Origin of the sequence: Mesorhizobium sp. M7A.F.Ca.US.008.03.1.1, from assembly GCF_003997495.1 — a bacterium.
GTDB lineage: Bacteria > Pseudomonadota > Alphaproteobacteria > Rhizobiales > Rhizobiaceae > Mesorhizobium.
The window spans coordinates 1-44,649 of record NZ_RZRU01000034.1; the positions used below are offsets into that span (position 1 = coordinate 1).

At 62.5% G+C, this 44,649-nt stretch carries 40 protein-coding genes and 1 pseudogene; 27 read left to right on the forward strand and 14 right to left on the reverse strand.

Annotated features, from left to right (window positions below; translation table 11 throughout):
- Positions 1–200: 200 nt before the first annotated feature.
- Positions 201–866 (reverse strand): HAD-IA family hydrolase, encoded by a 666-nt coding sequence (locus EOA16_RS30160; RefSeq protein WP_127261395.1) that lies wholly within the window; start codon positions 864–866, stop codon positions 201–203.
- Between the two features lie 169 nt (positions 867–1,035).
- Here EOA16_RS30160 and EOA16_RS30165 point away from each other — a divergent pair, with 169 nt between their 5' ends.
- From EOA16_RS30165 to EOA16_RS30175, 3 genes are all read left to right on the forward strand, one after another.
- Positions 1,036–1,905, forward strand: a complete 870-nt coding sequence (locus EOA16_RS30165; RefSeq protein WP_127261396.1) for a transglutaminase family protein — start codon at positions 1,036–1,038, stop codon at positions 1,903–1,905.
- A 339-nt stretch (positions 1,906–2,244) separates the two neighbouring features.
- Positions 2,245–3,606 carry a pilus assembly protein gene (locus EOA16_RS30170; protein WP_127261397.1) on the forward strand — a complete coding sequence of 454 codons (1,362 nt, stop codon included), beginning with the start codon at positions 2,245–2,247 and terminating at the stop codon, positions 3,604–3,606.
- A 392-nt stretch (positions 3,607–3,998) separates the two neighbouring features.
- Positions 3,999–5,267, forward strand: a complete 1,269-nt coding sequence (locus EOA16_RS30175) for a cyclopropane-fatty-acyl-phospholipid synthase family protein (protein WP_127261398.1) — start codon at positions 3,999–4,001, stop codon at positions 5,265–5,267.
- 12 nt (positions 5,268–5,279) lie between these two features.
- Here EOA16_RS30175 and EOA16_RS30180 read toward each other — a convergent pair whose 3' ends face one another.
- From EOA16_RS30180 to acs, 3 genes are all read right to left on the reverse strand, one after another.
- On the reverse strand, positions 5,280–5,624 hold the full coding sequence (locus EOA16_RS30180) for a hypothetical protein (protein WP_127261399.1): 345 nt from the start codon (positions 5,622–5,624) through the stop codon (positions 5,280–5,282).
- 168 nt (positions 5,625–5,792) lie between these two features.
- On the reverse strand, positions 5,793–6,536 hold the full coding sequence (locus EOA16_RS30185) for an MOSC domain-containing protein (RefSeq protein WP_127261400.1): 744 nt from the start codon (positions 6,534–6,536) through the stop codon (positions 5,793–5,795).
- Positions 6,536–8,491: an acetate--CoA ligase gene (acs, locus tag EOA16_RS30190; RefSeq protein ID WP_127261401.1), complete on the reverse strand. Its 1,956-nt coding sequence runs from the start codon at positions 8,489–8,491 to the stop codon at positions 6,536–6,538. Before acs ends, EOA16_RS30185 begins: the two co-directional genes overlap by 1 nt.
- A gap of 302 nt (positions 8,492–8,793) precedes the next feature.
- Here acs and EOA16_RS30195 point away from each other — a divergent pair, with 302 nt between their 5' ends.
- Positions 8,794–9,066 (forward strand): usg protein, encoded by a 273-nt coding sequence (locus EOA16_RS30195; protein WP_127261402.1) that lies wholly within the window; start codon positions 8,794–8,796, stop codon positions 9,064–9,066.
- 301 nt (positions 9,067–9,367) lie between these two features.
- Here EOA16_RS30195 and EOA16_RS30200 read toward each other — a convergent pair whose 3' ends face one another.
- Together EOA16_RS30200 and EOA16_RS30205 are read right to left on the reverse strand one after the other, a co-directional pair.
- A complete protein-coding gene (locus EOA16_RS30200) occupies positions 9,368–10,402 on the reverse strand; it encodes an aldo/keto reductase (RefSeq protein ID WP_127261403.1) in 1,035 nt (344 codons plus the stop codon).
- Positions 10,403–10,461: 59 nt separating this feature from the next.
- Positions 10,462–11,643, reverse strand: a complete 1,182-nt coding sequence (locus tag EOA16_RS30205; protein WP_127261404.1) for an MFS transporter — start codon at positions 11,641–11,643, stop codon at positions 10,462–10,464.
- Positions 11,644–11,761: 118 nt separating this feature from the next.
- Between EOA16_RS30205 and EOA16_RS30210 the strand changes: the two genes are divergently transcribed.
- Entirely contained in the window at positions 11,762–12,670 is a 909-nt protein-coding gene (locus tag EOA16_RS30210; RefSeq protein ID WP_127261405.1) for a LysR family transcriptional regulator, read from the forward strand.
- 43 nt (positions 12,671–12,713) lie between these two features.
- On the opposite strand, the gene EOA16_RS30215 is transcribed toward EOA16_RS30210, so the two are convergent.
- The 4 genes from EOA16_RS30215 to EOA16_RS30230 form a co-directional block, all read right to left on the reverse strand.
- The gene (locus EOA16_RS30215) at positions 12,714–13,763 is read right to left on the reverse strand and encodes an aldo/keto reductase (RefSeq protein ID WP_127261406.1); all 1,050 of its coding nucleotides are present in this window, start codon (positions 13,761–13,763) and stop codon (positions 12,714–12,716) included.
- 151 nt (positions 13,764–13,914) lie between these two features.
- On the reverse strand, positions 13,915–14,316 hold the full coding sequence (locus EOA16_RS30220) for a type II toxin-antitoxin system VapC family toxin (protein WP_127261407.1): 402 nt from the start codon (positions 14,314–14,316) through the stop codon (positions 13,915–13,917).
- Positions 14,316–14,570 carry a type II toxin-antitoxin system Phd/YefM family antitoxin gene (locus tag EOA16_RS30225; protein ID WP_127261408.1) on the reverse strand — a complete coding sequence of 85 codons (255 nt, stop codon included), beginning with the start codon at positions 14,568–14,570 and terminating at the stop codon, positions 14,316–14,318. Before EOA16_RS30225 ends, EOA16_RS30220 begins: the two co-directional genes overlap by 1 nt.
- 86 nt (positions 14,571–14,656) lie before the next feature.
- The gene (locus EOA16_RS30230) at positions 14,657–15,319 is read right to left on the reverse strand and encodes a YggS family pyridoxal phosphate-dependent enzyme (protein WP_127261409.1); all 663 of its coding nucleotides are present in this window, start codon (positions 15,317–15,319) and stop codon (positions 14,657–14,659) included.
- A gap of 155 nt (positions 15,320–15,474) precedes the next feature.
- On the opposite strand from EOA16_RS30230, the gene leuS reads away from it, so the two are divergent.
- The 3 genes from leuS (at position 15,475) to EOA16_RS30245 (ending at position 21,667) form a co-directional block, all read left to right on the forward strand.
- A complete protein-coding gene (gene leuS / locus EOA16_RS30235; protein ID WP_127261410.1) occupies positions 15,475–18,099 on the forward strand; it encodes a leucine--tRNA ligase in 2,625 nt (874 codons plus the stop codon).
- Positions 18,086–18,667, forward strand: a complete 582-nt coding sequence (lptE, locus tag EOA16_RS30240) for an LPS assembly lipoprotein LptE (RefSeq protein WP_127261411.1) — start codon at positions 18,086–18,088, stop codon at positions 18,665–18,667. The genes leuS and lptE overlap by 14 nt, the downstream gene beginning before the upstream one ends.
- 297 nt (positions 18,668–18,964) lie before the next feature.
- Entirely contained in the window at positions 18,965–21,667 is a 2,703-nt protein-coding gene (locus tag EOA16_RS30245; protein ID WP_127261412.1) for a DNA translocase FtsK, read from the forward strand.
- A gap of 88 nt (positions 21,668–21,755) precedes the next feature.
- On the opposite strand, the gene fsa is transcribed toward EOA16_RS30245, so the two are convergent.
- Positions 21,756–22,412 carry a fructose-6-phosphate aldolase gene (fsa, locus tag EOA16_RS30250; protein ID WP_127261413.1) on the reverse strand — a complete coding sequence of 219 codons (657 nt, stop codon included), beginning with the start codon at positions 22,410–22,412 and terminating at the stop codon, positions 21,756–21,758.
- Between the two features lie 90 nt (positions 22,413–22,502).
- Here fsa and EOA16_RS30255 point away from each other — a divergent pair, with 90 nt between their 5' ends.
- The 9 genes from EOA16_RS30255 (at position 22,503) to lepB (ending at position 32,514) form a co-directional block, all read left to right on the forward strand.
- A complete protein-coding gene (locus EOA16_RS30255; RefSeq protein WP_127261414.1) occupies positions 22,503–24,686 on the forward strand; it encodes a primosomal protein N' in 2,184 nt (727 codons plus the stop codon).
- 141 nt (positions 24,687–24,827) lie between these two features.
- Positions 24,828–25,523, forward strand: a complete 696-nt coding sequence (locus EOA16_RS30260) for an aspartate/glutamate racemase family protein (RefSeq protein ID WP_127261415.1) — start codon at positions 24,828–24,830, stop codon at positions 25,521–25,523.
- 94 nt (positions 25,524–25,617) lie between these two features.
- Positions 25,618–26,013, forward strand: coding sequence for a DUF4345 family protein (locus tag EOA16_RS30265; RefSeq protein WP_127261416.1), 396 nt, complete (start codon positions 25,618–25,620; stop codon positions 26,011–26,013).
- A gap of 246 nt (positions 26,014–26,259) precedes the next feature.
- On the forward strand, positions 26,260–26,820 hold the full coding sequence (locus EOA16_RS30270; RefSeq protein ID WP_127261417.1) for a F0F1 ATP synthase subunit delta: 561 nt from the start codon (positions 26,260–26,262) through the stop codon (positions 26,818–26,820).
- Positions 26,820–28,349, forward strand: coding sequence for a F0F1 ATP synthase subunit alpha (gene atpA, locus EOA16_RS30275; protein WP_127261418.1), 1,530 nt, complete (start codon positions 26,820–26,822; stop codon positions 28,347–28,349). The genes EOA16_RS30270 and atpA overlap by 1 nt, the downstream gene beginning before the upstream one ends.
- A gap of 31 nt (positions 28,350–28,380) precedes the next feature.
- A complete protein-coding gene (locus EOA16_RS30280) occupies positions 28,381–29,265 on the forward strand; it encodes a F0F1 ATP synthase subunit gamma (protein ID WP_127261419.1) in 885 nt (294 codons plus the stop codon).
- A 70-nt stretch (positions 29,266–29,335) separates the two neighbouring features.
- Positions 29,336–30,928: a F0F1 ATP synthase subunit beta gene (gene atpD / locus EOA16_RS30285; protein WP_164754432.1), complete on the forward strand. Its 1,593-nt coding sequence runs from the start codon at positions 29,336–29,338 to the stop codon at positions 30,926–30,928.
- 110 nt (positions 30,929–31,038) lie between these two features.
- Entirely contained in the window at positions 31,039–31,446 is a 408-nt protein-coding gene (locus EOA16_RS30290) for a F0F1 ATP synthase subunit epsilon (protein WP_126066787.1), read from the forward strand.
- Between the two features lie 90 nt (positions 31,447–31,536).
- Complete coding sequence (gene lepB, locus EOA16_RS30295; RefSeq protein ID WP_245456062.1) at positions 31,537–32,514, forward strand: signal peptidase I; 978 nt, start codon at positions 31,537–31,539, stop codon at positions 32,512–32,514.
- A gap of 27 nt (positions 32,515–32,541) precedes the next feature.
- On the opposite strand, the gene EOA16_RS30300 is transcribed toward lepB, so the two are convergent.
- On the reverse strand, positions 32,542–34,071 hold the full coding sequence (locus EOA16_RS30300) for a mannitol dehydrogenase family protein (RefSeq protein WP_127261420.1): 1,530 nt from the start codon (positions 34,069–34,071) through the stop codon (positions 32,542–32,544).
- 146 nt (positions 34,072–34,217) lie between these two features.
- Between EOA16_RS30300 and uxaC the strand changes: the two genes are divergently transcribed.
- The 8 genes from uxaC (at position 34,218) to EOA16_RS30340 (ending at position 41,464) form a co-directional block, all read left to right on the forward strand.
- Positions 34,218–35,627, forward strand: a complete 1,410-nt coding sequence (uxaC, locus tag EOA16_RS30305) for a glucuronate isomerase (protein ID WP_164754434.1) — start codon at positions 34,218–34,220, stop codon at positions 35,625–35,627.
- A 33-nt stretch (positions 35,628–35,660) separates the two neighbouring features.
- A complete protein-coding gene (locus tag EOA16_RS30310; protein ID WP_127261422.1) occupies positions 35,661–36,638 on the forward strand; it encodes a TRAP transporter substrate-binding protein in 978 nt (325 codons plus the stop codon).
- Between the two features lie 59 nt (positions 36,639–36,697).
- Positions 36,698–37,225: a TRAP transporter small permease gene (locus EOA16_RS30315; RefSeq protein ID WP_127261423.1), complete on the forward strand. Its 528-nt coding sequence runs from the start codon at positions 36,698–36,700 to the stop codon at positions 37,223–37,225.
- Positions 37,225–38,505 carry a TRAP transporter large permease gene (locus EOA16_RS30320; RefSeq protein ID WP_127261424.1) on the forward strand — a complete coding sequence of 427 codons (1,281 nt, stop codon included), beginning with the start codon at positions 37,225–37,227 and terminating at the stop codon, positions 38,503–38,505. Before EOA16_RS30315 ends, EOA16_RS30320 begins: the two co-directional genes overlap by 1 nt.
- Before the next feature lie 104 nt (positions 38,506–38,609).
- Complete coding sequence (locus EOA16_RS30325) at positions 38,610–39,383, forward strand: FadR/GntR family transcriptional regulator (RefSeq protein WP_127261425.1); 774 nt, start codon at positions 38,610–38,612, stop codon at positions 39,381–39,383.
- 23 nt (positions 39,384–39,406) lie between these two features.
- Positions 39,407–40,258, forward strand: a complete 852-nt coding sequence (gene kduI, locus EOA16_RS30330; protein ID WP_127261426.1) for a 5-dehydro-4-deoxy-D-glucuronate isomerase — start codon at positions 39,407–39,409, stop codon at positions 40,256–40,258.
- Positions 40,255–41,013 (forward strand): 2-dehydro-3-deoxy-D-gluconate 5-dehydrogenase KduD, encoded by a 759-nt coding sequence (gene kduD, locus EOA16_RS30335; RefSeq protein WP_127261427.1) that lies wholly within the window; start codon positions 40,255–40,257, stop codon positions 41,011–41,013. The genes kduI and kduD overlap by 4 nt, the downstream gene beginning before the upstream one ends.
- Positions 41,014–41,125: 112 nt before the next feature.
- Entirely contained in the window at positions 41,126–41,464 is a 339-nt protein-coding gene (locus EOA16_RS30340; RefSeq protein ID WP_127261428.1) for a cupin domain-containing protein, read from the forward strand.
- 190 nt (positions 41,465–41,654) lie between these two features.
- Here the strand turns inward: EOA16_RS30340 and EOA16_RS30345 are convergent, their stop codons facing one another.
- On the reverse strand, positions 41,655–42,722 hold the full coding sequence (locus tag EOA16_RS30345; RefSeq protein WP_127261429.1) for a glycosyltransferase family 2 protein: 1,068 nt from the start codon (positions 42,720–42,722) through the stop codon (positions 41,655–41,657).
- 18 nt (positions 42,723–42,740) lie between these two features.
- Positions 42,741–43,961 (reverse strand): FAD-dependent oxidoreductase, encoded by a 1,221-nt coding sequence (locus EOA16_RS30350; protein ID WP_127261430.1) that lies wholly within the window; start codon positions 43,959–43,961, stop codon positions 42,741–42,743.
- A gap of 95 nt (positions 43,962–44,056) precedes the next feature.
- Between EOA16_RS30350 and EOA16_RS30355 the strand changes: the two are divergent.
- Positions 44,057–44,203: pseudogene (locus EOA16_RS30355) on the forward strand (SDR family oxidoreductase); the annotation flags it as partial.
- Between the two features lie 112 nt (positions 44,204–44,315).
- Positions 44,316–44,649: cupin domain-containing protein (locus EOA16_RS30360; RefSeq protein WP_164754433.1), on the forward strand; the 334-nt coding region annotated here is incomplete at its 3' end.

Consider the following 44,649-nt stretch of genomic DNA (forward strand, 5'->3'; position numbering starts at 1 on the left):
GCTCTTTGACGTATCCAGGCCAATGCGAATAAGATTTTCCACGGACGGTCTCCCTTGTTTGAGATCTGCAACGACCTCATTCTGGCACATCACGATGCCGTCGGGGGCCGTCCACCCCAACACGTACCCAAAAGTACGCTCCGCTCCGGTTCTCGGAAACCACCGCTTTCGACTCGGCCTGACCTGAATCTCAACACACCCTAGGCAGCGTTGCGCTGTGGCTCGAGCGCGATCCAGCCACGCTCGTCGACGGTGATGCCGACCATGTCGTAGCCTGCGATCGCGGCATGTTGCGTTGGCAAGGGGTGCTTGTGCGTGGCGCTGATGACCATGACCGCCGCGCCCGCCGCTTCGGCTGCCGCGATGCCAGCCGGAGCATCCTCGAAGACGAGGCAATCGCGCGCGTCGAAGCCGAGCCGTTCCGCGCCAAGCCGGAAGCAATCGGGCGCCGGCTTGCCGCGGGAGACATCTTCCGCCGCGACGATGACGGCCGGGACGGGGATGCCGGCGGCCTTCATGCGCAACAGCGCAAGCTCACGTGGGGCGGACGTTACGATCGCCCAGCGTTCGGGCGGCAGCGACTCGAGAAATGCCACGGCGCCGGCGATCTGGATAATACCGTCGAGATCAGCCGTCTCGGCCTTCAGCAGCAGATCAGCCTCGTGTGCCGGGTCAACGCCCGGCAGCGCCAGGCCGGTGATGGTCTCGATCGCGCGCACGCCATGGATCGTCGGCAGGAAGGCGGAGACGTCGAGGCCCTGGCGGCGTGCCCAATCGCTCCACACCCGTTCCGCGGAGGCGATGGAATTGATGAGCGTGCCATCCATGTCGAAGAGGAAGGCCGCGAAGTTTCTGCCTGAATACATGATTTTCCTTGAGTCCGAGAGGCGCTGGTGGGGTTTGCCGAACCTAACGTCTCGACCGGGTCAGGGGAAGACACGGGGCGGGCTTTTCGATCGGCCCAGGGAACCACGGTATCCTGCGGGCGTTTGGGAAAGACTGCTTCTCACAACAACCATCGACGGGGGACCAACGATGCTGATCCGGCTCGGCTACGAAATCGCCATTGAATGCGTAGCCGCTACGCCGGTGATTTCAGTGCTTGAGATCCATCGGGACAGGCAGGCCGACATCAAGCGGCAAACGCGGGTGCTGACCTCGCCCGCGGTCCCGACAAGGCTGTACCACGATCTGCATGGCAATGCCTGCCGACGCTTCACAGCGCCCGCCGGTGGTTTTCGCATCCTGTATGACGCGGTCGTCGAGGACGGCGGCGAGACGGACGAGGTCAACACGCTGGCCAGGGAAGTGCCGGTGGTGGACCTGCCGGACGAGGTTCTCGGTTATCTCCTGGGTAGCCGTTATTGCGAGACGGATCATCTGAGCAGCCTGGCCTGGCAGCTCTTCGGTGACATCCCGTCCGGCTGGGCGCGCGTGCAGGCGATCGTCGACTATGTCCACAATCGGCTGTCGTTCGGCTATGGCTATGCGCGCTCGACCCGCACCGCGGCTCAGGCGCATGAGGAGCGCGTCGGGGTCTGCCGCGACTTCGCCCATCTGGCGATCACGCTTTGCCGCTGCATGAATATTCCGGCACGCTATGTGAACGGCTATCTCGGCGATATCGGCGTGCCAGCCGATCCGGCGCCGATGGACTTCTCGGCGTGGCTGGAAGTGTTCCTCGACGGCAAATGGTACACGTTCGATCCTCGCCACAACACGCCGAGAATCGGCCGTGTCGTCGTCGCCCGCGGCCGCGACGCCACCGACGTGCCGCTGCTGCACAGTTTCGGCCCCCACCGGCTCAGCCTGTTCAAGGTGTGGACCTATGAACAGGAAGGCAATCTGTTCAACCCGCCCTACCACGGTATCGACAGGACCGTCAGCGCACAGATGCTGGCATAGTCGCGATGCCTACCGACGCAACAGCGTGGTAACGAGGTTCTCTCCAGGCGCAACTTCCGGGACACATGGTCCGCTTCGGCACAGTGAGCTTGTGCCGCAACAGGACGTCGTCGACGGCATCGCGATGCCTCGGGCCAGATCATGGTAAGCGCCCGGTAAACGCCAGCACCACGGCGCGTTCCCGTTTACCAGCCGTTTACCTTTGTGGGTTCCAAAATTTAACAAAAACAATGACTTGCCGCTGGCAAGCTAGCGCCCCGCCAGGCTAGGCGCCATCCGGCGGGAATCCTGCATTGCCCTGTCCGCGGCGACGAGGCCGAGGCGAGTGGAGGCTGTAGGATGCGGAATTACGGGGGTCTTGTTCACGCGGTCGGCGGGTTCGCCAGGGATCGCGGTGGAAATTTCGCAGTCCTGTTCGGCTTTACCGCCTCGGTCTTGGCGCTGGCAGCGGGCTTTTCGGTCAACGTATCGCAGCTCTACAATGCCAAATCGAGCCTCCAAGGCGTGGTCGACGCTGCGGTCACGTCGACGGCACGCGATCTGACGACCGGCGCCATCAAGGAAGCCGATGCCGACAATTCGGTGAAGGCCTTTCTCGGCGCTAACGATACCGCCGGAATTCTACAAGCTGGCCAGGTCGTCCTTGACCGCCTGATCGTCGACAAGACCGCCAAGACGGTCCAAGTGGATGCCCATGTCGATGTTGCCTTGTTCTTCCCGGTTTTTGGCATGAGCGATACGAGACGGGTCGCTGCTACGACGACATCGCTTTATTCGGACAAGACTATCGAAGTCGCGATGATGCTGGATGTGACCGGATCCATGGCCGGCCAGAAAATCAAGGACCTGAGGACCGCCGCGGCCAATGCGGTGGACAGCTTCCTGGGCGGCCAGGATCCGAGCAAGCCACGGGTCCGCGTTTCGATCGTGCCCTATGCCAACTCGGTCAATGCCGGTCAGCTTGCGGCCAGCAGCGTTTACGTCGAAACCAACGCCAGCGAGCGCAAGCAGGCGCCTGGTAACACAAGCGCTCAGCCTGCTTCGGCATCGCCGCGCCCGGACAATTGCGCCACCGAACGCAAGGGCGCCGATCAATATTCCGACGCGGGTCCTGATTCCAGCATGGTCAATCGCGACTATCTGTTGTCGGGCTTTGCCGCGAACACACGGACCGCCGCTTGCCCAGTCGCAGCGCTCGTGCCTTTGACGGCCGACGCCGCCACGCTCAAGAATGTCATCAAGGATCTTGTCGCTTCGGGCGGCACGGCCGGGCATATCGGTGTACAATGGACCTGGTACATGCTCTCGGAAAGCTGGGGCAGCGTGCTCAATGCTTCGCAGCGACCAGCCAAGGCCGATCCAAAGAAAGTTGGCAAGTACGCGATCCTTATGACGGACGGCGAGTTCAACCTGTCCTATTTCGATGCGAGCAACGTCAACGGGGTTTATAATGATGCGGGCAAGGAAACGACCCGCACGGCGGCGACAAAACTCTGCGCCGCCATGCGCGACAAAGGCATAGAGATATTCACGATCGGTTTCAAACTCGACGAGGCCAATGCAGCCACGACACTGCAGACCTGTGCCAGCCCTGATACCGGTTCGGTCAAGCACTTCTACCAAGCTGCCAGCGGTATCGAATTGGATGCGGCCTTTCAGACAATCGCCCGCAACATCGAAACCCTAGCACTGACGAAGTAGGGCTCGATCCAAACGGAAAAGGCCGCCGCTTCTTGCGAAGCTGGCGGCCTTCCGTGTTTCCGTCCGTGGCGCGGCCCTATGGCGATAACCTATCAGGTCAGCCGCCGCGCATCTCGCGCCTTAACGGGAAGACTGCTTCCCGAAAGTGCAATCCGCTGAGGCCACGTTCTGGAAAACGAAATCACTCGACATCGGATCACCTCCTTTCGATTTGTTGAACACATACAGATGATGGGGTCTCGTTTGGGAAATGGCAAGGTGCCGTGTCGAGAATTCCGCACGCGGTTTCCCTGGGTGCCGAATCCCGGTGCACCGAATCCCGTTGCAGTTGACCGATCGAATGGCCACCATCAGTATGGGGAGCGCTAATATTCGATCCGCAGGGAGGGGATATGGACGCCGCCGACAGAGCCGCACGGATCGTTCGAACGGTCATCGAGACACTGAAGCCGGGTTTCGCGGTCAGACTGTGGACCGGCGAGCGAATCGGGCCTGCCATCGGCCCGGTGCTGACGATCAACGATCAAGACATCGTCTGGCAGATGGTCCGCCGGCCCAATTTTTCGACCTTGATCGAGATGTGGATTTCCAAGGCGGTCGACGTGGAAGACGGATCGCTGTTCGACTTCTACGCCTTGCCTTCGCAAGGCAAACTCAGGACGAAACTCAAGGCTTTGCCGAAGCTTGCGATCCTGCGCGACCTGCCGGCGGTTCTGTTTTCGCGAAAACAGATGACGGCGAAGACCGACCTTTCCGGGCGCAATCCTTTCGTCAGTGGCTCCAGCCAGGAGGCGATCCAGCATCACTACGACATTTCGAACGCCTTCTACCGGCTTTTCCTCGACGAACGCATGGTTTACAGCTGCGGCTACTTCAAGGATTTTGCCAACAGCATCGACCAGGCGCAAGCCGACAAGCTCGACCATATCTGCCGCAAGCTCAGGCTGAGGCCGGGCGACCGACTGCTCGATATCGGCTGCGGCTGGGGGGCGATGCTGATCCACGCCGCGAAGAATTACAGCGTTGTCGGCCATGGTGTCTCGCTGTCGGAGGCGCAGACCAATCTTGCCCGCGAACGCATCCGCGCCGAGGGTCTGGAAGACCGCATCACCATCGAGATCAAATCCTATGCCGAACTCACCGGCAGCTTCGACAAGATCTCATCGATCGGCATGTTCGAGCATCTCGGGCTCGCCAACCACGCCACTTATTTCAAGACCATTCATCGCCTGCTGAAGCCCGGCGGCATTTATCTGCATCACGCCATCACCAGACGCAGCAAGGGCGACATCAAGAAGACCCTGCGCAAGGGGCCGGAGTACAAGGCGCTACTCAAATACATTTTCCCCGGTGGCGAGCTCGACACGATCGGCATGACGCTCGGCAATCTCGAGGCGCACGGCTTCCTGGTCTACGACGTGGAGAATCTGCGCGAGCACTACGCCCGCACCTGCAGGCTGTGGGCCGAGCGGCTGCGCGCCCGGTTCGACGAAGCCATTGCCGAGGTGGGCGAGCCCAAGGCGCGTCTCTGGCTGCTTTACCTGACCGGCTGTTCGGTCACCTTCGAGCGCGCCTCGGCGCAGATTTTCCAGACCGTCGTCACCAAACGCGCGCGCGGCCCGAGCGGGCTGCCGCCGACGCGGGCGGATCTGTACCGGTAGTCAACGGAAGCCTTAATCCGGGGCCATCTGGCAATTTGGGCCAACCCATTTGTTGGCCGAAGTGTCGAGTTCCGCATCCATGTCGGAGGCGCTGCATACCGGATAGCGATCATCGCCACGCCGGGCCATGCTAAGATCCCGATACTGACGAACAAGTGTTTCGTGATCAGGTGGCTGTTGGCTCTGCTGTTTCAAGGAAAGCTGCAACATGCAATTGGCAAAGGCGTCGGTGCCCTCGCTAAAGCCAAAGCCGGCGCACTGCGACTTGTTATTTTGACCAGCATTTCCCTGGTCTGTCGTGCAGCCGACCAAGAATCCAACGACCGCCAGGAATGGTATAAGGGACACAGTACGCATTTCGACTTTTCCTTGGTCAACTTCAACGTCTTTTGACACTGGAAATTATTGCAACTCGTACCACGTTCCGCAGCCCGTCCGCATATCGCCGACCCTCGCGTATCAACACCAACGGACCCGCTCTCGGCTTTGTCGCAGTCAAGCTATGGTAATCTTTGTCCACGAAACCTAAACGAACCGCATCTCCGCACCGACTTCAACCCGCGCCGGCCTGTCCACCGTGCAGTAGACGCCGAGATTGTGGGCGTTGTGGCGGACCAGATTGCGCAGGATGCCAGGATCATGGTCGAAGCCATCCTGGGCGATGATGGTGAAGCCGCAGCGCCGGCATGGCTCGGAGATGGTCAGCAGGAGATCGCCGACGGCAAGCTTGCGGCCGATCCATTCCGTTTCGGGAAACGACCCTTCGATTGCCGCCATGTCGACGACGATGTTGGGGCGGAAGCGGCGCGGGTCGGCGACCCCTTCCGGATGCAACGCTTTGAGCCTTGCCAGCGAGGCGGTGGTCAACAGATGGATGGGCGCCTTGCGGTAGCGCTCAGCGGTCAGCGGGCCGGAATAGCTGGGCGCGGCATTCTCGCGGCGAAACGGCCGGATCGAGGCCTCGAAGCCGAGATAGGCCGACACCGCGCGGTCGCTCTGGATAGTTGGCGCAGCCAGCCAGTTGTCCCCGGGAACGGCAATCTCGAGTTCCAGGGTCGGCGACAGCCGGGTGTGGATGCGCGGCACCTTGTGCCATTTCGGGTCGCGGTCAGGTCGCGCGATCTCATTGTCGGATGCGTCGACGAGGCCGAACATACGGTCGCCCTCGATGCTGTCGATATCGACCGAGATCGTTTTCCGACGCTCGCCGGCAAGCGAACTCGCCGGATAGCGCCAAAGCTCACCGACAGTGCCGAGCGCGGCCTGCATCAGCTCTTCTTGTTCTGCCGGTTGGCAACCAGGTCGTCGACCACGGCTGGATCGGCAAGCGTCGAGGTATCGCCGAGGGCTGCAAAATCGTCCTCGGCGATCTTGCGCAGGATGCGGCGCATGATCTTGCCGGAACGCGTCTTCGGCAGGCCGGGCGCGAACTGGATCTTGTCGGGCGAAGCGATGGCGCCGATCTCCTTGCGGACATGGGCGATCAGCTCCTTGCGCAGCTCCTCGCTGGGCTGCTCGCCGGCCATCAGCGTGACGTAGCAGTAGATGCCCTGGCCCTTGATGTCGTGCGGATAGCCGACGACGGCGGCTTCCGAGACCTTGTCATGGCTGACCAGTGCGGATTCGACTTCGGCCGTGCCCATGCGATGGCCGGAGACGTTGATGACGTCGTCGACGCGGCCGGTGATCCAGTAATAGCCGTCGGCGTCGCGGCGGCAGCCGTCGCCGGTGAAGTATTTTCCTTTGTAGGTCGAGAAATAGGTCTGGATGAAGCGGTCGTGGTCGCCATACACGGTGCGCATCTGGCCGGGCCAGGAATCGGTGATGCACAGGTTGCCGTCGGCGGCACCCTCCAGCACCTTGCCCTCGCCGTCGACCAGCTGCGGCTTGATGCCGAAGAACGGCCGCGTCGCCGAGCCCGCCTTGAGGTCGGTGGCGCCCGGCAGCGGCGTGATCAGGATGCCGCCAGTCTCGGTCTGCCACCAAGTGTCGACGATCGGCACCTTGCCGTTGCCGACGATGTTGAAATACCACTCCCAGGCTTCCGGATTGATCGGCTCGCCGACCGAACCCAGCACGCGCAGCGACTTGCGCGACGTCTTCTTTACGTGTGCATCGCCGGCGCCCATCAGCGCGCGCAATGCCGTCGGCGCGGTGTAGAAGATATTGACCTTGTGCTTGTCGATGACTTCCCAGAAGCGCGACTGCGACGGATAGTTCGGCACGCCTTCGAACATCAGCGTGGTGGCGCCGTTGGCGAGCGGGCCGTAGACAATGTAGCTGTGGCCGGTGACCCAGCCGACATCGGCGGTGCACCAGTAGATGTCGCCGTCATGGTAGTCGAAGACATATTGGTGGGTCGTCGAGACGTAGACGAGATAGCCGGCGGTGGTGTGCAGCACGCCCTTCGGCTTGCCGGTCGAGCCCGATGTGTAGAGGATGAACAGCGGGTCCTCTGCCTTCATCTTCTCGGGCTTGCATTCGGCCTTCACCGTCGCGACCTCGTCGTGATACCAGACGTCGCGTCCGGCCACCCAGCCGATCTTGCCGCCGGTGCGGCGCACGACCACCACCTTTTCGACTTTCGTTCCGGCCTTTGCGGCGATCTCGATGGCCTTGTCGGTGTTTTCCTTCAACGGGATCGGCTTGCCGCCACGCAGGCCTTCATCCGATGTGATGACGAAGGTCGACTTACAGTCGTCGATGCGGCCGGCCAGCGCATCCGGTGAGAAACCGCCGAAGACGATCGAATGGACGGCGCCGATACGCGTGCAGGCCAGCATCGCATAGGCGGCTTCCGGGATCATCGGCATGTAGATGGTAACTCGATCACCTTTCTTGACGCCGTGTTTCTTCATAATATTGGCGAGCCGGCAGACATGCTCGTAGAGCTCGTTATAGGTGACCTTCTTGTCGTCGTAGGGATTGTCGCCTTCCCAGATGATGGCGGTCTGGTTGCCGCGCTTCTTCAGGTGCCGGTCGATGCAGTTGTAGGAAACGTTGGTCAGTCCGTCCTCGAACCATTTGATCGAGACCTTGCCTTCGAAGGAGGTGTTCTTGACCTTGCTGAAGGGCTTGAACCAGTCGATGCGCTTGCCGTGCTTGCCCCAGAATTTGTCCGGGTTCTTGACGCTGTCGGCATACCATTTCAGGTAGGTGTCATTGTCGATCAGCGCGTTTTTCTTCCACGCCGGCTGGACGCGATGGACATGAACCTCGGACATTCCTGACTTTCCTCCCGAACCAATCGCCGGCTTGAAATGTCGGCTGGATCGCAGCGACACGGCCGCGAATTCGGCGGCATTATTACCAGTTCCGCCGTTACGGCAACATTAGACGTTGGATTCGCGCGGCGGGATGCCGCAGGGGGCTACTCCAGCGCTGTCAGCACTCGAAGTGGTGCGCTGCTAACTGCATGTTTTCGCATGCTAAAGCCGGTTCGGATGAAGAAAAAATCAATAGACGGTTAATCAGCGGCGCGCACAATCAGCCGTGGGAGGACAGGCGAATCAACTTGGGGACCGTCATGCGCGACCATGCCGAAATGGACCTGATGCTCAAAGGCTATGGCTTGACCACGGCCAAGATTCTTTATCACTTTCCCGATCACCCGCATCTGCTGCAGAGCTTCATCTGGCAGGACTACGATCTGGCGCCGAAGTTTCCGGTGCTGATCAAGTTCATCGAATTCTGGAAGGCCGAGCTGGACGGGCCGCTGCATTCGATCAGCTACACCCATCACAAGCTGATCGCGCCGAACGAATGGCGCAAGGTGGATGGCGAGTTCGTGCTGCACTGAGTGCGGTAGCCAGGCATTTTATCGACCATTGGTGGTGGCGCAAACGCGCATCGCTTCGTCATCCACGGGCGGAGCAAGGAGCGTAGCGACGCGGCGCAGACCCCAGGAGCTGCTTCGCAGCCCAAGGGATCCATGCCGGGACTCCGAAGCGTCACTACGGTTCAGAATTCTGCTCCGCTGCACTCGACGGCAGAGGTCGCGGCATGGATCCCAGGGTCTCCGCGACGGAGCTTCGCTCCTGCTTCGCCCAGGATGACGAAGTTCGGGAGGCTTCGGCCAACCTCGAACGATAGCGGCGCCGTCACACCGCCGGCGGGTTGAGCCGGGCGAAACCTTCCTGGCGGCGATAGGGGAAATACGGGTAGGGCGCCGTGACTTCGCTTGCCACGTCGAGCTTTTTCATCTGCTCCGGCGTCAAATTCCAGCCGACGGCACCGAGATTCTGCCGCAGCTGTTCCTCGTTGCGGGCGCCGATGATGACCGACGACACGGTCGGGCGCTGCAGCAGCCAGTTGATGGCGATCTGCGGCACGGTCTTGCCGGTTTCCTCGGCCAAGGCATCCAGGGCATCCATAACCCGGTAGAGATGCTCGTCCTCGACCGGCGGTCCGAAGCTTGCCGTGTCGTGCAGCCTGCTCTTTTCCGGCAAGGACTGGCCACGGCGGATCTTGCCGGTCAGGCGGCCCCAGCCAAGCGGGCTCCACACCAGCGCGCCGACGCCCTGGTCGAGGCCGAGCGGCATCAGCTCCCACTCATAGTCGCGGCCGACCAGCGAATAGTAGACCTGATGGGCGACATAGCGCGGATAGCCTTGGCTGTCGGCTTGCGCGAGCGACTTCATCACTTGCCAGCCGGAGAAATTGGAGACGCCGACATAACGCAGCTTGCCGGCGCGCACGAGCTCGTTCAGCGTAGACAGCACCTCCTCGATCGGCGTGCCGGCATCGAAGGCATGCAGTTGCAAAAGGTCGATGTAGTCGGTGCTGAGACGCTTCAGCGCGGCGTCCACGGATTTGATCAGCCGCGACCGCGACGAGCCGTAATCGGCAGGGCCGTCGCCCATCGGCAGTGAGGTCTTGGTCGAGATCAGTACGGCGTCGCGGCGGCCCTTTATCGCTTCGCCAAGCACCTCTTCCGAGGCGCCGTTCGAATAGACGTCGGCGGTGTCGAACAAATTGACGCCTGCTTCGAGGCAGATGTCGATCAGCCGCCGCGCTTCCCTGGCATCGCTGTTGCCCCAGGCGCCGAACAGCGGGCCGGAGCCGCCAAAGGTGCCCGCGCCGAATGAGAGTGCGGGCACTTTCAGGCCCGATGCGCCGAGACGTCGATAATCCATCTTTTTACTCCTGGTGGTGTGGAATGAAGGGTGTCGAAAGCGGGGTTTGCCGAGGACGGTCACGACCGGATGGCGGCGGGCTCGCCGAGCGTGGCGGTGCGATCGAGACGCAGCGCCAGTCCGGCCACGCCGAGGGCCGCGACCGGCAGCAAGGCGGCGACCCAGGTGAGGGAACCCAGCCCAAGCCCGTGGGCAATGACCGCGCCGCCAAGCCAGGCGCCCGCGGCATTGCCGAGATTGAAGGCGGCGATGTTGAAGGATGAGGCGAGGCTTTGGCCGGCACCTTGCGCCTTGTCCAGAACCCACATCTGCAGCGGTGCCACGGTGGCGAAAGCGGCCGCGCCGAGCAGGCCGACATAGATGACGGCCATCACCTGGCTGTGGATGGCGAAGGTCATGGTGGCGAGCACCAGGGCCAGCACCACGAGACTGCCCAGAACAGCCGGCACCAGCCAGCGGTCGGCGACCTTGCCACCAAGCAAATTGCCGACGATGAGCCCGCCGCCGAAGACGAGCAGGATCGGCGACACGGCCGCTTCCTTGAAGCCGCTGATCTCGGTCAGCAGTGGTGCGATATAGGTGAAGACGGCGAAGACGCCGGCATAGCCGAGCACGGTGGTGGCAAGACCGAGCAGGACGGGCGTGCGGCGCAGCACGGCGAGATCGGCGCGCAGGTCGCTCTTCTCGGGCGCTGTCTGGCTGCGTGGCACCAGGGCCAGGATGACGGCGAAGGCCGCTAGGCCGACCAATGTCACCGCCCAGAAGGTCGCCCGCCAGCCAAAGGCCTGGCCGAGCCAGGTGCCGAAGGGCACGCCGAGAATGTTGGCGATGGTCAGGCCGGTGAACATCAGCGCGATCGCCGAGGCCTTCTTGTTGGGCGCGACGAGCCCGGTGGCGACGACCGAGCCGACGCCGAAGAAGGTGCCATGGGCAAAGGCGGTTATGATGCGGGCGCCCATCAGCGTCCAATAGTCGGGCGCCAGCGCACAGGCGAGATTGCCAAGCGTGAAGATCGCCATCAGTGCCAGAAGCACGGTCTTGCGCGGCCAGTTGCCGGTGGCGATGGTCAGCAGGGGCGCGCCGATGACGACGCCGAGCGCATAGCCCGAAATGAGCTGGCCCGCGGCCGAGATCGAAACGCCGAGATCCTTGCTGACATCGAGTAGCAGACCCATGATGACGAATTCGGTGACGCCGATGCCGAAAGCACCGGCGGCGAGGGCGTAGAGAGCAAGAGGCATGGCGGTTTCCACTTCGATGGCGAAGAGCGCCGTCCCGCGCCCGATCCCTGAGATCGTGCTGTCATGCATTGTGAACCAGACTTGCCTTGGGCACATTTTCTGTGAAATAGATTCACAAATGGCCCGGCCTGACATCAATCGCTCCGGCGAGATCGAAGTTTTCGTGCGCGTCGTCGAGAACGGCAGTTTTTCCTCCGCGGCACGCGCGTTACGCATGACGCCGTCGGCGGTGAGCAAGCTGATCGCGCGGCTGGAAGCCAGGCTTGGGGCGCGGCTGGTCAGCCGCTCGACGCGAAAGCTGCAACTGACGCCGGAAGGCACCGCGTTCTACGAGAGCAGCCTGCGCATCCTCGCCGACATGGCGGCGGCCGAGCAGGAGGCAGCGGCGGGTGCGGCGCCACGCGGACGTTTGCGCGTCAACAGCTACGTGCCCTTCGGGGTGCACCGGCTGATCCCGCTGCTGCCGCGCTTCCTCGAACGCTACGCCGAGATTTCAGTCGATCTGGTGCTGACCGACAGCGTCATCGACCTGATGGCGGAACGCGCCGATGTCGCCATCCGTGCCGGGCCGTTAAGTGAGTCACGGCTGGTGGCGCGCAAGCTCGGGCAAAGCCCGGTGGTCGTGGTTGCAGCACCGTCTTACCTCGAGACGCACGGCATGCCGCTGACGCCAGCCGATCTCGACAGGCACAACCGTATGGGCTTTGGATTCGTGCGGCATCTCGATGGCTGGCCGTTCCTCGACGCGGAAGGCCGCGCCATCATGGTTCCGATCACCGGCAACACGTTGGTCAGCGATGGCGAGGCGATGCGGCTGATGGCGCTGGCGGGCGCGGGCATCGCCCGGCTGGCATTCTGGCATGTCGCCGCCGATATCGCCGCCGGCCGGCTGCTGTCGATGCTGGAGGCATTCAATCCGGGCGACGAGGAGCCCACCCATGCCGTCTATGTCGGCCAGGGCCGGCATCTGCCGGCGCGGGTGCGTGCCTTTCTCGATTTTCTGGGAGAGAGCGTGCGGCTGACCTGACATCCCGTGAGCCACGGCTCCCGGGATGTCAGCGTGGGCTGCGTTATGCTTTCGGCGTGAACGGCGCCGGGCGGCGGCCCGCTGCCTGGCGCTCCAGCATCCAGCCGGGATATTCGGACGGCAGGGCGCTGACCTCGTCGAGACGAACCAGATCGTCGGTGTCGAGCTTCAGCTGGGTCGCGGCAAGGTTCTGCTCCAGCTGCTCCATGCGGCTGGCGCCGATGATGACGCTCATCACGAAGGGCTTGGCCAGGACATAGCCGAGCGCTACCGTGGCGACGCTCACATCATGCTTTCTGGCGATTTCGCGCATGACGGCGACGGCGGCCCAGGCGCGATCCTCGTTGACCGGCGGGAAGTTGAAGGAAGCACGGCGGCCTTCGCCATTGCCGGGTGCGCCGGGCCCATATTTGCCGGACAGCAGGCCGCCGGCCATCGGCGACCACACCATCAGGCCGAGCTTCTCCTCGTTGAGCAACGGCACGATTTCGCGCTCGAGGTCGCGGCCGGCGATCGAATAATAGGACTGCACGGTCTCCAAACGGGCGAAGCCCTTGCGCTCGGCGATGCCGAGCGCCTTGGCGATGCGCCATGCCGCCCAGTTGGAGACGCCGACATAGCGCACCTTTCCGCTGGCAACCAGATCGTCCAGTGCCCGCAGCGTCTCGTCGATCGGCGTCACGGTGTCGGTGCCGTGCAGTTGGTAGAGATCGATATGGTCGAGCTGCAGCCGCTCGAGGCTGGCATCGACCGAGTCCATGATGTGGCCGCGTGACGAGCCGCGCTGGTTGGGGCCTTCGCCCATGGCGCCATGCGCCTTGGTGGCGATGACGACGTTTTGCCTGTTGACCTTGAGATCCCTGAGCGATTGGCCAAGCAGGCGCTCAGACTCGCCGAAGGAGTAGACGTCGGCGGTGTCGAAGAAATTGACGCCGGCGGCGATCGAGCGGCCGACGATGTCGTTGACGCCCTTCTGGTCGAGGCTGGCGATCAGTCCCCATTGGGCATTCTCGCCGGCGGCACCGAAGGTCATGGTGCCGAGGCAAAGTTCGGAGACGAACATCCCCGTATTTCCAAGCTGGTTGTAGCGCATGGTGGAGGCTCCAGAGAGTTTATGATGGCACAAGGCAAATAGGAACGGTACGTTTCGTTTCCAGTCTTGGCGCAATGGACCTGTTGACTTGGCCCAACGCCAGCGGGCTACCGAGGAACGGTGCCGCAAGGCATCTTTGCGATGCGAAGGGCTAGGTTTCCCAAGGGTTGAGAACCGTTACGCCGGTATCGTCGAAGTCAGTGACATTACGCGTAACCACGATCAGGTCGTGGACCAGAGCGGTCGCCGCGATGAGCGTGTCCGCGTTGCCTCTTGTGCGACCGGCTGTAACGCGGCCCCATGTCAATGCAATCTCTTCCGTGATCGGAAGAATACGGTCGGCATTGTCTCGTCGCAGCTCTCGAAGCCAGATATCGAGCTTTGCCGCCCTTTCCGGATCCATCTTGCGCTGCCTGACGATCCCTCGCTCGATCTCGCCAAGGGTTATGACGCTGAGACTGACTGACGCTGGATCGATCGAAGCCACCCAGGCGGTCGGCTTCGGCAAGCGCCTTTGCACATCTGAAACAACGTTGGTGTCGAGCAGGTACATCAGAGATCGATGTCCCGGATCATCGTATCGGAGCGACGGTTGATTTCCATGTCGAATTCATCGTCCCAGCCGGGGCCGGTCAAAAGATATTCGACAAGCGACTTCTTCTTCCCGGCCAGGCGATCGTAGTCCTCCGCGGACAACACCACAGCGGCCCGCTCGCCGCGCAGCGTCACGGTCTGCGGTCCTTCGGTTCGCGCCCGCTGGACCACTTTCGAAAAATTGTTCTTCGCGTCCTGAAGATGCCAATCCACGCGCAGCTCCTAGCTAGCTTGGCTAGATATAAGGGAACGGCATCCAGTTGGCAATTGAGTTGCAGGAGGGCGATATCGCCCGGAGTCTAGCGGCTGCCGAAGATCGCCGAACCGACGCGGACGCTGGTGGCGCCGAAGGCGATTGCCGTTTCGTAGTCGCCGGACATGCCCATCGACAGTTTGGCGACGCCGGCCTCACGCCCAAGTTTTTCCAGCAAGGCGAAGTGGGGGCCGGGGTTCTCGTCGGCCGGCGGGATACACATCAGGCCTTCGATGGCGAGGCCATGCACACCTCGGCAGCGGGCGACGAAGGCCACCGCGTCGCGCGGCTCGATGCCAGCCTTCTGCGGCTCGGAGCCGGTGTTGACCTGGACATAGAGTTTTGGCGCGCGGCCCTGTTTGGCGATCTCCTTGGCGAGTTCGGCGGCGATCTTTTCGCGATCGACCGTTTCGATGACGTCGAACAGTGCTACCGCCTCCTTGGTCTTGTTGGATTGCAGCGGGCCGATCAGATGCAGCTCGATGCCAGGAAATGCGTCCTTCAAATCAGGCCACTTGCCTTGCGCTTCCTGCACGCGATTCTCGCCGAAGATGCGCTGGCCGGCCTCGACGACCGGGCTAATGTCGGCGGCGTCAAAGGTCTTGGAAACCGCGACCAGCGTCACGGCGCCGGCTTGGCGGCCGGCCTCGCGTTCGGCGGCGGCGATTTTCGCCTTGACCGCGAAAAATTGCTGAACGGCGTCACCCATATGCAAATCCTGCTGTTTTGGCCGGCGTTTTTGTCAGACGCGGTACCCATATGGTTGACGGGTTTGCCAAACCATGGTGAACACCCGGACCACATTCCCTGAACTGCCGAGCCGTCGCCCGCAGTTCGCGCATGCTTTTAAGTGAAAAACGTCCCATGGCAACCGAACGATACAATCCACGCGCGTCAGAGCCCAAATGGCAGAAGGCCTGGGACGCCAAGAAGCTGTTCGAAGCGCACAATGACGATCCGCGCCCGAAATACTACGTGCTGGAGATGTTCCCCTATCCGTCGGGGCGCATCCATATCGGTCATACCCGCAATTACACGATGGGCGACGTGGTGGCGCGCTACAAGCGGGCCAAGGGTTTCAACGTGCTGCACCCGATGGGCTGGGACGCATTCGGCATGCCGGCCGAAAACGCGGCGATGCAGAACAAGGTCCACCCCAAGGAATGGACCTACCAGAACATCGCCACCATGCGCGAGCAGCTCAAGGTCATGGGCCTGTCGCTGGACTGGGCGCGCGAATTCGCCACCTGTGACGTCGATTACTACCACCGCCAGCAGATGCTGTTCCTCGACTTTGTCGAGAAGGGGCTGGTGACGCGCAAATCCTCCAAGGTCAACTGGGATCCGGAGGACATGACGGTGCTTGCCAACGAGCAGGTCATCGACGGGCGCGGCTGGCGCTCGGGCGCACTGGTCGAACAGCGCGAACTGACGCAGTGGTTCTTCAAGATCACCGACTTCGCCCAGGATCTGCTGGATTCGCTCGACGGCCTCGACGAATGGCCGGAAAAAGTGAAGCTGATGCAGCAGAACTGGATCGGCCGCTCGGAAGGCCTGCTGATCCGCTGGCCTCTGGCCGACGCCTCTGATGGCGAGCATGAGCTTGAAGTCTATACGACAAGGCCCGACACCATCTTCGGCGCTTCCTTCATGGCTGTCGCCGCCGATCATCCGTTGGCCAAGAAGGCCGCTGCGCGCAATCCGGCGCTGGCGAAGTTCATCGAGGATGTCGGCCATATGGGCACCTCGGTGGCGGCGCTGGAGACAGCCGAGAAGAAGGGTTTTGACACCGGCATCCGGGTCGTCCATCCGTTTGACGACAACTGGACGCTGCCTGTCTATGTCGCCAATTTCGTGCTGATGGAATACGGCACCGGCGCCATTTTCGGCTGCCCATCCGGCGACCAGCGCGACCTCGACTTCGCCAACAAATACGGCCTGCCGGTGATTCCGGTGGTGATGCCGGAAGGCGAGAATCCGGCGACGTTCCAGATCATCGATGAAGCCTATGTCGATGACGGCGTGATGATCAATTCGCGCTTTCTCGACGGCATGAAGCCGGATCAGGCTTTCGACGAGGTCGCCAAACTGCTGAAGCAGAAGACGATCGGCAACCGGCCGATGGCCGAGCGCAAGGTGAATTTCCGCCTGCGCGACTGGGGCATTTCGCGCCAGCGCTACTGGGGCTGCCCTATCCCGATGATCCATTGCGAGGCTTGCGGCGTGGTGCCGGTGCCGAAGGCGGACCTGCCGGTGAAACTGCCCGACGATGTCGATTTTGATCGCCCGGGCAATCCGCTCGACCGCCATCCGACATGGCGCCATGTGAAATGTCCGCAATGCGGCAGGGATGCGCGGCGCGAAACCGACACGATGGATACGTTCGTCGATTCGTCGTGGTATTTTGCCCGCTTCACCGCGCCGTGGGCGCATGAACCGACCGATCCCAAGGCGGCCAACGAATGGCTGCCGGTCGACCAGTATATTGGCGGGATCGAGCACGCGATCCTGCATCTGCTCTATTCGCGCTTCTTCACCCGCGCCATGCGCGAGGCCGGCCATGTCGATCTGGCCGAGCCGTTCAAGGGCCTGTTCACGCAAGGCATGGTGGTGCACGAAACCTATCGAGTCGGCTCGGCATCGAACGGCCGCTGGCTGGCGCCCACCGAAGTTCGGCTGGAGGATGTCGACGGCAAGCGCAGCGCCATCGACATCGCCACCGGCGAGGCCGTCACCATCGGTCCGCTGGAAAAGATGTCGAAATCGAAGAAGAACACGGTGAGCCCGGAAGACATCACCGATGGCTACGGGGCCGATACGGCGCGCTGGTTCATGCTGTCGGATTCGCCGCCCGAGCGCGATGTCGAGTGGACCGACGATGGCGCTGCCGGCGCGCATCGCTTCATCCAGCGTATCTGGCGCCTGGTGTCGACAGCGGCTGAGACGCTGGCCGACGTCGAGCCCGCGGCGGCTGGCAGCGGCGAGGCCGCGGTGGTTTCCAAGGCCGCGCACAAGATCCTCAAGGCGGTCGGAGAGGATATCGAGAAGCTCGCTTTCAACCGCGCCATCGCGCGCATCTACGAACTGGCCAACGCGCTGACCACGCCGCTCAACGAGGTGGCCGAAGGCAAGGCCGATGCAGCGCTGAAAGGCGCCTGCCGGCAGGCCGTGGAGATCCTCGTGCATCTGATCGCGCCGGTCATGCCGCATCTGGCCGAGGAGTGCTGGGCAACGCTCGGCGGCACCGATCTCGTCGCCGAACGGCCCTGGCCGGTCTTCGATCCGGCGCTGGTCGTCGACAACGAAGTCACCTATCCGGTACAGGTCAACGGCAAGAAGCGGGGGGATTTGACAATTGCCCGCGACGCGGACCAAGGTGCGGTCGAAAAAGCGGTATTGGCTCTCGACTTCGTGCAGAAAGCACTCGAAGGGAAGGCTCCGCGCAAGGTGATCATCGTGCCGCAGAGGATCGTCAATGTCGTTGCCTGATCGGGAAAAGACAGAGTTGAGCCATTTGCTGCGCCGCATAGCGCTTGCCGGCCTGATAGGTTCGCTAGCGCTTGTCTCGGCCTGCACGGTGCGGCCGCTCTATTCCAGCGCGCCACTGTCGGGTTCGCAGGCCAGTGCCAGTGCCGAACTGGCGTTGGTCGGCATCAAGCCGGTCAATACGCGTTACGGCCAACAGGTGCGCAACAATCTCATTTTCGGGTTTGGACGAGGCGCTGGCGAGCCGGCATCGCCGGCCTATTCGCTCAATCTCGGCGTGACCGAAGCGGTCGAGTCCGCAGCACTTGTGCAGGTCGGAACCGACGAAGACGAACCGACCGCCGGTTCCGTGACGCTGACCGGCAGCTATACGCTGGCCGATGCGAAGACCGGCGTGGTGATCGCATCCGGCAAGCGTTCGATCACCTCGTCCTTCGACAGGCCGCGTCAGGAATTCGCCGCATACCGGGCGCAGATCGACGCCGAGAATCGCGCTGCGCGAGAGTTGGCGGAAGCATTGCAGCTGTCCATTGCCCAGGACCTTGTCCGGCACGGCAAGACGGCTGGTTAGAGCGGCGCGTCGCTCCCCGGAAACGGTCCAGCGCCCCAAGCATGAAATAACGATCCGGCCCCGACGCCATGTCGCCCGGCATTTGCTGCGACAATGCGCCACCGCACGTCCTCAATGGCACAGCGAGCAGATGCGCCACCGGCGTGTGCGCTGTGAGACGACGATCGTGCCGCGTCGCCCGTAGGGGCTGTCACGACGATTTTGCTGCCCAGGGATGGTCGGCGATCTCATCCGGGAAGCAACTGTTAACCACTCGCTCCCTATTGCTCGGCAGACATTGCAGAGTGAGTCTTGAGAATGGAAGCCAGGCGTTTTTCCCGGGTCAACTTGTCGACGGCTGCATCGCCCGATGATCCCGAGGGGAAGCGTTTCGACGGCAGCAGCGGGGGTGGTCAGCGAATTTCTTCAGCCGCGACAGGCGCTCTTGATCGTCCGGCGCACAAGGAACTGGATGGCCGGCAGCCCGGCACACACCAGGCCGGCCATTCCGCGCCGGTTGTCGATCTCGGCGGCAACAGGCGGCCCTATATGGAGCCCAGGGGTAGCGCAGAGGCGGGCAACGCGCCCTCGAAAGGCGGCGATATCGAAAGCCCTGCCTGGCAAGAATACTTCTTCCTCGCCCCCAATGTGCGTTTTACCCGCACACCAGATTATGAGAGCAAGAAGAATCGTCCGCAGAACGAGCGTGTTGTCGAGCAAGGCGGAGCAGACGCGCTCCCAACGCAGCAAGCAGTCGCGCAACCCATGGTCGATGAGGCATCCTCCGTGCCCTCGCTCCTGGCATTGCCGGCATCGGTGAAAAGCCCTGCTTCCCAGCCGCTTGCCGGCCGCGCCACGCAAGGGCCATTGCCGCCGGCTGCTGCTTTTGTCCCCCCTGGGCGCGCCAGGGAGAAGGTGCCAGTCGTTGCGCCGGTGCCGTCGAGGACGGTCGCAACGGGACGGGCATCCGCGCGTGCGTCCGTTGCTCAGGGCGCCCCGATCAAAACGACCACTTCCGAAAGGCTGCGCTGGCCATATCTTTCGGATCATGCCTTCTTCGAGGCTATGGCGCCCTATCTGGTCGATGTTTCGTCGCCGGCCCGGCAGACCAGTCCAGCGTCGCCTGCACCGCTCGCCGTGGCGCCAGTCACCGCTATGCCGATCGACATCCGCCCGACGACCGGGACCGATGCCACCGCATTGTTTCGCGTCATCGACTGCCTTCCGGGCCAGGCCTTGAAGCCGTTGCCGGATGTTTGGCCGGCCAATTCGAACCAGGCCGTCGCCCAACCTGAAGTGCCGGCGAGCAACGCGCCGTCGCCGATCCAGCTTGTCGCAATTCCAGCCGCCAAAAGCGACGCCGTTTCCGCGTCGGCCGCGCCAAGTGTGAACGTTCCTGCCAGGGTCGTTGCCGCCCGCTCTGCACGCTTGCCTGGGGCTGGAAAGGTCGTGCTGTCAACCGCGGGCGATCCCTATGAGCTTCCCTCGGAAGAGCTGTTGCAGCAGCCACCGGAGGGACAAGGCTTCTACATGTCGCAGGAGCGGCTGGAGCAGAACGCCGATCTGTTGGAAAGCGTGCTCGAAGATTTCGGTGTGCGCGGCGAGATTATTCATGTTCGCCCTGGCCCGGTCGTCACGCTCTATGAGTTCGAGCCGGCGCCGGGCGTCAAATCCTCCCGCGTCATCGGGCTTGCCGACGATATCGCCCGCTCCATGTCTGCGATTTCGGCGCGCGTTGCCGTCGTGCCCGGCCGCAACGTCATCGGCATCGAGCTGCCGAACGAGACGCGCGAAACCGTCTATTTCCGTGAGCTGATCGAATCCGAGGGTTTTCGCAAGACCAGTTGCAAGCTGGCGCTTTGCTTGGGCAAGACGATCGGCGGTGAGCCGGTCATCGCCGAGCTGGCGAAGATGCCGCATCTGCTCGTGGCCGGAACCACCGGCTCCGGCAAGTCGGTCGCCATCAACACCATGATCCTGTCGTTGCTCTACAGGCTGAAGCCGGAAGAATGCCGGCTGATCATGGTCGATCCCAAGATGCTCGAACTCTCTGTCTATGATGGCATCCCGCATCTTCTGACGCCCGTCGTCACGGATCCCAAGAAAGCCGTCACGGCGCTCAAATGGGCCGTGCGCGAAATGGAGGACCGGTATCGCAAGATGGCGCGGCTCGGTGTGCGCAACATCGACGGCTACAACGAGCGCGCCGCCGCTGCCCGCGACAAGGGCGAGACGGTTGTCATGACCGTGCAGACCGGCTTCGAAAAGGGCACCGGCGAACCGCTTTTCGAACAGCAGGAAATAGACCTCGCGCCGATGCCCTACATCGTCGTCATCGTCGACGAGATGGCCGACCTGATGATGGTCGCCGGCAAGGAGATCGAAGGCGCGATCCAGCGACTGGCGCAGATGGCGCGGGCTGCCGGCATTCACCTGATCATGGCAACGCAGCGCCCCTCGGTCGATGTCATCACGGGCACGATCAAGGCCAACTTCCCGACCCGGATTTCCTTCCAGGTGACATCGAAGATCGACAGCCGCACCATCTTGGGCGAGCAGGGCGCCGAGCAGTTGCTTGGCCAGGGCGACATGCTGCACATGATGGGTGGCGGGCGCATCTCGCGCGTGCACGGGCCGTTTGTTTCCGATGCGGAGGTCGAGCATGTGGTCGCGCATCTCAAGGCGCAGGGCCGCCCTGAATATCTGGAGACCGTGACGGCAGACGAGGACGAGGAAGAAATCGAAGACGACCAGGGCGCGGTCTTCGACAAGGGATCCGTTGCAGCCGAAGACAGCGATGCCATCTACGACGAGGCGGTCAAGGTGGTGGTGCGCGACAAGAAGTGCTCGACGTCCTACATCCAGCGCCGCCTCGGCATCGGCTACAACCGCGCCGCGTCCCTGGTCGAGCGTATGGAAAAGGAAGGCTTGGTCGGCACACCCAACCATGTCGGCAAACGCGAAATCATCATGGGCCGGCGCCTGCCGGCGAGCGCGCCTGATGGTGACGGCGCGGATTGAGCGGCAGCCTGCTTGGAGCGCACATGAAAAAGGCCGGTTGCCCGGCCTTTTTCATCACAAGCGAATTGGCTTCAGCCGATCGCCATTCTCAGCCGATCTTCTGGCCGGTCTTGGCCCAGTCGGCGAGGAACTGTTCAAGGCCCTTGTCGGTCAGCGGGTGCTTGACCAGTGCCTTCAGCGTCGCTGGCGGCGCGGTCACAACATCGGCGCCGATGAGCGCCGCCTGCTTGACGTGGTTCACGGTGCGCACCGAAGCGACCAGGATTTCGGTCTGGAAATCGTAATTGTCGTAGATCTGCCTGATCTCCTGGATCAGCTCCATGCCGTCGATGCCGATGTCGTCGATGCGGCCGACGAAGGGCGAGATGAACGAGGCGCCGGCCTTGGCCGCCAGAAGCGCCTGGTTGGCCGAAAAGCACAGCGTGACGTTGACCAGGCGGTTCATCTCGGTGCGGATCGTCTTGCAGGCCTTGAGGCCGTCCAGCGTCAGCGGCACCTTGATGCAGACATTGTCGGCGATCTTGGCCAGAACCTTGGCCTGCTGCATTATCTCGGAATATTCGGTGGCGGTGACTTCAGCTGAAACCGGACCCTTGACGATGTCGCAAATCTCTTTGGTGACGTCGGCGATCTTGCCGCCGGATTTGAGAATGAGCGACGGATTGGTGGTGACGCCGTCGAGCAGCCCCAGATCGTTCAGCTCACGGATATCCTTGACATCGGCGGTGTCGACAAAAAATTTCATGGCGGGTCTCCTGAAGATTTTCATGTGCATGTCATGCACATTCGGGGTCGGCCTTTGATCTAGACCAAAGTCAGGGCAAGGTCACGCCTCATGATCGAAGATTCGCCCTTTGTCGCAGCCGCACCGGTGCTGGTGCCGATGCCCGCCGAACGCCCCTACACCTATGCCGTGCCGGCCGGCATGCGCGTGGTGCCGGGCTCGATCGTGCGCGTGCCGCTCGGGCCGCGCCAGGTCGCCGGCATCGTCTGGGATGGAGCGGTCGAGAAGGTCGACGCGAAAAAGCTGCGCCCCATCGAACAGGTCTTCGACTGCCCGCCCATCGACCGCACTATCCGCCGTTTCGTCGACTGGGTGGCGCAGTACACGCTGTCGCCGCCGGGCATGGTGGCGCGCATGCTGCTCAGGGCGCCGGAGGCTTTCGACCCCGAACCGTGGATCGAGGGGTTGCAGCGCACGCTTCTCGCACCCGACCGGATGACGGGCGCCAGGCAGCGCGTGCTGGAGACGGCCGAAGGCGGCCTTGCCTGGACGCGCTCCGGCCTCGCTCACGCCGCCGGCGTGTCGTCGACGGTGATCGACGGCCTGAGGGCGCAAGGCGTGTTCGAGACCGTGATGATCCCGCCGCGCCCGGTGGTGGCCGCGCCCGATCCCGGCTACGCCATTCCGGAACTGATGCCGGACCAGAGCGCCGCGGCGCAGATGCTGCGCGCCAATGTCGCAGCCGGCGTGTTCAACGTCGCGCTGCTCGACGGCGTCACCGGATCAGGTAAGACCGAGGTCTATTTCGAGGCGGTGGCGGCTGCGCTCGACCAGGGCAGGCAGGTGCTGATCCTGCTGCCGGAAATCGCGCTGACGCATGCCTTTCTCGAGCGCTTCCAGCAGCGCTTCGGCGCCAAGCCGGGCGAATGGCATTCCGACCTGCCGCCGCGGATGCGCGAGCGGGTTTGGCGGCAAGTGGCGGAAGGCGGCGTGCGGGTCGTCGCCGGTGCGCGCTCGGCGCTATTCCTGCCGTTCAAGGAGCTCGGCCTTATCGTCGTCGATGAGGAGCACGACCCTGCCTACAAGCAGGAGGACCGCGTCTTCTACAATGCGCGCGATATGGCGGTGGTGCGCGGCCATATCGGCAGCTTCCCCGTGGTGCTGGCGTCGGCGACGCCGTCGGTCGAAAGCCGGGTCAATGCCAGCCAAGGTAAATATAACAGAGCGGTGCTTTCCGCTCGCTTCGCCGAAGCGGCGCTTCCGCATCTGAAGGCGGTCGACATGCGGCGCGCGCCGCCGGCGCGTGGCGGTTTCCTGTCGCCGGTGCTGCTCGACCAGATGCGCCAGACGCTGGAGAGGCAGGAGCAGTCGCTGCTGTTCCTCAATCGGCGCGGCTATGCGCCGCTGACGCTGTGCCGGGTTTGTGGCCATCGCTTCGGCTGCCCGATCTGCTCGGCCTGGCTGGTCGAGCACCGGTTTCGCGGCCAGCTGGTCTGCCATCATTGCGGGCACAATGAGCGCCGTCCCGAAGCTTGCCCGGAATGCGGCACGCTCGATCATCTGGTCGCCTGCGGGCCAGGTGTCGAGCGCATCGCCGAAGAGGTCGTTGCGCATTTTCCCGACGCGCGCACCATCGTCTTGTCGTCGGACCTGATGGGCGGCGTTCGGCGGCTGCGGCTGGAGCTGGAGGCGATCGCCGATGGCGAGGCCGACATCGTCATCGGCACACAGCTTGTCGCCAAGGGTCACAATTTTCCGAACATGACCCTGGTCGGCGTCGTCGACGCCGATCTCGGACTTGCCAATGGCGATCCGCGTGCCGCCGAGCGCACCTTCCAGTTGCTCAGCCAGGTCACCGGCCGCGCCGGCCGCACCGGCAAGAAGAGCCTTGGCCTGCTGCAGACTTTTCAGCCCGACCACCCGGTGATGCGGGCGATCGTCTCCGGCGACGCCGAGGCTTTTTACGAGCGCGAGATTGCCGAGCGCGAACGGGCGGCGTTGCCGCCCTTCGGCCGGCTCGCAGGCGTCATCGTCAGCGCGGTGACGCGAGCGGAAGCCGAGGGCCATGCACGCGGCCTGCGCCGCGCCGCGCCCGAGGCCAGCGATCTGTTCGTGCTGGGGCCTGCGGAGGCGCCGCTGTCCTTGCTCGGCGGCCGCCACCGCTTCCGCCTGCTGATCCAGGGCGAACGGCGCGCCGACATGCAAGGTTTTATCAGGGCCATGCTGGCCAACGGCCCGAAACAGCGCGGCTCGGTCCGGGTGCAGGTGGATATCGACCCGCAGAGCTTCTTGTGAGTTGAACGCCGCCGGGCAGCCTCGACGATTGCCGAGAGCCCCACCTTGGCCTGCCGAAGCTCAATTGTTTTCACGACGACCTCCTTATGGTCTCATACGTTCATGATACCGGGGATTACCCAGGAAAAGGAACAGCCAATCATGAAAACTCTTGGCCTTCTGGGCGGGATGAGCTGGGAATCGACCGCCATCTACTACCGCTTGTTGAACGAGATCGTGCGCGAGCGGCGGGGCGGCTTGCATTCGGCCAAGCTTCTGCTGTGGTCGTTCGATTTTGCAGAGATCGCCGAGCGGCAGCATCATGGCGACTGGGACGGCGCCGGCGTGCTTCTGGCTGATGCCGCGCGCAAGCTTGAGACCGGCGGCGCGGAAGGTCTGCTTTTGTGCACCAACACCATGCACAAACTGGCCGATCGGGTGCAGGCTTCGGTGTCGATCCCGCTGATCCACATAGCCGATGCCACCGCGGTGGCGGTCAAGCGCGCCGGCATGCAGCGTCCGGCGCTGCTGGCGACGCGCTTCACCATGGAGCAGGATTTCTACAAGGGCCGGCTCGCCGACAAATTTGGCTTGAACCCTGTCGTACCCGATGGTGCCGGGCGCGACATGGTCCATCGCGTCATCTACGACGAGCTGTGCCAGGGCATCGTCAAGGAGACTTCAAAGGCGGCCTACATCGCCGAGACCGAGCGCCTGCGCCGCGAAGAGGCGGCCGACAGCGTCATCATGGGCTGCACCGAGATCACCATGCTCATCGGCCAGCAGGATTTCGACATCCCGGTCTTCGACACGACGCACATTCATGCCGAGGCGGCTGTGGAATTCGCGCTCGGTTGATGCGCGCTGCCTAAAGTACCTGGACCCATCTGGCGCGGGGGCTTTCCTCCGTTAGAATGCCTAGAATTTCAAACAGGCATTTCGAGGGGACAAGATGGATTTTGCGCTTCCATGGCCGACGAGCCAGGGCGAATGGCTGGCCTGGTCAAGCGCCGTCGTCACCGTGCTGCTCGGTCTTTTGTTTTTTCTGGCACCGGGCCTCGCCTTCCGTGCCCTGCGCTTGCAGGTCAAGCCAGAGAAGGCCGCGGCGATCGCCGAGGGGCGCGGCAGGATGTCGGGCTTTTATCTCGGTGTCGGCCTGTGCTGTATCCTGCTGGCGCAGCCGCTGATCTACATGGCGCTCGGCTTTTCCTGGTTGTTCACCGCCTTCGGCCGGCTGCTGTCGATGATGTCGGATGGCGCCAACACGCCTTTCAATTGGGTTTCCATTGTGGTGGAATTGGTGCTGGCGGCGTTACCGCTCGCCTTTGCCTTCGGCTTTCTGCCTTGAATCGTTGGGTATTCCGCGATGGAAGACGGGTGACTTTCGCCGGATGCGACAATAGTGCCTGAAAACCATGCGGAACGACGCATTGCGGTCTTAAAATGCCTGTGCTAGACGGCAATCGACTTTCGGCCGGGGATAGCGGAAGCCGCGCCTCCGTGCTCGAAAAAATGCAGTAAGGTCAAAGATTTAGCCAGAGTTTTTGCTCGCGCCAACAATCTACGGCCTGTCAGACAAGAGAAAAGACGGTCCGTGGCTCAATCGTCATCGCCAATCTCAGGTGTCGCAGAACGCTATGCGGGTTCGCTGTTCGAACTCGCCCTGCAGGCAAATTCCGTGGCCAAGGTCGAAGCCGACCTCAACAGTTTCGAAGCGATGCTCGCGGGCAGCGCTGATCTCACCCGGCTGATCAACAGCCCGGTGTTCTCCAGTGAGGACCAGGCCAAGGCCATCGCGGCAATCGCCGACAAGGCCGGGATTGCCGGCCTCACCGGCAATTTCCTGCGCGTCGTCGCCCGCAACCGCCGGCTGTTCGCCATTCCCGGCATGATCAGGGCGTTCCGCCAGATATCAGCCGAACATCGTGGCGAGACCGCTGCTGAAGTGACGTCGGCTCACGAGCTGACGGCTGCCCAGCAGACCGAACTCAGGGCGGCGCTGAAGAGCGTTGCCGGCAAGGACGTGGCTATCTCCGTCACCGTCGATCCGTCGCTGCTCGGCGGGCTGGTGGTCAAGATGGGCTCGCGCCAGATCGATACGTCGCTCAAAACCAAACTCAATTCGCTCAAGCTTGCACTGAAAGAGGTCGGCTGATGGACATCCGCGCCGCGGAAATTTCCGCAATTCTGAAAGACCAGATCAAGAATTTCGGCAAGGAGGCCGAGGTCTCCGAAGTCGGACAGGTGCTGTCCGTCGGTGACGGTATCGCCCGTGTCTATGGCCTCGACAATGTCCAGGCCGGCGAGATGGTCGAATTCCCCGGCGGCATCCGCGGCATGGCGCTCAACCTCGAAGCAGACAATGTCGGCGTCGTCATCTTCGGCGCCGACCGCGACATCAAGGAAGGCGACATCGTCAAGCGCACCGGCGCCATCGTCGACGTCCCCGTCGGCCCCGGCCTGCTTGGCCGCGTTGTCGATGCGCTCGGCAATCCGATCGACGGCAAGGGTCCGATCAGGGCGATCGAACGCAAGCGCGTCGACGTCAAGGCGCCCGGCATCATCCCGCGCAAGTCGGTGAACGAGCCGATGTCGACCGGCCTCAAGGCCATCGATGCGCTGATCCCGGTCGGCCGCGGCCAGCGCGAGCTGGTCATCGGCGATCGCCAGACCGGCAAGACCGCCATCATCCTCGACACGATGCTCAACCAGAAGTCAGTGCACGACAACGGCCCCGAGAAGGAAAAGCTCTACTGCGTCTACGTCGCCGTCGGCCAGAAACGCTCGACCGTCGCGCAGTTCGTCAAGGTGCTGGAAGAGCGCGGCGCGCTCGAATACTCGATCATCGTCGCCGCCACCGCTTCCGACCCGGCGCCGATGCAGTTCCTGGCGCCGTTCGCCGGCGCCACCATGGGCGAATATTTCCGCGACAACGGCATGCATGCGCTGATCAGCTATGACGATCTGTCGAAGCAGGCCGTCGCCTATCGTCAGATGTCGCTGCTGCTGCGCCGTCCGCCGGGTCGCGAAGCCTATCCGGGTGACGTCTTCTACCTGCACTCGCGTCTGCTCGAGCGCGCCGCCAAGCTCAACGACGATCTGGGCGGCGGTTCGCTGACCGCCCTGCCGATCATCGAGACGCAGGCCAACGACGTGTCGGCCTACATCCCGACCAACGTGATCTCGATCACCGATGGCCAGATCTTCCTCGAAACCAACCTGTTCTTCCAGGGCATTCGTCCTGCGGTGAACGTCGGCCTGTCGGTCAGCCGCGTCGGTTCGGCCGCGCAGATCAAGGCGATGAAGCAGGTTGCCGGCTCGATCAAGGGCGAGCTCGCGCAGTACCGCGAAATGGCGGCCTTCGCGCAGTTCGGCTCGGATCTCGACGCCGCCACGCAGCGCCTGCTCAACCGCGGATCGCGCTTGACCGAACTCCTGAAACAGCCGCAGTTCTCGCCGCTGAAGACGGAAGAGCAGGTCGCGGTGATCTTTGCCGGCGTCAACGGCTATCTCGACAAGCTGCCGGTCAACCAGGTCGGCAAGTTCGAGCATGGCCTGCTCAGCCACATGCGTTCGGCCGGCAAGGACGTCCTCGACGCCATCCGCAAGGAAAAGGCGCTGTCGGACGATTTGCGCGCCAAGCTGAAGGCCGAGATCGACGCTTTCGCCAAGACCTTCGCCTGAGCGAATTGCAAGACGGGATCAGGTTTGAAGCATGCCTTCATTAAAAGACCTTCGTAACCGTATCGCCTCGGTCAAGGCGACGCAGAAGATCACCAAGGCGATGCAGATGGTCGCCGCGGCGAAGCTGCGCCGTGCGCAAGAGGCCGCGGAAGCGGCGCGGCCCTATTCGGAGCGCATGGGTTCCGTTCTGGCCAACATCACCCAGGCGATCGGCGGCGGCGGCGATGCCCCGGCGCTGATGACCGGCACAGGCAAGGACGACGTGCACCTGCTCGTCGTCTGCACCGCCGAGCGCGGCCTGTGCGGCGGCTTCAATTCGCAGATCGCCCGCCTTGCCCGCGACCACATCCGCAAGCTTTTGGCGGACGGCAAGCAGGTCAAGATCATCTGCGTCGGCAAGAAGGGTTTCGACATCCTGCGCCGCGACTATGCATCGATGATCATCGACCGCGTCGACCTGCGCGAGGTCAAGACACTCGGCTTCGTCAATGCCGATGCGATCGCCAAGAAGGTCATCCACCTCTTCAATGAGGGCGGCTTCGACATCTGCACGCTGTTCTATTCGCAGTTCAAGTCGGTGATCAGCCAGATCCCGACCGCGCAGCAGATCATTCCGGCCGGCGTTGCCTCGGCTCCGGCCGAGGCGATCGATGGCGGCAACGCCGTCTACGAATATGAGCCGGAGCCGGGCGAAATCCTCTCCGACCTCATTCCGCGCAACATCTCCGTGCAGGTTTTCCGGGCGCTGCTCGAAAACGTGGCTGGCGAAATGGGCGCCAAGATGAGCGCCATGGACAATGCGACGCGCAACGCCGGCGACATGATCAACAAGCTGTCGATCACCTACAACCGTCAGCGGCAGGCGCAGATCACCAAGGAACTGATCGAAATCATTTCGGGCGCCGAGGCGCTCTAGGCGCGGTTCGCGGGTCATCGACCCGCGACCGGACCGCGTGAGAAACAAAGGACGAAAAAGGGTAAAGACGATGGCGAAAGCAGCGACCCCCAAGACGGCGGCCCCCAAGGCAGCAGCCGCGAAGACCGCAGTCCCCGCGAAGGCGGCAAAGGCTCCAGCAGCAGCCGCGAAGGTGGCCCCGGCCAAGGCGGCAGCACCGGCGAAGGCCGCAGCTGCCAAGACATCGGCAGTGGCCAGCAAGGCAACCGGCGTTGTCGGCAAGGTTCGCCAGGTCATCGGCGCTGTTGTCGACGTGCAGTTCGGCGATCACCTGCCGGCGATCCTGAACGCGCTCGAAACCACCAATGTCGGCAACCGACTGGTGCTCGAAGTCGCCCAGCACCTGGGTGAAAACACCGTGCGCTGCATCGCCATGGACTCGACCGAAGGTCTGGTTCGCGGCCAGGAAGTGCGCGACACCGGCGCGCCGATCACCGTGCCGGTCGGCCCGGGCATGCTCGGCCGCATCATCAACGTCATCGGCGAGCCGGTCGACGAAGAAGGCCCGGTCGACGCAACCGAAATGCGCTCCATCCACCAGCCGGCTCCGACCTATGTCGAGCAGTCGACGGAAGCACAGATCCTGATCACCGGCATCAAGGTACTCGACCTGCTGGCTCCCTACGCCAAGGGCGGCAAGATCGGCCTGTTCGGCGGCGCCGGCGTCGGCAAAACCGTGCTGATCCAGGAACTGATCAACAACATCGCCAAGGCGCATGGCGGCTATTCGGTGTTCGCCGGCGTCGGCGAGCGCACCCGTGAGGGTAACGATCTCTATCACGAGTTCATCGAATCCGGCGTCAACAAGAAGGGCGGCGGCGAAGGCTCCAAGGCGGCACTCGTCTATGGCCAGATGAACGAGCCGCCGGGCGCGCGCGCCCGCGTCGGTCTGACCGGCCTGACGGTTGCGGAATATTTCCGCGACCAGGGCCAGGACGTGCTGTTCTTCGTCGACAACATCTTCCGCTTCACGCAGGCGGGTTCGGAAGTGTCGGCTCTGCTCGGCCGCATCCCGTCGGCGGTGGGCTATCAGCCGACGCTCGCCACCGACATGGGCGCGCTGCAGGAACGCATCACCACCACCACCAAGGGCTCGATCACGTCCGTGCAGGCCATCTACGTGCCGGCCGACGATTTGACCGATCCGGCGCCGGCAACCTCGTTCGCCCACCTTGACGCGACGACGACGCTGAACCGCGCCATCGCCGAAAAGGGCATCTATCCGGCCGTCGATCCGCTGGATTCGACCTCGCGCATGCTCGACCCACTGGTCGTTGGCGACGAGCACTACGGCGTCGCCCGCCAGGTGCAGTCGATCCTCCAGCGCTACAAGTCGCTGCAGGACATCATCGCCATCCTGGGCATGGACGAGCTGTCGGAAGAGGACAAGCAGACCGTGGCCCGCGCCCGCAAGATCGAGCGCTTCCTGTCGCAGCCCTTCTTCGTCGCCGAAGTGTTCACCGGCGCGCCGGGCAAGCTGGTCGACCTCGCCGACACCATCAAGGGCTTCAAGGGCCTCTGCAACGGCGACTATGATCACCTTCCGGAAGCTGCCTTCTACATGGTCGGCGGCATTGAGGAAGCGGTCGAGAAGGCACAGCGCCTCGCGGCTGAAGCGGCGTAATCAAGGGAATAGGGAGTAGTCAGTAGTGAGTGGTGAATAGCAGGTTTGACCCGCGTCCTTTGTACGCCGTCACTACTGACTACTCCCTATTCCCTACTCACTAAATTGACATGGCTGAAGCTTTCAAATTCGAACTGGTCTCGCCGGAGCGCCTGCTTGTTTCCGAGCAGGTCGAATCGGTCGTCATTCCGGGTGCCGAAGGCGAGATGACCGTGATGGCGCATCACGCCCCGGTCATGACCACGATCAAGCCGGGTGTCGTCACGGTGAAGACCGCGGCGGGCGGCGAAGAGCGCTATGTGGTGTTCGGCGGTTTCGCCGACATCGTTCCGGCCGGCTGCACGCTGCTGGCGGAATCGGCTGTCGCGGTGAAGGATGTCGACCGCGCCGATCTCGCGCGCCGCATCCAGGAAGCCAGGGAAGACGCCGCCGACGCCAAGGACGACCAGGCGCGCAGCAAGGCGGAGCAGTTCCTTAGCCAGCTCACGACGCTGGAAGGCGCCATCCTGCCGGCGTAAGTCTGCTTCAGATGACTGAAAGAAAAGCGGGGCCTTGCCTCGCTTTTCTGTTTGTTGGACAGTCCGGCTGCCTTGGGATGGGGGTGGCCGATGACAGAAGAAGCAGCGCAACGAGAAACTGCCTCACGATCCCGGTGGTCGACGGCCTTGGTGTCGACCTTTGGCGGTCCATTCGGCGGGTTCCTGTGGGTTGGCAGCGGCAGGTTGGCGGTCGCCAGCCTGGTGGTGATCGGCGCTATCATTTTCGCACTTGCCTACACCGGATTTCCGGTGTTGCCGGGGGTCGATCTTGCCTGGCTGGCCAATTTTTCAGGTATCGGTTCGATGATCCTGGGGGTAGCGCTCGTCGTGCCCTTCACCCACCGGTTCAAGCCGGTGAGATGGTATGCGCACGGGTTTTGGGTGCTGGTGCTTGTCTTTCTGACCACCTATCCGGCTGCATTTGCAATACGGGCGTTCCTGTTCCAGCCGTTTTCCATGCCGTCCGGCAGCATGGCGCCGACTCTGGTGGAGGGAGACTATTTCTTTGTCTCTAAATTCGCCTACGGCTACGGCCGTTACAGTGTCCCTTTTGGACTGTTGCCCGTTGACGGCCGTGTATTCGGCGCTGAGCCAAGGCGAGGCGATATCATGGTTTTCAGGGTGCCGACTAACCCAGACGTAGACTACGTCAAGAGACTCATCGGTTTACCCGGCGACAGGGTTCAGATGGTCGAGGGCGTTCTCCACATCAACGGCGTGGCGGTGAAGCTTGAGAATGTCGGTGACTACTCGTCCATGGAGGTACGGTCGGCGAAGCTGCAGCGGGAGACGCTACCCGAGGGGGTTTCCTATCTGGTGATCGACTTGACCGACAACTCTGTCGGGGACAACACGCGCGAGTTTGTGGTGGGCGCAGGAGAGTATTTTACGTTGGGTGACAATCGCGACAACTCCAACGACAGCCGCTTCCAAATGGGCCTTGTTCCCTACGAAAGTCTCGTCGGCAAGGTCGTGCGGTTGTTCTGGAATTCGCAAGGCGTGGGCTATTCTTCCCGACAGACGTTGGACGGTTCGGCTGGCAAATAGGCCAAAACCGCATCGGGTCCGTCTCGACTATCCGCGTTCTATGCCGAGCGCAGCGAAGGCCAGTGTCGGGCCATCGCGCCGCAAGTGGACGAGATGCACGGCCACGAGTTCAATCAACGTCTGCCGCTCGGCATGGTCCCTGGCGAAGCCGGCGAGGTCGAACACCGCTGTCACGGTTTCGTTCGCCGGCAGTTGCTCGCTCAAAAGTGCCGTCAACTCTGCGTCGAGTGGATCGGTGAAATGCCCCTCCGGCAAGGTTTTTCCTCGCGCGGCGCAGGCAGCGATCCAGGCAGCCACCACCAGGGTTAAATGGACCAGCTCGGTACCGGCTTCTAGACATTCGACGGCGGAAGCGATGATGCGCTGCGGCAGTTTCTGGCTGCCGTCATTGGCGATCTGCGCCGTGCGATGGGCAAGTGCAGTGTTGGAAAAACGCTCCGCGAGCTCCGCAGTATAGGCGCTCGTGTCCAATCCGGCATCCTCGGGCAGGGTCGGAATGGCTTCGGCCCACAATGCATCGACGAATTGCCGGATCGCCGGGTCGGCGAAGGCGCGGTCGACGGTGGCATGACCGCTGAGCAGGCCAAGATAGGCGATGGCCGAATGCGAGCCGTTGAGCAGCCTGAGCTTCATGTCCTCGAACGGCCTGACGTCGTCGACCATGGTGACGCCGAACTGTTCCCACGCCGGGCGGCCCTGCGGGAAATTGTCCTCGACCACCCATTGGCAGAACGGTTCGGTCATGACAGGCCAGGCATCCTCGACACCGAGTTCTTCAGCGATCCGCGCCCGGTCGGCATCGGTGGTTGCCGGCACGATGCGGTCGACCATGCTAGAGGGAAGCGCGACCTGGTGGGCGATGTGGCTGGCGAGCCCGGCATCGCCCTTCGTGCCGAGCCTTGTGTCGCGCAATTCGGCGAATTCGGTCAGCAGCCGGTGCAGCGTGGCGCCGTTGGCCGGCAAATTATCGCAACAGAGCACAGTGAAGGGCGGTGTGCCGGCGGCGCGTCGCCGGGCAAGCGCCTCGGTCAGGAAACCATGCGCTGTCTTCGGCATCTGCGGATTGGCCAGATCATGGACGATATCGGGATGGGCGGTGTCCAGTCTGCCGCCCGCTGCCCTTAGATAGGCCTTTTCGGTGATCGTCAGCGTGACGATGCGGGTGCGCGGATCGGTCAGCGTGGCCAGCACCGCCCCGGGGTCCTCCGGCGCCACCAGCATCGCACCGATCGAACCAATGACCTGAAGCTTTTCGGTTCCACTGCTTCTGATCGCCAGCGTGTAAAGCCCGTCCTGCGGCGTGAGAGCGTCGCGCGTGTCGGTGCTGCGCAGCGAAACGCCTGTTATGCCCCAATCCGCCTCGCCTGCCGCCAGGCAATCGTCGACATAGGCTGCCTGATGGGCGCGATGGAAGGCGCCGACACCAAGGTGAACGATGCCCGGGACGACGCGGCTGCGATCATAAGCAGGTGTTACGATCGAAGCCGGCAGTGCGCCCGCCGTCTTCGTGGAAAGGCGTTCGGTCGTTGTGGTGCGACTGATCTGGTCGGATGACATGAGTGGCCTCGGCAGGGATCGGCAAAGCGGCGTAACATTCGATTTCTCACCACACAATGGGTCGAAAAGTCATCATACAACAATCCAATTTTTGTATGTTGACATTATTTCTTGCCGCCCCTACCGATAGCCGCCCTGGGAGGATGATCGTGGCACTGACCAATGCGGATCTGCTGTTTCCCGCCGAGGCGCATTCGCGCTCGGTTGCCCGCGACCTCTACGCCGGGATCAAGGACCTGCCCCTGGTCAGCCCACATGGTCACACCGATCCGCGCTGGTATGCGCTGAACGAGCCTTTCCCGGATCCGGCGCAACTGCTCATCGTCCCGGACCACTACATTTTCCGCATGCTGTTCAGCCAAGGCGTCCGCCTCGAGGATCTCGGCGTTGCGACGCTGGACGGCGCGCCTGTCGAAACCGACGGCCGGACGATCTGGCGGCGCTTCGCCGAGCACTATTATCTGTTTCGGGGCACACCGACCCGGCTGTGGTTCGACCACGTTCTTGCAGATCTGTTCGGCATCGACGAACCGCTGACCGCTGCGACCGCCGACCGCCATTACGACGCCATCGCAACGCTGCTGCAGTGGGAGAATTTCCGCCCGCGCGCCCTGTTCGAGCGCTTCAACATCGAGGTCATCGCGACCACGGAAGGCGCACTCGACGATCTCCAATGGCACCAGATGATCCGCGACAGTGGTTGGGAGGGCCGCGTTATCACCGCCTATCGGCCGGATGCGGTCGTCGATCCTGATTTCGAAGGGTTTTCAACCAATCTCGACCGGCTCGGCGAGATCACCGGCTGCGACACCGGCAGCTGGGCGGGCTATCTCGACGCGCATCGCCAGCGGCGTGCCTTCTTCAAAAGCTTTGGCGCGACCTCCTCCGACCATGGCCATCCGACGGCCGAGACCGCCAATCTTTCGGATGCGGCGGCGCAAGAGCTGTTCAATCGGGTTCGCCGTGGTTCCGACGACGAGCGCGAGCGAAAACTGTTCCGCGCCCAGATGCTGACCGAGATGGCCAAGATGAGCCTTGACGATGGGCTGGTGCTGCAGATCCATCCCGGCTCCTGGCGCAATCATTCGCCCGCGATCTTCCAGAAATTCGGCCGCGACAAGGGCTTCGATATCCCGACCCGGACCGACTATGCGACGGCGCTGAAGCCGCTGCTCGACTGCGTCGGGCTGGAGCGCGACCTGACCGTCATCCTCTTCACGCTCGACGAGACCAGCTATGCGCGCGAGCTGGCGCCGCTCGCCGGCGTTTACCCGGCGCTGAAGCTCGGGCCGGCCTGGTGGTTCCACGACAGCCCGGAAGGCATGCTGCGCTTCCGCGAGATGACCACCGAGACGGCCGGCTTCTACAACACCGTCGGCTTCAACGACGACACCCGCGCCTTTCCATCGATACCGGCGCGTCACGATGTGGCGCGGCGGGTCGACTGCGCGTTCCTCGCGCGTCTCGTTGCCGAGCATCGGCTGCGCGAGGACGAGGCGCATGAGCTGGCGCGGGAGCTTGCCTACACGCTTGCGAAGAAGGCGTACCGGCTCTGAGCCGGGCGCCCTGATTTTAAAAGGGAGGAAGTCATGTTGCATCTTTCGAAATTGACGGCAGCCACATTCGCCTTCGGCTCACTGCTGGTCGGCATTGCCAACGCCGAAACCGTGCTGCGCTCGGCCGACACGCATCCGGACGGCTACCCGACCGTCGACGCGGTCAAATATATGGGCGAGCTCATCAAGGAGCGGACCAAGGGTGCTTATTCGGTCGAGGTTTATCACTCGGCACAGCTCGGCGAGGAAAAGGACACGATCGAACAGACGCAGGCGGGCGTGCTCGACCTCAACCGCGTCTCGATGGGCCCTTTCAACGGCATCGTGCCGGAGACGGCGGTGCCGTCGCTGCCCTACATCTTCCGCTCCGTCGAGCATATGCGCCATGTCATGGACGGGCCGATCGGCGAGCAGATCCTCAAAGCCTTCGAGGCGCATAATCTGGTTGGCCTTGCCTTCTACGATTCCGGCGCCCGCTCCTTCTACAACACCAAGAAGGACATCGCCTCGATCGCCGACCTGAAGGGCATGAAGTTCCGCGTCATCCAGTCCGACGTGTTCGTCGACATGGTCAACGCGCTGGGCGCCAACGCCACGCCGATGGCCTATGGCGAGGTCTATTCGGCTTTGCAGACAGGCGTCATCGACGGTGCCGAGAACAACTGGCCGAGCTTCGAATCTGCCAAGCATTTCGAGGTCGCCAAGCACTACACGCTCGACCAGCACCAGATCGTGCCGGAGGTTCTGGTGATGTCGAAGGCGAGCTGGGACAAGCTTACACCGGAAGACCAGGCGATCGTGCGGCAGGCGGCCAAGGATAGCGTCGTCAAGATGCGTGAGCTGTGGGACGCGCAGGAGAAGAAGTCTCGCGAAATCGTCGAGAAGGCCGGAGTGAAGGTCAGCGAAATCGACAAACAGCCGCTGATCGATGCGATGAAGCCGGTCTACGACAAGTATCTGTCGACGCCCGAGTTGAAAGACCTCGCGTCGCGTATCCAGGCAACCAAGTAGTCCGTTCGTGGTAAATGATGGCGCGATTGCCCGCGCCATCATCCGGGGGAGGCGTGCATATGAAACCATTTTGGCTCGCAATAGAGCGGCTGCTGTCACGGTTGGCGAGGCTTGCGCTGTGGGTCAGCGGCATCGGGCTGACCCTGATGACGGTGATCATCTTCTGGCAGGTATTTTCACGCTATGTGCTCAACAGTTCGCCAAGCTGGACGGAACCCTTCTCGGTGCTTTTGATGGGTTGGTTCATCTTCCTGGGGGCAGCGGTCGGTGTTCGCGAGCGCACCCATCTGGGTTTCGATGTGTTGCTCTATTTCCTGCCGCCCGCCGCCAAGGCGGTGCTACGCAGCGTTTCGGATATCGTCGTCCTCGCCTTCGGCGCCGGCATGATCGTCTACGGCGTCCAGCTTGCCAGGCTGACCTGGAATACGGTGATGCCGTCTCTCGCTTTTCCGGGCGGTGTCGGTTTTCTGCCGGTCATCTTGGGCGGCGCGCTTGTCTGTCTGTTTTCGCTTGAGCGGCTGGCCGGGCGGTTTGCCGGACTGCCGGTCGATGCCGATCAGTACGCCACGGGCGAGGAGGGCCTGTGATGGCACTGACGGTTCTGTTCGGCACCTTCGTCTTCCTGCTGATCATCGGCACACCTATCGCGTTCTGCCTCGGCGTCGCCAGCTTCGCGACGGTGCTGGTGCTGGGCCTGCCGCCGCTGGTGGTGTTCCAGCGTCTCAACTCGGGCGTTTCCGTGTTCTCGTTGATGGCCATCCCGTTCTTCATTTTCGCCGGCGACCTGATGGTGCGTGGCGGTATCGCCGCCAGGCTGGTGGCGCTTGCCGGTTCCCTGGTCGGTCACCTGCGCGGCGGGCTGGGGCAGGTCAACATCGCTGCCTCGACCATGTTCGGCGGCATTTCCGGATCTGCAGTGGCCGATGCTTCGGCGGTCGGCGGGCTGATGATCCCGCAGATGAAGGCGCGCGGCTACGGCGTCGACTATGCTGTCAACATCACCTCCGTCGGCGCCATCATTGCGCTGCTGATCCCGCCCTCGCACAACATGATCATCTATTCGATCTCGGCCGGCGGCCGCATCTCGATCGCCGATCTGTTCACCGCGGGCGTCATACCCGGCCTGCTGCTGGCTTTGTCTCTCATGATCACGGCCTATTGGGTCGCCAGCCGCCGCGGCTATCCGACCGAGCCCTTCGCCGGCTTCGGCCGCGCGTTGCAACTGCTTGTCGCAGCAATTCCGGGCCTGATCCTTATCGGCATTATCTTCGGCGGCGTCCGCTCCGGTATCTTCACGGCCACTGAAAGCTCGTGCATCGCCATCGTCTACGCCTTCCTGGTGACGCTTATCATTTACCGCTCGATGAGCTGGAACGATTTCGTCGCCGCCACCACGGCCGCCGTGCGCACAACGGCAATGGTGCTGATGATCATCGGCTGTGCTGCTGCCTTTGGCTGGCTGCTGGCCTATCTCAGGGTCCCCGCCGCGCTCGTCGCCTTCCTGCAGTCCGTGTCCGACAACAAGCTGGTCATCCTGCTGATGATCAATGTCGTCTTGCTTATCCTCGGCACGTTCATGGATATGTCGCCCCTGATCATCATCACCACGCCAATCTTCCTGCCGGTGGTCATGGCCTATGGCGTAGACCCCGTGCATTTCGGCGTGATTCTCATTCTCAATCTCGGTATCGGCCTGTGCACGCCACCGGTGGGGGCGGTGCTGTTCGTCAGCTGCGCCATCGGGCGCATCCCGATCTGGACGGCGATGCGCTCGATCTGGCCATTCTACGGCGCGGCTTTCGTCGTGTTGATGCTTGTCACCTACATACCGGAAATCTCATTGTGGCTGCCGAGCCTGTTCCATTAGAGCAGTTCACGAAACGGAGAACTCCTCTAACCCTTTGTTTTGACGCAATTACGGACGGGAAACCGTTTCACACTTTTCCTGGAATTGCTTTAGGAGACCACCACGTGTCCGCTGCATCCGCCGACCTCAGGGTCGAGAGAAAACCCAAACTGTCGGAGATCGTGGTCGCGACGATCCGCAAGCAGTTGCAGGCGGGTGAGATCCTGCCTGGCCATAAATTGCCGACCGAAGGCCAGCTGACCGAAACCTTCGGCGTCAGCCGCACCGTCATCCGCGAGGCGCTGGCCAAGCTTGCCGCCGACGGGCTGGTTGAGCCGCGCCAAGGTGCCGGCGTCTTCGTCACCGAGCACATCTCGACGATGTTCGGGGCGCTGGCCACCGACATGGGCAGCAAGGATTCGATCGCGCTCAACGTGCTCGAGGTGCGCCTGGCGATCGAGATCGAATCGGCCGGGATTGCCGCGACCCGTCGCAACGCGGCGCAGGAGGCGGCGATCCAGGAAGCCTTTTTCGAATTCGAGCGGCTGCTGCTTGCCAGCGAGCCGACCGGTCCGGCCGACCTCGCCTTCCATCGCGCCATCGCCAGCGCCACCAACAACCCGTTCTATGTCGAGATGCTCGACGTGCTCGGCCGGCGCGCCATTCCCTGCGACGTGACCTCGCCCTGGTCGACTGAACTGGTGCAATCCGACAGCTACCAGCGCGGGCTGCAGCGCGAGCATCTGGTGATCCTCAACGCCATTACATCAGGCGATGCCGAAGCCGCGCGCGAGGCGATGCGGACGCACCTCACCGCCAGCCAGCAGCGCTACCGCGAGCGGCTGCATGCGCGTCAGGCCTTTTATGCCAGCTCGGTCAAGGCCACTGCCGGCGAATGACCCCGTTTCAAGTCAGGACGACAATGAACCAGAGCCATACCGACTACACCTCGCGCTTCGCCATCGATCCGGTCGCCGCCGCGGCGATGGGAACCGATGAGCTGCGTCACAACTTCCACATTGACGGCCTGTTCCAGCCCGGCCGCATCAGCCTGACCTATACCCACTACGACCGCATGATCGTCGGCGGCGCCGTGCCGACCGGTGCGCTGCTGCCGCTGGAAACGATCAAGCCGACCGGCACCAAAGGCTTTCTCGACCGGCGCGAGTTGATCGCTGTCAACATCGGTGGTGCAGGTATCATCACAGCCGGCGGCCAATCCTATGAATTGCAGGCGCGCGACATGCTCTATCTCGGCATGGGCACTACCGACGTGTCATTCGCTTCGATGGACAAGGCCGCGCCGGCAAAGTTCTATCTGCTCAGCGCGCCGGCGCACCAGGCCTGGCCCAGCCGGCTGATCCGCATCGGTGACGCCAAGCGCCTCGATCTCGGCAGCAAGGATACCTGCAACGAGCGCTCGATCTTCCAGTTCATCCATGCCGAGGGCGTCAAGACGTGCCAGCTGGTGGTCGGCATGACCCAGCTGGCTCCCGGTTCGGTGTGGAACACCATGCCGTGCCATGTGCACGACCGGCGCATGGAGGCCTATCTCTATTTCGACCTGGCCGAGACGGCGCGCGTCTTCCACTTCATGGGCGAGCCGGACGAGACGCGCCATCTGGTGATGGGCAACGAGGAAGCGGTGCTGTCGCCGGGCTGGTCGATCCACTCCGGTGTTGGCACGTCGAACTACGCTTTCATCTGGGCGATGGCCGGCGACAATGTCGACTATACCGATGTCGACCCGGTGACGTTGGACGATCTGCGGTGAGCGACCCCTTCAGCCTTGCCGGAAAACGCATTCTCGTCACTGGCGCCAACACCGGCATCGGCCAGGGCATCGCGGTGTCGATCGCACGTGCCGGGGGCGCGGTGATCGGCGTCGGCCGCTCGTCGATGGAGGACACCGCAGACAAGGTCACCGCAATGGGTGGGCAGTTCGAGGCGGTGAGCGCCGACCTTGCCGACACATCGGCCGCGGGCCCGTTGCTGGAGCGGGTCTGGGACGAAAGCGGTCCGCTCGACGGGCTGGTCAACAATGCCGGCATCATCCGGCGCGCCGATGCCGTCGACCTCAGCGAGGCCGATTGGGACGACGTCATGGACGTCAATCTGAAGACGGTTTTTCTGTTCTGCCAGAGCTTTGCCAGGCGTGCCTTGGCCGCTGAGCGGAAAGGCAAGATCGTCAACATTGCCTCCGTGTTGAGTTTCCAGGGCGGCATCCGCGTCGCCTCCTACACCGCCTCGAAGCACGGCGTGCTCGGCATCACCCGGCTGCTCGCCTGCGAATGGGCGGCAAAGGGCATCAACGTCAACGCCATTGCGCCGGGCTATATCGAGACCAACAACACGCAGGCGCTGCGCGCCGATCCCGACCGCAGCGCCGCCATCCTGGCGCGTATCCCGGCCGGCCGCTGGGGGGAAGCGGGCGACATTGGCGATGCCGCCGTCTTCCTGCTGGCGCCAGCGTCGAACTATATGCATGGCGCGGTGGTGCCGGTGGATGGCGGCTGGCTGGCGCGCTAGCGCGGTTCATCGTTTCGCGGAAACGCTGAACCGCGCTATCCCATTGTTTTAACGCAATCCCGGACGGAAAACCGTTTCACACTTTTCCTGGAATTGCCCTGAGGAGACAACGATGACGAAGCCGAAGATTTTCGCGCATGCCGGCGAAGGCGCCTGGACGACAACGGCGGACGGCAACAGGCGGCGCGTTCTCCTGCACACCGACGAGTTGATGTTGGTCGAATTCGGCTTCGACAAGGGTAGCATCGGCGCCCTGCATTCGCACCCACACGTCCAGGCAAGCTATGTCGCCGAGGGCCGCTTCGAGGTGACCATCGACGGCCGGAGCGAGATCCTCGCGGCTGGCGGGAGCTTCATCGTGCCGTCGGGCCTGGTGCACGGTGTCAAGGCGCTCGAAGCGGGGCGGCTGGTCGACAGCTTTGCGCCGCACCGGGCCGATTTCCTCGGTTGAGGGTGCCAACGTCGCATCTGTCCGCTCCTCGAACGAGAAGCCCGGAAAGTAGGGCCGGTTGCCTCGATGCTTTTGGACGCGCAAATAGCGCCGCAAGGCGCGAAGGAGAGGCAGCGACTGGCAAGGCGCGGAACAAGCGACCAGAAGCGGCTGCTCTCTTGGATTGCATTGCGCGGTTTCGGTTGCTCGGTTAGCGGATTCCAAAGAACCGGCCAATTTTTTGCCTTGGGCTCATCTGTTCCCTCCGGAAGGCTGCAAGATCGGCTTCCAATTTGGAGTTTTTCGCTGTTAGCGTTTCAATCTCGGCACGGAGCGACTGACCGTAGTCATTGGATTGCAGGATGGCAGGAAGCTCCAGGAGGTGCATGTTCCCTTCGCTGGCAAGCCGTTCAAGGCATTCGATCATAAGGGCACCACCTGCGTCAGGCGTGTCTGCCAAATAGTGATAGCTCTGATTTGGCCGGATGACAGCGATGCGGTCGAGGATAAACTGGTGGAAGAAGAAACGCTCCTCAGCTGTACGACAGGCCGGCATTACAGCTTCGAGGAGTCCAGTGTATAGCGTGGTCCAGGACCCGCGTTTGCGTTCCTCGGGCCAGTCAAACCACTGTTTGTGATAGTTTTCCTCGTGATCCAGCCGGTAGTACAGCGTCTCCGGGATCCGAATGAAGCTGCCCCAGCGCAAGAGCTTTGCCAACCATACAAATATTTCGGAAAGCCCCCGATACTCGTCGGGTCTAATGAGCCCGGCTTGCCTGACAGCGTCGCGACGGAGTAGACCGCGCACAGCCACGGGCTCCTTTTGCTCAATATGCTGCCGAAGGCGATGAAGTGTTTCCCCCTCGATCGACGGGGATGTATCCATACCGGTCCGTCCGCCCATCCACTTACAGTCGGCGTAAACGGCCGCCGCATCCGGTTTCTCCCGGGCGGTGCGAACCAATCTTTCGAAGAAGTCCGCTGTGGTTGTGTCGTCGTGCTGACGATAGCAGAAGAACTCGCCGAGCGGCTGTTTCAGCAACCAGTTGAGATTTCCAAACCAGTCGAGCCGTTGTTGATGGACAACCATTCTAAACCGGTTGTCGTCGAGGAATGGCCGGCACTTTTCGGCCGTTGCAAGGTCGTTCCCGTCGACTGAAATAGTGACCTCGAAGTCACGGAAAGTCTGCTCCTGAAGACATTTGAGTGCTTCCTCAATATATTTCGTGCCCTTATATACGGGCATCCCTACCGTAATTGTCGGCGTCAAGCGTTCCATCGCGATCCTTTGAGGTGGTCAGACGTCACCGGCTATCCTCCCTACGCACCGATCGGCAAAATATGGCGCCATAGTGAGTTTGCCTGGATCTATTGAGTGGTAATTGCCCTTCGAGGTAATTCCAATCTGATATCGTTGATGCAGTTCGCTATCGGTGTCGTAGATATCCGTCTCGCCCCAAGCAACGATAAGCCCACCTTTGACCAAGGCATCCGGCAAGTTCGCGGCATCAATTGCGGCCAGTGAGGGGATGATCTCAGCCATGGCGGCAATTGTTCGTGTCAGGATTTTTGTGCGGAGCGGCTCTGGCGGATAGGTATCCCAAACCGGCGGCGTCACCTCGGCTGAAAACCCATGGATGCATTCCGGGTACCACGTAAGATATGTCAGCCGATCAGGATAACTGACCACTTCGCCGAATGGCCCAGAGACAAAGGTCGCACTGGGAGGGCGGTCAAGTCCGTCCGGCAAGGTGAAGCTAATTCCGTATTTTAGCCGATGAAGCCAAGGCCGATTGGGTTTCAGCCCCATTGTCGCGTCAACCGCCAAGCGCCCGTCCCAAAGAGCGTTCACTACGTGATCGAAAGCATCTACTTGAAGGAAACCACCCTTCTTACTCATAACGCACAGCCTATCATCAACGCTATCAACCTTTGAAACGTGATGCCCAAGACGCACTTCGATGCGGCGATGGTCGGCAATTGCTCTCCTAAGGGCCGATGCCAGCGCTACTGGATTGATGGCGACTTCCGGAGTGTCGAAAGCTGCAAGCGCCGCGTCCGAGTTGAATGCTGTATCCCGCTCGCTGCTGGACCATGCTCGCGGTGGCGCCGAAAGATCCAATCCGAAGTAGTCGAACTCGCGTCCAGTTGATGTTTCCACAATCAACTGATGAACGTCCTTGAGATAGCCCCCAACCGCCTGGGCAGAATGTTGGCTGTCTCGATGGACAACGTAAGCCGCGGGAACCGAGGTTGCCAAGGCGTGCGTCTCGATGCCCAGGTGGCGATGCATGAAAGGTGCGAAGGCAAGAGCGCCCTTCATCATGATCCGGGCTGTCGAAAGAGACGGGTCACCGGCATACATATATCCAAGATGAATCTTCCCTTCGTTCGCGACAGCTGTTCGACTGAGAATCGCATCGTTTCTATCGAAAAGGACTACATCCATGCCTCGCTCGCCCAAAGCCAGAGCTGCGCAGCAGCCTTGAAGCCCCCCGCCTAAAATACCCACCCGCATTCCGGACCCCCCTAGCAAGGCAGCGCTGCGATCGACGCTCCCACCGGGTTCCTTGATATCAAGGAGGCGCGCTCGTCAACGAATTTGGTCGTCTCGCCGCCGCCATCCTGGCGCGTATCCCGGCCGGCCGCTGGGGGGAAGCGGGCGACATTGGCGATGCCGCCGTCTTCCTGCTGGCGCCAGTGTCGAACTATATGCATGGCGCGGTGGTGCCGGTGGATGGCGGCTGGCTGGCGCGCTAGCGCGGTTCATCGTTTCGCGGAAACGCTGAACCGCGCTATCCCATTGTTTTAACGCAATCCCGGACGGAAAACCGTTTCACACTTTTCCTGGAATTGCCCTGAGGAGACAACGATGACGAAGCCGAAGATTTTCGCGCATGCCGGCGAAGGCGCCTGGACGACAACGGCGGACGGCAACAGGCGGCGCGTTCTCCTGCACACCGACGAGTTGATGTTGGTCGAATTCGGCTTCGACAAGGGTAGCATCGGCGCCCTGCATTCGCACCCACACGTCCAGGCAAGCTATGTCGCCGAGGGCCGCTTCGAGGTGACCATCGACGGCCGGAGCGAGATCCTCGCGGCTGGCGGGAGCTTCATCGTGCCGTCGGGCCTGGTGCACGGTGTCAAGGCGCTCGAAGCGGGGCGGCTGGTCGACAGCTTTGCGCCGCACCGGGCCGATTTCCTCG

Excerpts from the sequence above, each read along its gene's own strand:
- EOA16_RS30160 (WP_127261395.1), bottom strand. The coding sequence starts at position 866 with ATGTATTCAGGCAGAAACTTCGCGGCCTTCCTCTTCGACATGGATGGC.
- EOA16_RS30165 (WP_127261396.1), top strand. The coding sequence starts at position 1,036 with ATGCTGATCCGGCTCGGCTACGAAATCGCCATTGAATGCGTAGCCGCT.
- EOA16_RS30170 (WP_127261397.1), top strand. The coding sequence starts at position 2,245 with ATGCGGAATTACGGGGGTCTTGTTCACGCGGTCGGCGGGTTCGCCAGG.
- EOA16_RS30175 (WP_127261398.1), top strand. The coding sequence starts at position 3,999 with ATGGACGCCGCCGACAGAGCCGCACGGATCGTTCGAACGGTCATCGAG.
- EOA16_RS30180 (WP_127261399.1), bottom strand. The coding sequence starts at position 5,624 with ATGCGTACTGTGTCCCTTATACCATTCCTGGCGGTCGTTGGATTCTTG.
- EOA16_RS30185 (WP_127261400.1), bottom strand. The coding sequence starts at position 6,536 with ATGCAGGCCGCGCTCGGCACTGTCGGTGAGCTTTGGCGCTATCCGGCG.
- acs (WP_127261401.1), bottom strand. The coding sequence starts at position 8,491 with ATGTCCGAGGTTCATGTCCATCGCGTCCAGCCGGCGTGGAAGAAAAAC.
- EOA16_RS30195 (WP_127261402.1), top strand. The coding sequence starts at position 8,794 with ATGCGCGACCATGCCGAAATGGACCTGATGCTCAAAGGCTATGGCTTG.
- EOA16_RS30200 (WP_127261403.1), bottom strand. The coding sequence starts at position 10,402 with ATGGATTATCGACGTCTCGGCGCATCGGGCCTGAAAGTGCCCGCACTC.
- EOA16_RS30205 (WP_127261404.1), bottom strand. The coding sequence starts at position 11,643 with ATGCCTCTTGCTCTCTACGCCCTCGCCGCCGGTGCTTTCGGCATCGGC.
- EOA16_RS30210 (WP_127261405.1), top strand. The coding sequence starts at position 11,762 with ATGGCCCGGCCTGACATCAATCGCTCCGGCGAGATCGAAGTTTTCGTG.
- EOA16_RS30215 (WP_127261406.1), bottom strand. The coding sequence starts at position 13,763 with ATGCGCTACAACCAGCTTGGAAATACGGGGATGTTCGTCTCCGAACTT.
- EOA16_RS30220 (WP_127261407.1), bottom strand. The coding sequence starts at position 14,316 with ATGTACCTGCTCGACACCAACGTTGTTTCAGATGTGCAAAGGCGCTTG.
- EOA16_RS30230 (WP_127261409.1), bottom strand. The coding sequence starts at position 15,319 with ATGGGTGACGCCGTTCAGCAATTTTTCGCGGTCAAGGCGAAAATCGCC.
- leuS (WP_127261410.1), top strand. The coding sequence starts at position 15,475 with ATGGCAACCGAACGATACAATCCACGCGCGTCAGAGCCCAAATGGCAG.
- lptE (WP_127261411.1), top strand. The coding sequence starts at position 18,086 with ATGTCGTTGCCTGATCGGGAAAAGACAGAGTTGAGCCATTTGCTGCGC.
- EOA16_RS30245 (WP_127261412.1), top strand. The coding sequence starts at position 18,965 with ATGGAAGCCAGGCGTTTTTCCCGGGTCAACTTGTCGACGGCTGCATCG.
- fsa (WP_127261413.1), bottom strand. The coding sequence starts at position 22,412 with ATGAAATTTTTTGTCGACACCGCCGATGTCAAGGATATCCGTGAGCTG.
- EOA16_RS30255 (WP_127261414.1), top strand. The coding sequence starts at position 22,503 with ATGATCGAAGATTCGCCCTTTGTCGCAGCCGCACCGGTGCTGGTGCCG.
- EOA16_RS30260 (WP_127261415.1), top strand. The coding sequence starts at position 24,828 with ATGAAAACTCTTGGCCTTCTGGGCGGGATGAGCTGGGAATCGACCGCC.
- EOA16_RS30265 (WP_127261416.1), top strand. The coding sequence starts at position 25,618 with ATGGATTTTGCGCTTCCATGGCCGACGAGCCAGGGCGAATGGCTGGCC.
- atpA (WP_127261418.1), top strand. The coding sequence starts at position 26,820 with ATGGACATCCGCGCCGCGGAAATTTCCGCAATTCTGAAAGACCAGATC.
- EOA16_RS30280 (WP_127261419.1), top strand. The coding sequence starts at position 28,381 with ATGCCTTCATTAAAAGACCTTCGTAACCGTATCGCCTCGGTCAAGGCG.
- atpD (WP_164754432.1), top strand. The coding sequence starts at position 29,336 with ATGGCGAAAGCAGCGACCCCCAAGACGGCGGCCCCCAAGGCAGCAGCC.
- EOA16_RS30290 (WP_126066787.1), top strand. The coding sequence starts at position 31,039 with ATGGCTGAAGCTTTCAAATTCGAACTGGTCTCGCCGGAGCGCCTGCTT.
- lepB (WP_245456062.1), top strand. The coding sequence starts at position 31,537 with ATGACAGAAGAAGCAGCGCAACGAGAAACTGCCTCACGATCCCGGTGG.
- EOA16_RS30300 (WP_127261420.1), bottom strand. The coding sequence starts at position 34,071 with ATGTCATCCGACCAGATCAGTCGCACCACAACGACCGAACGCCTTTCC.
- EOA16_RS30310 (WP_127261422.1), top strand. The coding sequence starts at position 35,661 with ATGTTGCATCTTTCGAAATTGACGGCAGCCACATTCGCCTTCGGCTCA.
- EOA16_RS30315 (WP_127261423.1), top strand. The coding sequence starts at position 36,698 with ATGAAACCATTTTGGCTCGCAATAGAGCGGCTGCTGTCACGGTTGGCG.
- EOA16_RS30320 (WP_127261424.1), top strand. The coding sequence starts at position 37,225 with ATGGCACTGACGGTTCTGTTCGGCACCTTCGTCTTCCTGCTGATCATC.
- kduI (WP_127261426.1), top strand. The coding sequence starts at position 39,407 with ATGAACCAGAGCCATACCGACTACACCTCGCGCTTCGCCATCGATCCG.
- EOA16_RS30340 (WP_127261428.1), top strand. The coding sequence starts at position 41,126 with ATGACGAAGCCGAAGATTTTCGCGCATGCCGGCGAAGGCGCCTGGACG.
- EOA16_RS30345 (WP_127261429.1), bottom strand. The coding sequence starts at position 42,722 with ATGGAACGCTTGACGCCGACAATTACGGTAGGGATGCCCGTATATAAG.
- EOA16_RS30350 (WP_127261430.1), bottom strand. The coding sequence starts at position 43,961 with ATGCGGGTGGGTATTTTAGGCGGGGGGCTTCAAGGCTGCTGCGCAGCT.